Annotated in this window: 40 protein-coding genes and 1 tRNA gene; 19 read left to right on the top strand and 22 right to left on the bottom strand. The window is 48.0% G+C overall.

The window, feature by feature from the left end:
* Nucleotides 1-90: 90 nt before the first annotated feature.
* Nucleotides 91-576 carry a DUF1203 domain-containing protein gene (locus tag QL234_RS25360; protein ID WP_281560550.1) on the bottom strand — a complete coding sequence of 162 codons (486 nt, stop codon included), beginning with the start codon at nucleotides 574-576 and terminating at the stop codon, nucleotides 91-93.
* Between the two features lie 191 nt (nucleotides 577-767).
* On the opposite strand from QL234_RS25360, the gene QL234_RS25365 reads away from it, so the two are divergent.
* Nucleotides 768-1,148: a GntR family transcriptional regulator gene (locus QL234_RS25365; RefSeq protein ID WP_281560551.1), complete on the top strand. Its 381-nt coding sequence runs from the start codon at nucleotides 768-770 to the stop codon at nucleotides 1,146-1,148.
* A 10-nt stretch (nucleotides 1,149-1,158) separates the two neighbouring features.
* Nucleotides 1,159-2,019: a hypothetical protein gene (locus QL234_RS25370; RefSeq protein WP_281560552.1), complete on the top strand. Its 861-nt coding sequence runs from the start codon at nucleotides 1,159-1,161 to the stop codon at nucleotides 2,017-2,019.
* A gap of 113 nt (nucleotides 2,020-2,132) precedes the next feature.
* On the opposite strand, the gene QL234_RS25375 is transcribed toward QL234_RS25370, so the two are convergent.
* The 3 genes from QL234_RS25375 to QL234_RS25385 form a co-directional block, all read right to left on the bottom strand.
* Entirely contained in the window at nucleotides 2,133-2,549 is a 417-nt protein-coding gene (locus QL234_RS25375) for a BLUF domain-containing protein (protein WP_281560553.1), read from the bottom strand.
* A gap of 24 nt (nucleotides 2,550-2,573) precedes the next feature.
* The gene (locus QL234_RS25380) at nucleotides 2,574-3,014 is read right to left on the bottom strand and encodes a BLUF domain-containing protein (protein WP_281560554.1); all 441 of its coding nucleotides are present in this window, start codon (nucleotides 3,012-3,014) and stop codon (nucleotides 2,574-2,576) included.
* A 204-nt stretch (nucleotides 3,015-3,218) separates the two neighbouring features.
* Complete coding sequence (locus QL234_RS25385; protein ID WP_281560555.1) at nucleotides 3,219-3,674, bottom strand: SRPBCC family protein; 456 nt, start codon at nucleotides 3,672-3,674, stop codon at nucleotides 3,219-3,221.
* Nucleotides 3,675-4,073: 399 nt separating this feature from the next.
* On the opposite strand from QL234_RS25385, the gene mfd reads away from it, so the two are divergent.
* From mfd to QL234_RS25400, 3 genes are all read left to right on the top strand, one after another.
* On the top strand, nucleotides 4,074-7,589 hold the full coding sequence (gene mfd / locus QL234_RS25390) for a transcription-repair coupling factor (protein ID WP_281560556.1): 3,516 nt from the start codon (nucleotides 4,074-4,076) through the stop codon (nucleotides 7,587-7,589).
* Between the two features lie 262 nt (nucleotides 7,590-7,851).
* The gene (locus tag QL234_RS25395; protein WP_281560557.1) at nucleotides 7,852-9,549 is read left to right on the top strand and encodes a CsiV family protein; all 1,698 of its coding nucleotides are present in this window, start codon (nucleotides 7,852-7,854) and stop codon (nucleotides 9,547-9,549) included.
* A 62-nt stretch (nucleotides 9,550-9,611) separates the two neighbouring features.
* The gene (locus QL234_RS25400; protein ID WP_281560558.1) at nucleotides 9,612-9,899 is read left to right on the top strand and encodes a DUF1244 domain-containing protein; all 288 of its coding nucleotides are present in this window, start codon (nucleotides 9,612-9,614) and stop codon (nucleotides 9,897-9,899) included.
* Between the two features lie 99 nt (nucleotides 9,900-9,998).
* On the opposite strand, the gene QL234_RS25405 is transcribed toward QL234_RS25400, so the two are convergent.
* The 6 genes from QL234_RS25405 to QL234_RS25430 all read right to left on the bottom strand — a co-directional run bounded on the left by QL234_RS25405 (nucleotide 9,999) and on the right by QL234_RS25430 (nucleotide 16,055).
* Entirely contained in the window at nucleotides 9,999-12,068 is a 2,070-nt protein-coding gene (locus QL234_RS25405) for a hypothetical protein (RefSeq protein WP_281560559.1), read from the bottom strand.
* Nucleotides 12,069-12,168: 100 nt separating this feature from the next.
* Nucleotides 12,169-12,561 (bottom strand): hypothetical protein, encoded by a 393-nt coding sequence (locus QL234_RS25410; protein WP_281560560.1) that lies wholly within the window; start codon nucleotides 12,559-12,561, stop codon nucleotides 12,169-12,171.
* Nucleotides 12,562-12,870: 309 nt separating this feature from the next.
* Entirely contained in the window at nucleotides 12,871-13,896 is a 1,026-nt protein-coding gene (locus QL234_RS25415; protein WP_281560561.1) for a sulfotransferase, read from the bottom strand.
* A 318-nt stretch (nucleotides 13,897-14,214) separates the two neighbouring features.
* A complete protein-coding gene (locus QL234_RS25420) occupies nucleotides 14,215-14,811 on the bottom strand; it encodes a 2-hydroxychromene-2-carboxylate isomerase (protein ID WP_281560562.1) in 597 nt (198 codons plus the stop codon).
* 169 nt (nucleotides 14,812-14,980) lie between these two features.
* A complete protein-coding gene (locus QL234_RS25425; protein ID WP_281560563.1) occupies nucleotides 14,981-15,442 on the bottom strand; it encodes a GNAT family N-acetyltransferase in 462 nt (153 codons plus the stop codon).
* Between the two features lie 52 nt (nucleotides 15,443-15,494).
* On the bottom strand, nucleotides 15,495-16,055 hold the full coding sequence (locus tag QL234_RS25430; RefSeq protein ID WP_281560564.1) for an XRE family transcriptional regulator: 561 nt from the start codon (nucleotides 16,053-16,055) through the stop codon (nucleotides 15,495-15,497).
* A gap of 374 nt (nucleotides 16,056-16,429) precedes the next feature.
* Here QL234_RS25430 and QL234_RS25435 point away from each other — a divergent pair, with 374 nt between their 5' ends.
* A complete protein-coding gene (locus QL234_RS25435; protein ID WP_281560565.1) occupies nucleotides 16,430-16,849 on the top strand; it encodes a response regulator in 420 nt (139 codons plus the stop codon).
* A gap of 81 nt (nucleotides 16,850-16,930) precedes the next feature.
* Here QL234_RS25435 and QL234_RS25440 read toward each other — a convergent pair whose 3' ends face one another.
* Together QL234_RS25440 and QL234_RS25445 are read right to left on the bottom strand one after the other, a co-directional pair.
* Complete coding sequence (locus QL234_RS25440) at nucleotides 16,931-18,178, bottom strand: serine hydrolase domain-containing protein (protein ID WP_281560566.1); 1,248 nt, start codon at nucleotides 18,176-18,178, stop codon at nucleotides 16,931-16,933.
* Between the two features lie 171 nt (nucleotides 18,179-18,349).
* Nucleotides 18,350-19,870, bottom strand: a complete 1,521-nt coding sequence (locus tag QL234_RS25445; RefSeq protein ID WP_281560567.1) for an aldehyde dehydrogenase family protein — start codon at nucleotides 19,868-19,870, stop codon at nucleotides 18,350-18,352.
* 156 nt (nucleotides 19,871-20,026) lie between these two features.
* Here QL234_RS25445 and QL234_RS25450 point away from each other — a divergent pair, with 156 nt between their 5' ends.
* Nucleotides 20,027-20,929 carry an AraC family transcriptional regulator gene (locus QL234_RS25450; protein ID WP_281560568.1) on the top strand — a complete coding sequence of 301 codons (903 nt, stop codon included), beginning with the start codon at nucleotides 20,027-20,029 and terminating at the stop codon, nucleotides 20,927-20,929.
* Between the two features lie 59 nt (nucleotides 20,930-20,988).
* On the opposite strand, the gene QL234_RS25455 is transcribed toward QL234_RS25450, so the two are convergent.
* Nucleotides 20,989-21,294 (bottom strand): hypothetical protein, encoded by a 306-nt coding sequence (locus QL234_RS25455; protein WP_281560569.1) that lies wholly within the window; start codon nucleotides 21,292-21,294, stop codon nucleotides 20,989-20,991.
* A 186-nt stretch (nucleotides 21,295-21,480) separates the two neighbouring features.
* Here QL234_RS25455 and QL234_RS25460 point away from each other — a divergent pair, with 186 nt between their 5' ends.
* Nucleotides 21,481-22,227: a TIGR00266 family protein gene (locus tag QL234_RS25460; RefSeq protein ID WP_281560570.1), complete on the top strand. Its 747-nt coding sequence runs from the start codon at nucleotides 21,481-21,483 to the stop codon at nucleotides 22,225-22,227.
* A gap of 12 nt (nucleotides 22,228-22,239) precedes the next feature.
* Here the strand turns inward: QL234_RS25460 and QL234_RS25465 are convergent, their stop codons facing one another.
* The 5 genes from QL234_RS25465 to QL234_RS25485 form a co-directional block, all read right to left on the bottom strand.
* Nucleotides 22,240-22,803: a hypothetical protein gene (locus QL234_RS25465; RefSeq protein ID WP_281560571.1), complete on the bottom strand. Its 564-nt coding sequence runs from the start codon at nucleotides 22,801-22,803 to the stop codon at nucleotides 22,240-22,242.
* A 39-nt stretch (nucleotides 22,804-22,842) separates the two neighbouring features.
* Nucleotides 22,843-24,177 carry a c-type cytochrome gene (locus tag QL234_RS25470; protein ID WP_281560572.1) on the bottom strand — a complete coding sequence of 445 codons (1,335 nt, stop codon included), beginning with the start codon at nucleotides 24,175-24,177 and terminating at the stop codon, nucleotides 22,843-22,845.
* Between the two features lie 120 nt (nucleotides 24,178-24,297).
* A complete protein-coding gene (locus QL234_RS25475) occupies nucleotides 24,298-25,650 on the bottom strand; it encodes a hypothetical protein (RefSeq protein ID WP_281560573.1) in 1,353 nt (450 codons plus the stop codon).
* A gap of 124 nt (nucleotides 25,651-25,774) precedes the next feature.
* Entirely contained in the window at nucleotides 25,775-27,619 is a 1,845-nt protein-coding gene (locus QL234_RS25480) for a multiheme c-type cytochrome (protein ID WP_281560574.1), read from the bottom strand.
* Nucleotides 27,620-27,642: 23 nt separating this feature from the next.
* Nucleotides 27,643-28,080 (bottom strand): c-type cytochrome, encoded by a 438-nt coding sequence (locus QL234_RS25485; RefSeq protein WP_281560575.1) that lies wholly within the window; start codon nucleotides 28,078-28,080, stop codon nucleotides 27,643-27,645.
* 237 nt (nucleotides 28,081-28,317) lie between these two features.
* Here QL234_RS25485 and QL234_RS25490 point away from each other — a divergent pair, with 237 nt between their 5' ends.
* The 5 genes from QL234_RS25490 (at nucleotide 28,318) to QL234_RS25510 (ending at nucleotide 33,344) form a co-directional block, all read left to right on the top strand.
* Complete coding sequence (locus tag QL234_RS25490) at nucleotides 28,318-29,298, top strand: cytochrome c peroxidase (protein ID WP_281560576.1); 981 nt, start codon at nucleotides 28,318-28,320, stop codon at nucleotides 29,296-29,298.
* Nucleotides 29,299-29,367: 69 nt separating this feature from the next.
* On the top strand, nucleotides 29,368-29,994 hold the full coding sequence (locus QL234_RS25495) for a hypothetical protein (protein WP_281560577.1): 627 nt from the start codon (nucleotides 29,368-29,370) through the stop codon (nucleotides 29,992-29,994).
* Nucleotides 29,995-30,003: 9 nt separating this feature from the next.
* A complete protein-coding gene (locus QL234_RS25500) occupies nucleotides 30,004-30,654 on the top strand; it encodes a cytochrome P460 family protein (RefSeq protein WP_281560578.1) in 651 nt (216 codons plus the stop codon).
* Nucleotides 30,655-30,737: 83 nt separating this feature from the next.
* Nucleotides 30,738-32,885: a methyl-accepting chemotaxis protein gene (locus tag QL234_RS25505; RefSeq protein WP_281560579.1), complete on the top strand. Its 2,148-nt coding sequence runs from the start codon at nucleotides 30,738-30,740 to the stop codon at nucleotides 32,883-32,885.
* Nucleotides 32,886-32,927: 42 nt separating this feature from the next.
* Nucleotides 32,928-33,344 (top strand): VOC family protein, encoded by a 417-nt coding sequence (locus tag QL234_RS25510; RefSeq protein WP_281560580.1) that lies wholly within the window; start codon nucleotides 32,928-32,930, stop codon nucleotides 33,342-33,344.
* A gap of 55 nt (nucleotides 33,345-33,399) precedes the next feature.
* Here QL234_RS25510 and QL234_RS25515 read toward each other — a convergent pair whose 3' ends face one another.
* Nucleotides 33,400-33,873: an Lrp/AsnC family transcriptional regulator gene (locus QL234_RS25515; protein ID WP_281560581.1), complete on the bottom strand. Its 474-nt coding sequence runs from the start codon at nucleotides 33,871-33,873 to the stop codon at nucleotides 33,400-33,402.
* A 148-nt stretch (nucleotides 33,874-34,021) separates the two neighbouring features.
* Between QL234_RS25515 and QL234_RS25520 the strand changes: the two genes are divergently transcribed.
* The 3 genes from QL234_RS25520 (at nucleotide 34,022) to QL234_RS25530 (ending at nucleotide 36,628) form a co-directional block, all read left to right on the top strand.
* Nucleotides 34,022-35,047, top strand: coding sequence for a diaminopropionate ammonia-lyase (locus QL234_RS25520; protein WP_281560582.1), 1,026 nt, complete (start codon nucleotides 34,022-34,024; stop codon nucleotides 35,045-35,047).
* Between the two features lie 159 nt (nucleotides 35,048-35,206).
* A complete protein-coding gene (locus QL234_RS25525) occupies nucleotides 35,207-35,635 on the top strand; it encodes a GNAT family N-acetyltransferase (RefSeq protein WP_281560583.1) in 429 nt (142 codons plus the stop codon).
* A 90-nt stretch (nucleotides 35,636-35,725) separates the two neighbouring features.
* A complete protein-coding gene (locus QL234_RS25530) occupies nucleotides 35,726-36,628 on the top strand; it encodes a DMT family transporter (RefSeq protein ID WP_281560584.1) in 903 nt (300 codons plus the stop codon).
* A 31-nt stretch (nucleotides 36,629-36,659) separates the two neighbouring features.
* On the opposite strand, the gene QL234_RS25535 is transcribed toward QL234_RS25530, so the two are convergent.
* Nucleotides 36,660-37,856, bottom strand: a complete 1,197-nt coding sequence (locus QL234_RS25535; RefSeq protein WP_281560585.1) for a benzoate/H(+) symporter BenE family transporter — start codon at nucleotides 37,854-37,856, stop codon at nucleotides 36,660-36,662.
* A gap of 148 nt (nucleotides 37,857-38,004) precedes the next feature.
* On the opposite strand from QL234_RS25535, the gene QL234_RS25540 reads away from it, so the two are divergent.
* Both QL234_RS25540 and QL234_RS25545 read left to right on the top strand, forming a co-directional pair.
* Complete coding sequence (locus tag QL234_RS25540; protein WP_281560586.1) at nucleotides 38,005-38,562, top strand: XRE family transcriptional regulator; 558 nt, start codon at nucleotides 38,005-38,007, stop codon at nucleotides 38,560-38,562.
* A gap of 116 nt (nucleotides 38,563-38,678) precedes the next feature.
* The gene (locus tag QL234_RS25545; RefSeq protein WP_281560587.1) at nucleotides 38,679-38,945 is read left to right on the top strand and encodes a hypothetical protein; all 267 of its coding nucleotides are present in this window, start codon (nucleotides 38,679-38,681) and stop codon (nucleotides 38,943-38,945) included.
* A gap of 80 nt (nucleotides 38,946-39,025) precedes the next feature.
* Here the strand turns inward: QL234_RS25545 and QL234_RS25550 are convergent, their stop codons facing one another.
* Nucleotides 39,026-40,366, bottom strand: a complete 1,341-nt coding sequence (locus tag QL234_RS25550; RefSeq protein ID WP_281560588.1) for a DEAD/DEAH box helicase — start codon at nucleotides 40,364-40,366, stop codon at nucleotides 39,026-39,028.
* A gap of 247 nt (nucleotides 40,367-40,613) precedes the next feature.
* Nucleotides 40,614-42,026 (bottom strand): glutamate--tRNA ligase, encoded by a 1,413-nt coding sequence (gene gltX / locus QL234_RS25555; RefSeq protein ID WP_281560589.1) that lies wholly within the window; start codon nucleotides 42,024-42,026, stop codon nucleotides 40,614-40,616.
* A gap of 260 nt (nucleotides 42,027-42,286) precedes the next feature.
* Between gltX and QL234_RS25560 the strand changes: the two genes are divergently transcribed.
* A tRNA-Val gene (locus QL234_RS25560) sits at nucleotides 42,287-42,362 on the top strand.

The following is a 42,362-nucleotide window of genomic DNA, read 5'->3' on the forward strand; positions in this document are numbered from 1 at the left end:
GGGCAAAAAGCTATAGCTTGCGGCTGATTGACTAATTTTTGCGGTCAATGGTATTTCTCCGGGCTCACCAATAACCGGGACAAAAATAACTTATTGCTTGTGGTTAACTCTTTGCACGGCGCAGCTGAAACAGCCGGGGTTGGCATTATGGATGTGCAGATAGTTGACCTGCTCCCGGGCGAACATAGTCTCAATCGCCGCTTTTAGCTCACGACCCGGTATGACTATGGCGTCTATCATCATATGTTCACTGTTATATGCCCTGAGGGAAAGCAACCTGTGTTGCACCACTTCGGGAATTTCATTGATTGCCGGCAGATGGGTTTGTGCATTTAAGCGAACAAAAACAGGTCCGCTCGCCCGGTATGGCGAATCGACATCATGATGGTTATAAGGTAACACCAGTACCTGCTCGCCAACTTTTGCCTCAATTAACGATACCCGGCACGGATATCCCGGATGCTCATCGACATCAAGCACTTTTGCATGGGCACTTGCCAATGCCTCGGGGGCTAGCGATAGCACAGGCTGAAACGCTTCGATATCAACCGGGATGATCTGAAAGTCTATGGTCATAACAACTCCTGAAAATAAAAAATAACAAATAAACAATAGAGCCAGTGTACCGGGACGGTTTTACCGATACTGGCCATTTTCGGCAGTGATATTTTTTCTGTAAATAATTATCCACCTCAATTTAGGATTGATCTTTCAATAGACCAGTTGTACCATCACAACACATGGTACATGTGGAACAAGGAGATATAATGGAAATAAGCATAGATATTGACGATCCCGTGCCCTTATTTACCCAGTTGGTCACCCAGGTCAAACAGGCGGTAAACCAGGAGAAGCTGGCCCCCGGTGATGCCCTACCGTCTATCAGGCAACTGGCAAATGATTTGACGATGAACAGTAAAACCGTGGCCAAAGCCTATCGTATATTGGAGCGTGACGGCGTAATTCAAACCCGGGGCTATCGCGGGACCTTTATCCACCCCGAGGCAAAAACCAACAGCACGGTGGATTTAAATGAATGGCTGCATACAACATTAAATGAAACGGTCAGCAAACTGAAAGCCAGCGGCATTACCGATTCTGAGATCAGAATCGCTTTTAGCCAGGTAATGAACAATAACCACAATTAAGGAAAGCAATATGTTGGACAATCTTTTATTTTTCCTGGTCTTTATCAGCCAGATTTTGCTGATTTCGTACTATTTTCCTCAAAAAGTTAAACGGCGCACCCGCTTTGTGTTTGATAACTATCCGCCAAAAAGCTATCCCAAACTCTACCCTAAGCCCCTTGCAGCTTATGAAAAAGGGCTGCGTAATTTCATGGCGATCAACCACCTGATACTTGTCTTGGGATTTGTCCTGCTGGCTTTTTACGCCATGTTGTCGGCCGAACATCCGGCAAATAAAAAAGTTGCCGAAGGTTTACCGATATTTTTCGGCCTGTGCCAGTTTATTCCCTTTTTCCTGATGGAAATATCCGGGTTTAAACAAGTAAAATTAATGAGAGCAGCAAACGTCAGCAGCACACGTAAGGCTGAGCTGAGTCCAAGGCACCTATTTGATTTTGTATCCCCTGCACTTGTTATCGCCACCGCCGTCATCTATCTTGCCTTTATCCTGGTGGAGTTATTGCTCAAAGAATTTAGCTCCGGTGATGCCCTTGTGCGAATATCGGCAACCATTCTTTGTAATTTGCTCCTCGGCGGCATTCTTTACTGGAACCTATACGGTAAAAAACTCGACCCTTACCAGAGCTACCAGGACAGGAACAGACAAATAGGCTTCACGATCAGGTCAATGTTTTATATCAGTATTGCCTTAAGTCTTTACCTGATGGTATTAAAAACCATAGCGGTTTTTCATTTAGAGTACCTGGAAGTTATCCTCAACAGCTTGTATTTCCAGCTGATCGGCGCTTTCAGCATCTTCACCACCTTGCGCATACTCGATGTCAGGGACATTAATTTTGATGTTTATAAAAAACAGGATAATGCAAACTAATTGAACGCCCCCGCATGCAAGGCACAAATGGCTGCGGGGGGCTTTGAGAACAGCAGGAACGAAAAAAGGCTTAACTTCTTTCTTGCTGATAATTACCAAGTTTTCAAGCAGTATTAAACATTGACGGCAAAATTTAATAATAATTTTTTCGCAACCCTATCACTCTTTATTACCGCCTCTCTATCAAGCCCCTGTTGGAAAATGTCAGAAAATCCGGCTAATTCCTCGGGAGCACAGGTCGTTAAATTTTTAAAGCCCATACTCCAGTCAGGAAAGTCTCTTTCGGTAATTTCTTCTTCAAGCAAGGTAACCACACTGTTATTTCTTGGATCTTTTTTTATTGCACTATAAATTTCATGCACATCTTTTTCTTCTCCCTCTAATACCTGCATATAAGTTGCGTTGCCATATAGCAGCAGGCCGGTAATATTTTGTCTGATATTCCTTGCCCTGGCCTGCTCCAGCAACTCGGTAAGATCCCGCTCCGTCGGCCAGCTGGTTGCCGAGCTGATATAAATTAAATGTATCATGTCCCTTTTCCATTTATTTAAACATTAAAAACGTTTAGTAGGCTGCTCATAGTTTAACTGAACAAAATTAGCCAACAACTTTTTCGAAATCCCTTCATCCTTGATGACGATCTTGTGCTTCGCCTGCTCATTGAGGACATCAATAAATCCGGGCAAATCTTCCGGGGAACATACGGTTAAATTTCGAAAGCCCATGCTCCAGTCAGGAAAACTTCTTGCGGGAATAACTTCTTCTACCAGGGTCAATACATTGGTATTTCTGGGGTCTTTTTTAATGGAAGCATAAATATCATGCACATCCCGGCTATCTCCTTCCAACACCTGCATATAAGTACCATTGGCATATAACAGCATACCGGTAATATTTTGCCTGATATTCCTTGCCCGTGCCTGCTCCAACAGTTCGGTCAAGTCCTGTTCGTTCGGCACGCCAACTGCCGAACTGGTGTAAATTAAATGCACCATAACGCCTTCCTTGTCATTTTTCCGATCAGATATGCAAGTATTCACTAAGCATAAGCTAACACTTAATTAAAACTTATTACTTTTCAATATTTAAGTCCACCCTAATCTAGCATATCTGTCTCAGTAGCCAGGGTTAGCTCTAATTTTTCTTCTGCTCCGACTTAAAGACAAAACTTTTCACCGGGAACCTGCGCCAAACGAGTATCAACCCGCCTTATGTAAGAAAAAAGTAGCCAATTGCCTTAAAGCAAATTTTATATCCCGCGCAATAACATGTTTAACGATAAAATCCGGGATCCATTTCGGGCCGTTACAGCAGATCCGGTACTCAACCAAGGTTGAACCGCCCTGGTCGACAAAAGCAATATCTCCCCGGTGCTGAGAAACCGGGCCGGGCCCTATAATTTGATAACGAATACCGGAAAGTGAAGCTGAAATAATTTCCTCTAAGAATTGCTGCCTTCCTATGGTCACCTGGCGGACACAGCCTTTACCGCCGCTGATTTGTCCTTTATCCTCAGGTTGAACCACGGCAAATCCGGCTTTAAAAAAGCGCCCTAATCTTGGGTGATCCAACAATATCTCCAGCAATTGCGCCGGGGTTGTTACTATTTCCTGATGCAAACAGATATTAATCCCCTGCCTCCCGATGCCCTTCATTGTCATGTCCTTTATTATTATTTTCTTTTATTCGCCGCTTTGTGTTTATTTGCTCTTAAGCCATTTTCAAAATCGGTCCCGGTGCTGGCACTTTTCCTCTTAGTTAATTAGAATATGCCGCAATCTAACAACAGCATTTTTGTGAAAGAAAACAGGCTTTAACCGGGTTATTGACCAAATGTATCACACTATTGGCTCCCCCCGGCAATTTATATTCACTTATGACGGTGAAGAAATAACACTTTAAAACTGTATAAACAAACAGTATTATTTAAGTTTTTTTAAGCCTGGGTAGTTAACCTCAGCTGGCAAGCTGTAGCTTGGGTTTTACTACGGGCTTTTATTAGCTGGCAATATAACTGGCATTTATTATTAGCCTTTATCAACTAAAGAGAAATCATGAGTCAAACAAGCAATATTTTCGAACCAATCATCGCCAAACGCCGCGGTGATCTTGCCGATAAAAAAGTATGGAGCAACTTAGTCGGTAGCAGCAGCGCGCTGGCCATTTATCATGGTGCGAAAAATGCGGGGTCGCCGGTATTGCTGATCACTTATGATACCCCCTCGGCACTGCGTCTGGAGCAGGAATTACTGAGTTTAAACTTTGATAACAGTTTATCCGTGTGTTTATTCCCCGACTGGGAAACCTTGCCCTATGACAGTTTTTCTCCCCACCAGGACATTATTTCCCAGCGACTGTCTACCCTGTATCAGCTGTCCCGGCTGGAACAAGGCATAGTCATAGTCCCGGTTACCACCTTAATGCAGCGACTGGCGCCGAAACAGTATCTGGATGCCAATAGCCTGGTGATTAAAAAAGGCGATAAAAAAGATCTGCACCAGCTCAGACAAGAACTGGAGGCCAGCGGCTACCGCCATGTCGACCAGGTAATGGAACACGGTGAATTTTCCGCCCGCGGCGCCATCCTGGATTTATTTCCCATGGGCAGCACCAGTCCGTTCCGCCTGGACTTTTTTGACGATGAAATAGATGAAATCCGTTTATTTGATCCCGACAGCCAGCGCTCCAGCGATAAAATAAACGATATAAACTTATTGCCCGCCCATGAATTCCCCATAGATCAGGCTGGCATCAATTTATTTCGTAGCCAATACCGGGAGCTTTTTAGCGGCACCATAGACAAAGAATCCGTCTACCATAAAGTCAGCGGCGGCATTTTACCTGCCGGCATAGAATATTATCTGCCGCTGTTTTTTCAGCAAACCAGTACCCTGTGCGACTATTTATCCGCACAAACCTTAGTGATGCTTTACGGCGATATCGACCAGGCGTTAAACCACCACTGGGGTGATATCAAGCATCGCTATGAAGAAAGGCGTTACGACCGATCCCGCCCCCTGGTGCCGCCGGAGCAGTTGTTCCTGGGCAGTGAGGAGCTTTATAGCGCGTTAAAGCCTTTTGACCGCATCAAACTCGATGCCGCCGGCGGACAAACACAGGCCAATGAAGCAAAAGCCGCGACCGTCAACTTTGATGTCAAAGTCTTGCCGGATTTAAGCGTTAACCATAAGTTAAAGCAGCCGTTTGAGTTACTGGATCAGTTTATCGCCGCCAAAGATACTCCGGATAAAATTCTCTTTGTCGCCGAAAGTCAGGGGCGCCGGGAAAGCGTGCTGGAATTGCTTATCCGGGATAATATCAAACCTCAGCTGGTGGACAGCATAGATGATTTCATTAACAGCGATATCCGGCTGGGCATCACGGTAAATGCGCTAACAACCGGCTTTATTTTTCAGAGCGACGAAAAAAGCAAACACGGCCCTGAAGCCATTGCCCTGATCACCGAAGCGGAATTACTCGGCGACCGGGTCAGGCAGACCCGCCGCCGCAACAAACAGCAGGATGTCCAGGCAGATGCCCTGTTTAAAAACCTGGCAGAACTTTCTATCGGTCAGGCGGTAGTACATTTTGAACACGGCATTGGCCGCTATATGGGCTTACAGACACTGGAAACCGGCGGCATCACCACAGAATTTTTGATGCTCAGTTATGCCAACGACGCCAAATTATATGTCCCGGTGGCCTCATTGCATCTCATCAGCCGCTACTCCGGCGCCGAGGGTGACCGCGCACCGCTGCATAAATTAGGCACAGATGCCTGGAGCAAGGCCAAGAAAAAAGCCGCAGAGAAAGTGCGCGACGTCGCGGCAGAATTGCTGGATATTTACGCCAAGCGCGCCAGCAACCAGGGTTATAAATTTAACCGCGATAAAAAGGACTACCAGGCCTTTAGCGACAGTTTCGGCTTTGAGGAAACCTTAGATCAGGAGCAGGCCATCAATGCCGTGATCAGCGATATGCTCCAGGCCAAGGCCATGGACCGCCTGGTGTGCGGCGACGTCGGTTTTGGTAAAACCGAAGTGGCGATGAGGGCGGCCTTTGTTGCCGTCAATGATTCTAAACAGGTCGCCATTTTGGTGCCGACCACTTTGCTGGCCCAGCAGCATTACGAAAATTTCCGGGATCGTTTTGCCAACTGGCCGGTCACCATAGAAGTCTTGTCCCGCTTTAAATCCGCCAAAGAGCAAAACGAGGTGATCTCCCGGGTCGAATCCGGCCAGGTGGATATCTTGATCGGCACCCATAAATTGCTGCAAAATTCCATCACCTATAAAGACTTAGGTTTGCTTATCGTCGATGAAGAACACAGGTTCGGGGTCAAGCAAAAAGAGAAAATCAAGCAACTGCGCAGCAATGTCGATATCCTGACCCTGACCGCCACCCCGATCCCCAGAACCTTAAATATGGCCATGGGCGGCATGCGCGACTTATCCATTATCGCCACGCCGCCGGCAAAACGCCTGGCGGTAAAAACCTTTGTCCGCCAGCGCGATGATGCCCTGATACGCGAGTCTGTCTTGAGGGAAATCCTGCGCGGCGGCCAGGTGTATTTCCTGCACAATAATGTCGATACCATAGAAAAAACCGCCGCAGATCTGCAAACCCTGATGCCGGAGGCAAAAATCATTATCGCCCACGGGCAAATGCGTGAGCGTGAACTTGAGCGCATCATGAGTGATTTTTACCACCAGAGATACAATGTGCTGGTATGTACCACCATCATTGAAACCGGTATCGATATTCCCAGCGCCAATACCATCATCATGGACCGGGCGGATCACTTAGGCCTGGCACAACTGCATCAACTCAGGGGCCGGGTCGGCCGCTCCCATCACCAGGCCTATGCCTATTTATTAACCCCGCATGAGAAACGCATGACCAAGGATGCGAAAAAGCGTCTCGAAGCCATCGCTTCACTCGAAGATCTCGGGGCAGGTTTCACCCTGGCCACCCATGATTTAGAGATCCGCGGCGCCGGTGAATTACTCGGGGAAGATCAAAGCGGCCAGATGAGCCAGATAGGTTTCAGCCTCTATATGGAAATGCTGGATCTGGCGGTAGATGCCCTAAAAGAAGGCAAAGAGCCGACCTTAAACCAGGTCACCTCCTCGCAAACGGAAATCGATTTACGCCTGCCGGCCCTGCTGCCGGATGATTATATTTTTGATGTCAGCATCCGCTTGAGCCTTTATAAGCGTATCGCCAGCTGTAAGAATAAAAACCAGCTCGATGAAATCCAGGTGGAGCTCATTGACCGTTTCGGCTTATTGCCCCAGGCCACGAAAAACCTGATACAAATCGCAAAATTACGTTTAAAGGCACAAAAAATCGGTATCGCCCGGCTTGAAGCCGGTCCGGCGGGAGGCGCTATCGAATTTACCGATAATACTAAGGTCGATCCTATGTTTATTATCGGCCTGATCCAGCAACAACCGGCGATTTATAAAATGGAAGGGGCCAATAAACTCAAGTTTAAACACCCGACCGATGACGCTAAATCCCGTTTTGATCTGGTCACCAATATGATAAATGACCTGGCAAAACACTAGGGTCTGTTTATCTTTAGAGGGGATGAAGATTTTTGAGCCGTTTTTTCATATATCAAGGCAGAAAAATGGACCTGTAGTTATTCTACATGACATTTTTCTAACGCCGATAGAGGGAAAAACCGCCACAAAGATCATTCACGGGCAAAGATAAACAGACCCTGATAATGTAACGACATGCGAAAACGTATTAAATCAGCCATAAATTTTGTTATCATAACTGCTAACAGTGACGTGATAACCGTTGATAAGGGTCAGATAATAAATGAAATTTAACCGGGCTTTAGCCTTGGGCAGCGCTATTTTGATGTCAGCCAGCGCCCTTGCGGCCAGCAAAGGGAGCAATCAGCGCTGGTTTGAAATGGAAGTCATTTTATTTAGCCAGCTTTCGGATAAGGCCTTATTAAAAGAGCACTTCCCCGATAGCCAGCCACTGCCACAATATAAAAAAGTGGTGGATTTGCTGACCCCTTATCTCAACCCGGATATTGCCGCTTTAAAACAGCAACTTACCACCTGTGGCGATGAGCAGTCGGCACAGGATCTGATCAGTCAGGCGATAACAGACAGCCGCCAGGCGTTCTTTAGCCCAAAAACCCTGGAGCAAATTCAGCTAACGGAGTTTGCTCCACAGCAAACGTTTGCCGATGACTTTTCTGATCCGGCTTTTTACAATCCGGCCTTAAGCACAAACGAAGCTCTCTTTAGCCAGAATAACGCTATCAGCGAACCGGGTACTGATAATCTATCACAGCGGGATTTTACCGGCAGTGCCACCAGCGAGCTGGCCGGCAATGAGCCAGGGACTGAGAGCAACATGGCGCAGCAAGTTGGCGAAACCTTACCTGAGGCCATCAATACCAATGAGCCACTTGGTGAAATCCCTGAGCTTGACACCGGACTCAGTCCGGAACAAGCTGCGTTGGTTAATTTAGCCGAGCAGGAGTTTTCTCCGATCCAGTTTAACTATTCGCCGCAAACACTTCCCCGCAGCCTTTGCCGGCTTGATCAAGCACTTTTTGACCAGTATCAGCAAGATCATAGCGAATATAGCCTAAACGGTTTTACCGTCACACAAATGCCGCTGCGCATCGACGGCATCGAAGATGAGTACTCGTCTGTGCCTTATTTACTGAGCAAGGACTCGCTGAAATTACGCAGCATAGTCACCCAGCTCAGACGCAGTAAAAACTTTAAGCCGCTATTGCATCTGGGCTGGCGACAACCCACGGTATCACGGCGCCGCGCTGTGCCGCTGCGTTTATTTGCCGGCGACAACCTGCAAGCCCATTACCAGGGCGCCCATGAGTCATATCTACAAGACATGGCCGAGTCCAGGGAGCAAGAGCAAATATTGGCTCAGACACTGGCAGGTCAAGATAACCAGTCTGGCTTAACAACAGCTGTAGCACCTGCAGCGCAAGCAGATCCGACACAAATGTTCGAGCAAAGGCTGAACCTGCAAATCCGGGATATCCTTGCACAAATCGACACCCTGGATGAAGACGTCTCAGCACAGGAAAATCAAAATGACACAGGTCAAAACATAACAGCCGGTGTGCTTAGCGATGCCAGTTTACTTGACGAGCTGAATAAACCACAGATGCCGCTGGAGCAAAATATTGAAGATTTCAGCGAGCAGCTGATGCTGGCCAATGCCCCCGAGCCGCCGGTACAACCCTGGTTTCTCGACGGCTTCTTTAAGGTGCATGTAAACCACTACTTATATATCACCGCCGACTTTAATATCATGGATACCACGCTGGCGCAGCAGGCGACACAGGCACTGGCGCCGCAGGGAAATGATTTACAGGAAAGCACCTTGCCAAAAGCCATTAATTTTAAGCAAAACCGGCGGGTGATCAGCGGTGAGATCCATTATTTCGATCACCCTTATATGGGCATGATAGTACAAATCCGCCGCTATAAACGCCCTGAGCCGCCGGCACAGGATAACGAATAAACAGCAAAGTCAGCGCTACGGCGCTGCTTCATTCACCCGGTTAACAAGAGTTGAGAGTTACCATGGACAAACAAGATCAAATACAGGCGGCGGTTTTTCGCCGTTTATTGGCCCATCTGGACAGCCGCAAAGACGTACAGAATATCGAATTGATGAATTTAGCCGGTTTTTGCCGCAACTGCTTTTCCAAATGGACGGTGGCCGAAGCAGAAAAACTCGGTGTCGACATCGATATAGACACCGCCCGCGAACAGGTTTACGGCATGCCTTACAGCGAATGGAAAGAAAAACACCAGCTGCCGGCAACCCCCGAGCAACTGGCGAAATTTAACGAATTGAATCCGAAATAAATTTCCCCAGTCCCTGCGGTTATTGGCACCTGATTAATAACCGCAGATAACGACTTTCCAAAAATTGAGCAGGTTAAGGCCTGCTCAATAAATTAGCACTCAGGGAATATCCGCCACCGAGCCAAGCAAGGTTTCATCACAGCAAAGCAGATTACGCGCCCGCAATGCCCCGGTAATAGCGTTCATATTTTCGCGGCGTACAGCTTCACTATCCAACCGGGTTGGCCGGCTATGGGGAGTTTCGATATTGATATATCGGTGATTGCTGCCAAGACGCACGTACAAGGTGGATAAATCGGTGGCTGACTCACCTGCCGCCCTGTCCTGCAAGACCACATTAAAATTTTGCCCGCTAAAAGCATTAAAATCCTCACGTGTAGTGGTCCAGATAACAAAATCCGGATGCTCGGGATCGCCGACATAGCAGGAGACGATTTCCGGCATATTGCACCAGCGGAAAATATTGGTAGTGCCCCCTAAGTTTAATAACCGGCTAAAATCCGGCCTTCTGCGCCCCCTGACCTCTGGGCTGACTGCCTGCAACCGGCTACGCAAGTCATCACGGCTGGTGCTACCGCTTGCCGTCTCCCGCTCAACACCACCTGTCAATGAAGCATTTTGCTGCTCGGTCAAGCCTGCGCCACGAAAAGCGTCGGTATCACTGCTACGGTTATTGTGCAGGGCAATGGTCGGCAAGGAAAAATTTTTTGAGCATTGCTTCATGGTCAGGAAAAACTGAATTTGCATCGCCCGACGGTCGTTATGGCTTGCTTCATACAAACGGCAGGCGGCTTCATTGCCGGTGCATTCTGTCTGGACCGACTCGGGAAATAACTCATTGGGATCGGTAGTCCCTTGCCCGGGCACACTGATCTCCCGGCTGCGCAACGTGCCCCGGTCGATAATTGCAAGGTTATAACGACAGGCCCGGTGCAGGTCTTCTACCGCTTGGCGGGCATTACGTTCATCGTTATGAATAAAAACCATGCAGGCGCATGGCCGTCCGGCTATTGAGCGGCGCATTTCCAACCTGCGTCGCCTGTGGCGCTGCCGCCGCGCTGCAGGAGGCGCAACAACGGTTCCGCCGCTTAGCAGAGCAAGCATACGATTAGCCCGATCCAGGTGACTTTGCTGCTCAGGGGTAATATCCCCCGGGGCCGAATTTAACCGCCTTTGTATCAGGCTAAGGATGGCGGCGCCGTCTTGCTGGCTGCCGATCAGGGAAATAGTGCGGTTAACCTGATCTGTCATAAAGGCAAGAGCCAGGGCAAAACCGTCAGCGGCGTTGACCCGGGTAAATACCGCTTCCATAAAAGGCCGTAATGCCTGAACATTTCTCTCCGCCCGGGCGCTAAGGTTACTGCCCCGGCGCTGCGCCGTTATATTGCGGCTTAAAAAGGCATCGACCTCGGCTGTCAGCATCGCGGCTGAGGGCACGGTATTGCTCACGGTGCGGCTATCAAGCAAAGCAATTAAGTCCTGATCAAAAGTCGCGGCAAGAGACCGGATTGCGCCCGGATTTACCGTCGCCACCCCGCTTGTTTCATCAATTTGCACCGGCAGGGGTAAGCGTAAGCCTACTTGCCAGGCAGGCATATCCGGCAGGGACAAATAGCGGCGGTTATACACCAGCAAAGCTTTTGCCAGGGTTTCCTCGTCAATCATCTCAAGGGGCAAAGGTGATGTTTCCCCCGCCGGGGTAAAAGGCGTGGCACTGGTCCACAAGGGTAATAATGCCCGGCTAAGTAATCTGGGGGTCATATTAGCGGCAATAATCACATTTAAGCGGCTCGCTCTTCGATGGCGCCTGCCGCCGGCAATGGATACCGGACCCACTTGTGTGTCAGTAACGTTTACCGGGAAAAACTGTAACCCCGAACCCGACCGGGTGCCGCGAGCCATCACCGCGGCAGTTTCCCCGGTATCGCGCTGAATAATCCCGGCAACGGCTGACGAGCCTGTTTTTCCCGGTGTTGACCCTTGTTGTACCGTTTTCTGCCCTGTTTGTTGCAAAGCAATATGCGGCGATTGTGCCTGTGTGACGGGTGCTTGAAGGATTTCTCGGATCCTGCCATTTCTCTTGCCATAAGCCAGGGAATATGACGAGACAGAACGCCCTGCTGTTATTTCCCTCGATTTCGCCTGTGCTATGCCATAAAGACTTTGCATCTGCGCTCCTTTGCCTGCGCGTTAACCCGTCTTTAATTCTAGGGCAGTGAGTGAAATTTTCGAGGCCGGATAAATAACATCTCCAGGGATCTTTTCCCGGTTAATGACAGGGAAGTGACATTTCAATATCGCCATTATTGACGGCAAGTTCTGCCATCACAATGTCCATACGCGGTTCTCCCGAGCACAAACGCCTGCTTATTTGCTCAAGCTCCGCACTGCTTTTTTTATGCCGGGTGGCCAGTAACAATAGTAAGGCCTGTACCCGCTTACGGTATTCGGTATTTAACACCGCTTCATCAGCTAAATAGCCGTAACCGGGTAAAGCAATGCGCTCCCCTATCACTTCTATTGCCTGATGCCTGTTTCCCTGATGATCCAGCCACTGTAAAACGCCATGATACGCCTTATACAAGTCGGCATTATCTGTTGAGCCCAAAAACAGTAAAGTTTCCAGCGCTTCATAAAAACGAAGCTCATTCGATTTAACCATCGCCGGCTATCCGTAATAAAGAAAGAATAGCTAAAAGCTATAAAAGAAGTGCCCTTATCGCCAAACAGCAAATATTCAACGGTACATATACGCCTGCCAACGGTACCCGGGTTACACTTGGTTACCTATATAGCTCAAATGTACTGGAAAAGGCATAAAGCCCACGTAAGCTTGACATATTATTTAGAGTATTTTTTTTACTGCGGGCCGGCATTATTATCAGTAAGGAGATTACCGATGAAGGATAAGGCTATCACGAAATAAAAATGCCGGGAATAAAGCGCCTCTCAGTGACTCTACGCCTCCTTATTATTCACCGTAACTGGTTTCCTTGGTGTTGACAGGGACATCTTTCGAGCATAACAGACGGCCAACACTCAACCTGCCCAAAATGGTGTTTAAACGTAACCAACGGTTGATTTTCAACTTGTTTTTTATGTAAAAAAACATGATTTTTTCAAGAACACCAGACCTGACCTCAGAGACTTCCCGGTAGCCAAGGGATTTAAGTGTATGACCTATAGCCCCGGTCAGCAGCTTTATTTCTTCATCGCTAAGCAGCTCTTTCCATCGCCCTACAGCCGTATTGATCAGCCCGCCTTTGGCCGACTCCTGCGCCGACATCACTTCAGAGTTCGCCGTTTTGAGCGAACCAAACCTGACGTTCTGCAACTGCTGCTCACTAAAGTTGATCCCTGTGAAACTGCTGAGACGGCTAAGCGTCTTGCCCGGCTCATTTACCAGGGTTTCATAATGTAATTCCATATACTGATCCGGGTAGCGTTTACCGGCCTTACGCCCCTGAACTACAGCCTCTTGCCAGTTAAGGGCGGCATAAAGCAGGCATTGAGTTTTATCCGCTGATTTACAGCCGTGCCAGCCCAACTTTCTGATAGAAAGAGCGGCATCACGGCCATCACGGATAACATGGACTATTTTTGCCTCCGGGAAAGTCGCAATAATTTCATCTATGTGGAAAACATTCGACGGCGTGCTGTCCACCCAATGCTCAAGCCCTTGCTTGATGGCAATCTGATCCATAAATTTCTTCAAAAAACAGGCATAACTTTGCCGGTCCTTTTTAGTGATCATTTTCACAAATTTTTCTTTGGAAATATTTGCCCGTTCAAAATTAACTGAATCCAGCCAGTCCTGAAGAAATCGTTGGTAATTTTTTGCATCGGATAAATGGCCATAGACAGGTGCACATTTATCCATAAGATGGGTTTCTGACTGATACAGGGCAAACTTCTTAGTGGAAAAAAACACTGAATTTAATAATGTCGTCCCTGATCTGGGTGAGCCTAAAATAAAAACAGGTCTGATTTTTGTCATAATAACTTCTTCTATGAAAATGCCGAATGATTAACCTGACATCCGCTGTTTTAGCACTAATAAGCAAAAACCTCTTGAACATCAAAGCAAATATGCTCCCGGATATAATGAACAAATGTTCTACCTGATAGCATCGAACACCTGGCAGCAATTTATTGACTAATTATTTAAATTATAGTCAATAACCGCGACGTGAAAGATGAATGCAGTACAGCGAATTACAAAAACCGTTTGCACCGGGTAAATAGTTGTGATGAATTAACAAGAGGGTAAGCCTGATATTGCCGTTCAAGGCAACACCGTTGACCGGCGATTATATTAGTGCTTGTTTTTTACAGCCCAGTTAAGCGCACTGCTCAACCTGTCATTTCCCCAAAACAGTTCTTCGCCGACAAAAAATGAAGGAGCGCCAAAAATTCCCTTTTGATAGCCTTGCTCTGTCTGCTCCCGCAACCGGGCTTTTGCCGCCGGAGCATTCGCAGCTTTTAATATCCCTGCGCTATCCTCACCGATAGCCTCCAGACATGAGGCAATCACCCGGGAAGAAGAAATATCCAGATCATCGGCGAAGTTTGCCGTATAAACCGCCCGAATAAAATCCGCAAGCCAGGGAGCATCTTCAAACAAACAAGCCACACGTGCCGCCAGCAGGCCATTTCGCGGAAACTGGCTCGGGCGGGTAAAAACAAGATTTAACTCGTCACACAAACGTTCAAGATCCCGCCACATATAAGCCCCTTTTGCCGGGTACAGGTTAAAAGGTGAGTCCTGCCATCCCTGCCGGTTAAAAATCGCCCCCAATAAAAACGGCCGCCAGGATATTTCAAGGCTTTCTCTTTTGGCCAGAGTTTCAATTTGCATCGCCGCCGGATACGAATAGCTGCTGGCAAAATCAAACCAGAATTCTATCTTCATCCTGCCTCCAAAAAAACCGCTACCTTAGTTCAATAATACCACAGGTTAGTACGAAGTAAGTCCAAGCAGAGACAGGACCTGCCTTCAAGACCTGAATATGCATGAACAGGCCTGCTCTCTTCTTTTCAGTAAAACCTCAAACCTAATAACCCTGCTCCTATAGCTCCCTTCAGCGCGCTAACCTTAACGTCATAAACAAACTATGGGGATCAAGGCGGTAATCACCAAAGGGCGGACATTCACTGAAGCCAAATTTTTGATATAACTTGTGGGCAGGTGCAAAAGCCGCCATAGAGCCGGTTTCCAGACTCAGGCGCTGATAATGCCGTCTCATCGCTTCGTTAATAATAAATTCCACCATACAAGCGGCAACCCCTTTACCCCTTTGGTGCTGACAAGTATGCATGGATTTGATTTCACCATGACCCGGGGCGATTTCTTTTAATGCCCCGCAGCCAAGCAAAACCTCCTGCTGCCAGACGGTCCAAAATGTCACCTCAGGTGCACGCAAGCTGTCAAGATCCAGGGCAAAAACATTTTCAGGCGGCGAATGCAATGCGCAGGTCTGCAAATGCCGAGTTAACAAGTCTTGTACGTCTTTCCCGCTCAAATCATCATGCCTGATTTCCATAAAACCTCTTCATTACTACTTAATGGCCGCAGCCAACATCTCAACAAAAAACTTATTGCCTGACAACCGCCACCAGGTATTCACATGGGCGCTGGCTGTCGTTACGAAATACATGCCCGCTGGGCTCCCCCAGGGTGAAACTGTCCCCCGGATGTAAATGGTGCAGCTCTTCGCCTTCAACAAAGGTCAAACAGCCCTGCAATATCCAGATAACCTGGCGTAAAAACACCACGGAAGCCGCCGGAAAAGCCACCTCAGCCCCGGGCGGTAACGCTATTTTGGTTAATTCCAGCGGACTGTTCATGGCCAGGGAGACCTGGGTACGGATGTAGCCGCTTTGCGGATCTTGCCAGACAGCCTGCTGATGCTGGCGCAATAAACGCTGTTGCTGCTGTTCTGCGCGGGCAAGCAAGGTTGACAGCGACAGCTGAAAAGCCCCGCACAGCCGCCCTAATAAAGCCGCGGTGGGGCTGGTTTCCTGGCGTTCTATCTTACTGATCATGGCTTTGGAAACATCAGAGCGTTTCGCCAGCTCCGCCAGAGACCAGCCACGGCTTTCCCGCTCATATTTAATTCTCAAGGCAATATCTTTGCTCGGGTCTTGCTGCAACACTTTTCCCCTTGACGGTCAGACAATCCATACGGTTATCATAATCATTACCCCAACCAAAGTCTACTATATTGGACAAAGATACACTATCGTATTCAGCTCCACGCCGGGCCCGGCAGTCAAAGGCTATTTTTATTGATTTTTATCAACTTTTTAGAATTATTTGCCATAATTAATAAGGTGCAGCCCCCTGTCTCAGGTATAGTGGTGTTATATCTTTTGCGCCGGTTAGCACTATGGCAATAAAGTGACTCAATTTAGCGCAGGCAATAAATCATCAGCAAAGGCGGATGTTATTGTGCCTGGATAAGCCGTTCACTTTTACATACAGTCCATAGCAAGTCTCACGATACACCTAATTACAAGGAATGTAGCAAATGTTTAAAGTGATGATTGTCGACGACTCAGAAATCTGCCTCAAAACGGTACACAACCTGCTGAACAAACAACTCGATTTTCCCGCCAGTTTTTCAACCTTTTTAAGTGGCAGGGAAGCTAAAGAGCGTTTTATCTTTATCCAGCCGGATCTGGTGATCACCGATATTTATATGCCGGAATACAATGGCTTCGAGTTAATCACTTATATCAAGGAGCTCACTAAAACACCGGTATTAGCCCTGTCTTCCGGCATATTTGATTGCGGCAACGGCCGGGGAGGAGAAAGAGGCAGCGCCGAATCAGCCCTGGAACAGGCAAAAGAGAAAGGCGCCGATTACACTTTATGTAAAGCGGATATGACCAATGGACTTGCTCCCTTAGTCAACAAAATTTATCAGCAAAGCTTAGTGCTCAATTGACACTCAAGTTAAGGCAGCAAAACCTACACCAGTAATCCCGGCCCATAAGCAGTCTGCTGAGTGCTCCATTAACAGCAAAGGTTATTCAACCAAATCCTGGGACGGCTCTTCCGGTTTTTTCCGGGTGTGAACCGCTAAAGTACCCGTTTCCATCTGGCTATAGAGGCGTAAAAACGTCGGTACTACCTTACTTGCCATTTTCGTTTCTGAGTTGGTCAAAAAAACCAACCCCATTTGCAACGCTTCATTAAACACCATCTCAGTGCGGGTGCCTTCAACCCAGCCGCCGTGGTGCACAAAACTTTCCCTGCCGTTATAGTCAAAAATGCGCCAACCCAGTCCATAATAGGTTTTCCCCAGATTTTGCCAGTCTCTCTTACGGTAATGTCCCTGAGCAGCGCTGGTTTTGATCTGTTTACCGTGCATTTCAGCTAAGATTTCATCATTTAATACCGATGGATATTTGCCCAATTGTGCCATCAGCCAGTACTTCATATCTCGGATGCTGGCATTGATACCGGCCGCAGGCGCTACCCGGTAATAGTTGCTGTTCACCTTTGCCGGCGTCCATTTTTTCGTTTGCCTATGCCATTTATGGGGCTGGGCACGATTTTCATTGCCGACAAATGCCGCCAACCCATAAGAGGCATTTTTCATGGCCAGCGGTTTAAACAGCTTGCTATCGACCACCTGTTCAAAACGATTGTTACTGATCGCTTCAACCACATCCCCTGCCAGGCTATAGACAACATTTTGGTAGCCGTAACAAGCACCGGGAGCGCAGATAAAAGGCACCTTATCCATTTTCTTTAATATTTTCTTGTAGCTGACCCTGTCCTCTATCAAATTGGTATAGGCATGCGGCATCAGGCCGCTGCTATGGGACAACAGGTGACGTAAGGTCAACGCACTGCCGTAATCCGGTTCCTTAAAGCTCAGGTGATCAACATAGTCGCTTAATTTACTGTCCCAGGAAACCTTGCCTTGTGCCACTAAAGTGCCGACCGCGGCAGAAGTAAAGGTTTTTGAAACCGACGCTAAGCGGAACACGGTATCCGGATCCACCTTTTCAGGTGAACTGACATTGGTCACCCCATAACCCTTAAGCAACTGCTCTTCGCCGCCAAGCACGACGGCAACGGCAAATCCCGGCGTTTTCGGCGCTACTTCCGCCAATAAGAAATGTTCAAAAGCCTGTAAGAATGTTTGCTGGTCAAGCGATAACGTTGATGGCCGGGCCTGTTCCGCCCCCACAAATGCCCTTGCCTGCTCCGCATTTGCCAAAGGCGCGGCAAACAGGAAAAAGCCGCATAATAAGAAAGATCTCAAAAGAAAGCCCTATGAATTCAAATGACTAAACTTTTTATTATACATAACAGCTTGATACATGGCAGCCCGATGTTATCCAGGCAAGGGAGTTTTTTAGGGATAATAAAAAGTCCGCCTGGTATCAGCGGACTTTGTTAACGCCTCTGTCCCGCTCTGGGATTAGTTGACGCTTTAAAAAAAGCCTAAAGGTTTGACATCGTAACTGACCAGTAAATTTTTGGTTTGCTGGTAATGCTCAAGCGCCATTTTATGGGTTTCCCGGCCGACGCCGGACTTTTTATAACCGCCAAAGGCCGCATGGGCCGGATACATATGATAACAATTGGTCCAGACCCTGCCCGCCTCTATTTGCCTGCCCATACGGTAAGCGCAGTTCATATCCCGGGTCCAGACACCTGCCCCTAAGCCAAACTCGCTGCTATTGGCCATTGCTAAGGCCTCGGCTTCGTCTTTAAAGGTGGTCAGGGAAATTACCGGGCCAAAAATTTCTTCCTGGAAGACCCGCATATCATTTGTTCCCTTGAGCAAGGTAGGTTCAATGTAATACCCCCCCGAGAGCTCAGTTGAGACTTGTGCGACCTCTCCCCCCATTAATACCTGGGCCCCTTCATCCCGGCCAATTTTCACATAACTTAAGATCTTATCGAACTGCTCTTGCGAGGCCTGTGCCCCCACCATAGTTTCGGTATCGAGCGGATTACCCCGGGTGATCGCCTTGGTACGTTCAATAACTTTTTCCACAAAACGCTCATAAATATTCTCATGGACAAATAACCGTGACGGACAAGTACAAACCTCCCCCTGGTTAAAATACGCCAATACCGCCCCTTCGATACATTTGCTCAGATAATCATCTTCATGATCTAAGACATCTTCAAAAAAGATATTCGGAGATTTTCCCCCCAGCTCAACCGTTGAAGGAATAATGTTTTCCGCGGCGCATTTTAGAATATGCGAGCCCACAGGAGTAGAGCCGGTAAAAGCTATTTTCGCGATGCGTTTACTTGACGCCAGCGCCTGCCCGGCTTCCGCGCCAAACCCGTTAACTATGTTAAGCACCCCGGGAGGAATAAGATCTTCAATTAATTCCATTAATACCAAAATGGATGCCGGGGTCTGCTCTGCCGGTTTTAACACAACACAGTTACCCGCCGCCAATGCCGGCGCCAGCTTCCACGCCGCCATCAGCAAAGGAAAATTCCAGGGAATGATCTGTCCGACCACTCCTAAAGGTTCATGGAAGTGATAAGAAACCGTATGTTCATCAATTTCTCCCAAACTGCCTTCCTGGGCGCGCAAACAACCGGCGAAATACCTGAAATGATCCACCGCCAGCGGGATATCGGCGGCGAGGGTTTCCCGTACCGCCTTACCGTTATCCCAGGTTTCCGCCACCGCAAGCAACTCCAGATTCTCTTCGATGCGATCGGCAATTTTTAACAGTATATTCGAGCGCTCGGTCACCGAGGTTTTGCCCCAGCTGGCCTTAACTTTATGGGCGGCATCTAAGGCTAATTCGATATCCTGATGATCTGAACGGGGAATTTGACAAAAAACCTGGCCGTTTACCGGGCTGATGTTTTCAAAATACTGGCCATTAAAGGGTTCGAGCCACTGGCCGCCAATATAGTTTTGATAGCGCTCTTTAAAATGAAATAATGCGCCGTCTGTTCCGGGTGGTGAATAAATCATCAAGCTTTCCTCTTTTTGTTCGCTAACGAATGTTGCTTTTATCGCCTGTGACTATTACCTTATGCTTAAAGCCAGCAGGCAACTATGCCCAAAATGCGAATAACTTGACTGTCAGTCCAATACTTTCATATCGATAATAATAAAAACGATAAATTTATGATCACTGAAAAATGTAAAGCCAATCCTCAGGTTCTGGTTGAAAATAAAATTACCTTTGCCGGTCCACAGTCCGAGCTCAGTATTTACGACACTTATGAAGCAGCCACCCGGGTGCCGTTAAAGTCAGATCAATTATTGTTCTGCGCTATGGTCAGCGGCAAAAAAATCATGCACTGCGATGACGGGGCATTTCAGCGGCCATTTTTACCCCATGAATCTTTTGTGATGGCACCGGACAGCTCAGTAGAAATTGACTTCCCCGGGGCACGGCTCGATCGTCCCACCCGTTGCCTGGCAATCGAAATATCAAAGGAAAGGATCAACGAAATAGCCGGACAGTTGGATAGAACTTGCCCTAAGGCCTCGGGGCTGGAGCCCTGGCATTACCGCCATGATTTAATTCACCTGCACCACAGCAGCCAGACCCAGGCCCTGTTAGAGCGAATGCTGGGGATCTACAGTGAAAATCACCCGGATCGCAGCTATATGATAGATTTGGCGGTATCTGAGCTCACCATACGTTTACTGCGGGAGCAAAGCCGGGAGCTGCTGCTCTCTTTTGCCAGCAGAGAACCCGACTTTAACGGCATCAATGCCGTGATCCAGCATATCACCACACATTTAACCGAAGAGCTCGATATTGATGCCTTATCCCGGATTGCCTGCATGAGCCGCAGTAAATTTTTTAGCGAGTTTAAAAACCACCTCGGCTGCAGCCCGGTAGCCTTCCAGCAGCAAACCAGGATCCGCCAGGCAGCCAATTTGATTAAAAGCGGTAAGCAAATTACCAAGGTCTGTTTCGAGCTGGGCTTTGGCAACGCCAGCCATTTTAGCCGGCGCTTTAAACAGTATTTTGGTCTCAGTCCGCGCCAATACCGGAGCCGGCATGTTAACTTATAGGCAAGTGCTCAATTCAGGCATTTAAGCTTTAGCATAAGAGGATAATTTTAGGGGAAGCTTTAAATTTTCACATAAATATCAACAGGTTTTCGCCTGTCTTGTTTTTCCCTGGAGTCTAACCAGCGGCCCCGGGTGATATTCTTCATGCGACGTTCGTTACCGCTGCGGCGCTCTTCAAATGGCTCTTCGGCCTGTACTTCCGGCTCATCAAGAACACAGAGACTTTCCGGCTCGGCTTGTGAGCGGCTTTCCTGCTCAGGTTTTTCATCCGGAGCAAGTAAGGAATTTCTTTGTTTTTTATCTTTATGGGAGTGCTCAGACTTTACCGCGCGCTGAGACGGCAACAATTGTGCGATATAATTCATATAAGCCTCCCTCCAAGCCGGTTAATGTCATAAATATCTCCCGTTGATTAATTAATCGGCAAACCTGGGAAAAAGTTTAATGATTTCTTTACCCTCCCGATAAAAACTTACATCACTGAGCCCCCGCTGGCATATTAGTTAGACAACAGATATGCTACTACAGCCACTAAAAACAAAGGAGTTACTATGCGCAGCGATGAAATAGATTATCAAATTATCGGCCATGCCATGCAAATGGTGGAAATTGAATTGGATCAGGATGAAACCGTTATCGCTGAAGCCGGCGCCATGAACTATATGGAAGACGGCATTGACTTTGAAACCAAAATGGGTGACGGCTCGGATGTCAACCAGGGCTTTATGGGAAAATTATTTTCTGCCGGCAAACGCATGATCACCGGAGAATCTTTATTTATGACCCATTTTACCAACCGGGTTAAGGGAAAAAGATGCGTCGCTTTCGCTGCCCCTTTTCCGGGATCGATAATACCGGTCAACTTAGCCGAGACCGGCAATGAAATTACCTGCCAAAAAGATGCTTTTTTATGCGCCGCCTTAGGCACTAAGGTCGATATTGCCTTTAACCGCCGCCTCGGCAGCGGCTTTTTTGGCGGTGAAGGTTTTATACTCGAAAGGTTGCAGGGAGATGGCCTGGCGTTTTTACACGCCGGCGGCACCGTTATTGAAAAGAAACTCAATGGCGAAACCCTGCGCCTGGATACCGGCTGTTTAGTCGCCTTTAGCCAGGGCATAGATTACGACATCGAAATGACCCGGGGTTTAAAAAGCATGTTTTTTGGCGGAGAAGGCCTGTTTATGGCGACCTTAAGTGGTCACGGCAGCGTCTGGATCCAAAGCCTGCCCTTCTCCCGCCTGGCTGACAGGATCCTTGAGCATGCCCCCAGCATAGGTGGCAGCAACAAAGGAGAATAAGTCCCCGGAGGGCTAAAGCGGTTCGTTGTCCGGTTGCATAATATCCAGTAATTGTGCAACCTGCTCGGGAGCCAAGGTAATACCGTGCTCCTGATCCCGTTTAACCCCGGCTAACAAAGGGGTAAGCAGCTCAATCAACTCCAGGTTCATTTGCTCCGACCCGGTATATTTATCTACCAACTGGTTCAAGAGGTTGGCCAGGTCTTTCATATGATCTTTATCCCTGAGGATAATCGGCGGCACTTCTTCTCCCTTGATTCTGTCCTTAATAGACATTTCTATTTTATGCAGCGGACCCGCCACCCGATGACTGAAATAGATACCGACAAACACCAGGCAAGTAAAAATCAAGCCCAGCATCATCACCAGCCAGGGAAATGACAGCATCAGCATGTCGAGAATATTGGTGGGAATATAAGTGCGCTGCTTTGAGAAAGCTCCCGCCAGCAAAGGCAATAAGGTCAGGCTACCGACCCCGATCAACACACTGATCACCGCCATCAGTCCCGAAAATATCCCTATCCTATTTTGATAACCGGGATTAATTAATATTAATCTTCTTTGATTCTTGACCATATTGAACACCCAAAGTTAACTGTCAAAAGAACTTCACTCTTAATCTTCTACTGCTACGATCATTTCTTCACTATCTTCCTCTTCAAATTCATACAAGCTGATCAGATAGGCAATAATGGCATTGATATCCGCCTGAGACGGCGGCGAATTATCGGTATATAACCTGTGTCGCCAGGCCGGCATGACCATGGCCGGCGGCTGTCCCTTACTGCCAGGTCTCGCCCCGGTTAAGATCAATTTACGAATGCTTTTATACTGGCCTAAGATGCTGTCAAAGTGCTCAAGCGGTACCTCCAGCTCCTTATCATCAAGGCTGATGCCCCGGTTTAAGATAGAGATCACCATGTCCACTTCTTCCGGTTCGAACAATTCCATGTTTTCCGCCAAATCTTCCAGCGAAGGCACATACCCCCCGGAGGCATTTTTATTAGCCACCCCTCCTATACCGGCAGGTCCGTGGCAGGAAACACAACCCGAACGCTCATATAGCCATTTACCGCGCTCGGTGATATCGGGAAAGTCAGGAACCGTTGACGATATCCAGGGACCGAGATCACTCATCGAATGATCACTGATCGGATTGTCCCTGAGCCAGTTAATATAAGCAATAATCGCCTCTAAATCCCCGTCACGCAGGACATTTTCAAAGGCCGGCATTTGAATGGTTTGCCCGTGGGTGAAATAGGTGGCTAAAGGATTTTTTTCCAGGCGATCGATTTTCCCTTCCAGGATCCACTGCCTCAGCTCATCTTCGTTTCTGACCAGCTCGGCATAGTCATCCCCATCCCAGGGGGGAATATAACCTTTAAAACTGCCGGGATTGGAAATACCGCCACGCCCGTCCGGGCCATGACACCCCATACAACCGAGGCTTGACGCCAGATCCCGCCCTTTCAACTCCAGCTCAGATATCGGCTTTTTCGACTCTGACATCAACTTAACAAAGGCCAGCAAATCCTCCAATTCCTCATCGGAAAACAGACCTTCGTAAGCCGGCATTTTCACTATGCCGCCAACCCCGAGTTCATGCACCCAGTCCTTGCCGAACTCGCTGGCACGATACACTTTCACTTCCGGTTTAACATCATCTTTCCATAACCGCCGCGGCAGGCCGTATAAAATCCACTCCCTGATATCCTGATCGCTTTGGATAAAAGACATGATGGCACCGCCGGCTTTAAAAGGCGGGGTTTCCCCCCACAGGGCGCCAAAGTTCGCCGCCCCCTGGACCCCCCCGGGCCCGTGGCAGGCAAAACAACCCATTTCCTGGGCCAGGTAATATCCCCGCATCACAGGCGTACTTGCCGGTTGCCGGGCAAAAGCTAAAAAAGCAGAAACCAGAATAGAAACTAAAATTGTGATTGCAATTGTCAATATTAGCCACTGCCAACTTTGTATTGTTTTTAGCATGACATAACCTTTTAAAATCGCTGGGATATTTCGCTAAACACCCTAGGGTGCAGCACCATGACCCTGTTCAACTTCATCAGGATGTTAAAACTTTAATAACCATTCCAACCGCACCCCTTTAGCCGATTGCTGCTTTTCCTTGACGGCAAAAAAAGTATCAAAACGTAACAAGGTTTGCCGGCTTAAGCTCTTTTGATACCTAAAGCCCAAACCTACGGCATCCCGCTTTTGCTGGCTTTTCATGCTGCTCCTTGCCGCCAGTTCGACTATAAACTGGGAGCCGATGCCGCCAAAAAAGTGCTGATATCCTGCCACCGCGCCATAGGTATCCTCTATGCTGTCCCCCAGGGGCACGCCATATTGCCCCATGCCGACAGGAGAAAACAACATACCGATATTGGCCAGCGGCACGCCGCCGTCCCGGCTACGGGCGGCAGAAGAGAAATCATCAAAACTGAGGAAAGAATTGACATACCAAAGATCATCCGAATGGGCAAAACCCCCCGACAGCTCCGCCGTTATTAAGGTGCCTTTGCTGAGCGCGCTACTATCTTCATCCAAGGGGATCTCGGTATTGATCCTGAAAGTCGAATTTATCATGCCAATTCTTTGGGTAGAGCCCAGCCCCAGATACCAGGCATTGGCACTGTTATCGTTATCCACATAAATCATATCCAGATCTAAACTGTTATCCCAGGCGGTATCTGCCTGGGTTAACAGTCCATACAGCCTGCCTGGGGAGGTCACGTTGGCAAAGGGGTTATCAATATCATCCCAACCATAAAGGGCAGTGAGCCGCACATTTGGCAGCCCCTGTGCGATCAAAGAGTTGCGGGTGATACCTAAGGCATCAAAGGTGTCATTGAGTAAGATACCGTCCTGAACTTTCAGCTCCTGCCTGCCGACAGAAAAACCGATATCCCAGGTTTTGCTGTCGCTTGGATCAAGGCGGGGAAATATTTCACCGATCTCCCCTTCAAAAAAAAGCTGGGTTAGCTTGCCGTTGGTTTGATCATGCCAGTTATCTTCATCGCCATCCGAGTCGAAAATAAAGCCGGTATCCTCCCCTTTATCGTTATCAAGCGGCCTTAATGAAAAAACGATGCGCTCGGTTCCGGAAAGTTTGACATCACCATGCAAATCCAGCCGGGTACTCCATTGCACGATATCTTTATCCTCGGCGTCATAACTTTGCAGGGCACTCCTGAACTGGCCATAGAGTAAAAATGTCGGTTGTAACATTTGCTCGAACGGCGTTTTGATTCCGGGTTTTATCGGCCCCTGCCCTAAAAAATCATCTCCGAACTCTAACAGAGGACTCAGCCGGGACACCGGGTTAGCCGGATAGGCAATCGCTTTATCCGAGAGCCGATTTTTTTCTATCTTGGCTTTATCTGTAATCGGATAAAAAGATAAGGCCCCACGTCCCTCAGGCACAGTTTCCTGTTGCGGCCGCTGCTGCTTCCCATCCTGAGCGCTTTGTACCAGCCCCGGCGGACAAAACAGCAGACAGCAAAAGCAGGCAGCAGATAAAAGTGATTTCCCGTCACAGGGTAGAATTCTAGTTAATAACAAGATCACGCTCCCACAGCACCCGGTAAAGCTCTACCATCCTATCCCCGATATCCCGGGCACTCAGGCCGTATTCAAATCCGGCTCCCGATATCGCATGAATAAGGTGCGGCGGCAATTGTCCGGCAACCAGCTTAACATTCACCTTATAAGGCCCGTTTCCACTTAATTGCTCAGGTGCCACCCGATAGTTTGCCCAACGGTAGCCGTTAGCTTCTATACTGCGTTTTTGTAAACGGATATCCCGTATCCCCCCCATTAATAAGGCAGGAGTCGGCGATGGCCGCATAAAGATCAAAGGGTCAAAGGAATAATTGGCCGGCAATACCTGCTCCCTTTCCCCGCCATAGGCGGTGTGTACCATAAAGGGAGAGCGTAAATTAAATAACTGCTCGTCAAGGGGCATGTCGCCATTGTGTACATACAAAGAATGTGAATCCCTGACATCACCGTTAGGATCCAGATCCCCTGAGCGGAAAAGCACCTGATCTTTTTGATCGGTTACACTTACCTGTAAAAAAACATTTCGCTCGGCAATCAAGCCTGTGGGTACGCTGTGACCGTCGGTGAGGTTCTTCACCTGCACTTTAAACGCCAGGCCGTCACCGGAGTCAAGCACTTCGATATCCCCCAAGCCATAACCGTTACGCAATAAAGCGGTTCCCCGGGCATGGGCTTCGGCGCGCAGGGCCAGCTGGCGGTCAATGATTTCCCGCGCCATATAGCGTTCATCCTGATCTTGCCAGATGCCGGTAAACTGACGCTGATCTTCCTCAGAGTCAGTGATGCCCTGTTCAAATTCCTCGGTGCCCCAGCCGGCTTTATAATCAAAACCCAGCCATTGCTCCGGGGTGGCAAACTCCTGGGCTTCAGGATCTATTGGAAAAATCCCCGGATGCACCAAAGGACTGTCCGGACCGACAAACATATGGTTGGTTCTTTTCGCCGGTTTACTCGGCGTCCCCCTGACCACGGCTGCCGGTGCATGCGGATATTCGGACGCAATCCCGGGAACCGGCCCCATATGGCAGTCCTGACAGGACTCTCCCCGTTTGGCTGCCGGTGTCTGCTTATATTCACTAAAGGCATCTTCCAAGCGGAAGCCGTTCACCAGGCGGACATCATGGCAGCGGGCACAAAACCCTGACAGGGAAACCTGCTCCAGATGACGTGCTTCTTTATGTACCTTAGGCGGACGGCCCTTTTGCGATGCCAGCACACGTTCAAGTTCGTCTCCCGGCCTGGGACCATATACCGGTTTGTAAATATCGCCGGACTCGATCGGCAGCCTGCCGCTTATTTTACCGTATTCCCCTGCCACCCGGTGACAGACGATACAGGTCACACCTTCTTTGGAAACCGTATCCCGGTTGCTGTTACTGGTGAGTATGGCTTCATTGCTGGACATACCGGTTTGCGAATGGCAGCGCTGGCAAAAATCCCCCAGGGTGCCGTTGGTTAGTTTCACTAACGTCGCCTGATAGGCGAGAAAGGTGGGACTGGTTTGTGCGTAAGCATGCCGGGAAACCGACCATTCGCGATAAATATCGATATGGCAGCCCCCGCATTCCTGCGCCGAGGGAAACTCAACCTGCTCCAGCAATGCCTGGTGATCCGGATTTCGTACAGATGTTTTTTCCTCCTGTGCCTGTTCAGCTCCCTGTGTTATCTCAGGAGAGGCAGATAATGCCGCATCGGACCATAATAAGGACAAAATTAACGCAGCCACAGCAAGATCGGACATAGGCAGGGTGCTTTTAAGCCGGCGGCAAAAACCTCCCGCCAGCAGTTTTCTCCCGGACTGCATCAGGATAAAATTCAAATAAATAAGCATAATGTAGGCTTCTGAAGGTCAGGTTATTTTTCAGGTTCGAAATCATGGCGCACATAATTAATCACATGCCAGATCTCTTCTTTACTCAATAATTTCTTGAAGCCGGGCATAGGCCTTCTGCCGGTGCGGATTTTCCAATAGATGGCGCCATCGGTTTGCGCCCACATGCCGTCCTCGTCAAAGTCTTTGACCATTTTATCAAGCTTGGCCGCCTCGGGGCCGTCACCATTACCGTTAGCGCCGTGACATTCCTGGCATTCCCGCTGGTAAATCTCTTTACCCATGCTGACGGAAGCTTCATCAATGGGAATAGGATTTTTAATTTTCGCTTTACGCGCAGAGACACGCCAGGGAGCAGGTTTCTCCTGATAGGCAAAAACAAGCTCAGAAGTAAAAACAAAAGTGAATATAAATACGATGGAGGTAAAAATGAAATTAACTGTAGCAATTTTAAACGTCATAACATTTCCCTTGAAATAACATAAAAATAGACTTCATTGATAATCTTCAAACCCAGTATAGATGATGATTTTTACTTGCTCAAAAAATTGCCAGTCTACTGGTTTGTTTTTTTTAAAATTATGGTCTAAATATTAGAGTTGCTAACGCTTAAAACTGCTGCAAAGAGATGTTGGCAAACAAAACACAAGTAAAATAAATCAAATAAATCAGCTAGATAGTGAGCAAAGGAGAATGCCGTGTTAAAAAGAATCTTTTTAAACCTGGTTGCTTTAATTTTTACCCTGCCGTTACTGGTTTTTGCAGCAGAATTGGGCACGCCATCCCTGGAAGACATCGAATATCCCGATGACGAGCCCCCCACCACCGAAGAAATTGAACTGGGCAAAGTGCTGTTTTTTGACCCCCGTTTATCCTTAAACGAAAAACAATCCTGCGCCACCTGCCATAACCCGGAAATGGGCTTTGGCGACGGTATGGCGAAAGGCTTAGGTACCATGGGAGAGGGGCTTGGCAGAAATACCCCGCATATTTACAACCTGGCCTGGAGTTCAATCTTCTTTTGGGACGGCCGGGCGCAAACCCTGGAAGAGCAGGCACTGGGCCCTATATCCGCTCCCGGAGAAATGAATATGCCGCTGCCGCAATTAATCAAGAGACTTAAAAAAATTCCCGGCTATCAAAAGCTGTTTAAAGCCGCTTATGGCGACTCCGGCATCAATAAAACCAATATTGCCCGGGCAATAGCCGCCTTTGAGCGCAGTATTATTACCCGAAATTCTGCTTTTGACCGTTATATACAAGGCGATAAAAATGCCATGGATCCTGCAGCCATTCGCGGACTGGCTTTATTTGAAGGCAAAGCACGCTGCACCAAATGCCATGACGGCGTCAACTTTACCGACGACAGTTTTCATAATATCGGCGTGAATAACAATGACGTCGGCAGAGAAAAAGTCAGCAAGGCACAAGGCATGAAAGGCGCATTTAAAACCCCGGGACTGAGAAATGTCTGGCTAACCTCCCCCTATATGCACGACGGCTCAGAGCCGTCACTCGAAGCGGTGATCCGTTTTTATAACAGAGGCAGCGAGGGCATAGCCGGCGTAAGTAACCTCATTAAGCCACTGAATTTAAGTGAGGATGAAATCAGTGATTTACTGGCCTTCTTAGCCGCATTAACAGATCCCATTATCATTGAGCGCCCCAAAATGCCTTAGCACTCGTTGGTATCACAGGTAAAGAGCAGTTTTTGTTCAAATCAGATAAGCATTTAACAGGGAGGTTTTATGAGCTTTAGTAAAAAAATATTAACTTCGTTACTGCCGCTGGCTTTTGCCGGCGGCGCCCTGGCCGATACGGTCACGGCTGAGTTGGAATTCACCAAAAGGCCCCCTTTTGCGGGACTTATCTACCTGGTAGACAATAAAAGTACCAACTCCCAGATAACCATAGATCAAAAAGACAAACAATTTACCCAGAAACTTCAGGTGGGCTCTTCCGGGCAACAGATCAAGTTCAATAATTCCGATAATGTCGAACATAATATTTTTACCAATGAAACCAAACACAGTGCCAATTTCGATGTCGGCTTGATGCAGCCGGGAGCCACCTCGGAAGTTGCCCTTAACTGGCAGGAAAATTCCATTGTCCGTATTGGCTGTAAAATTCATCCGAAAATGCGCGCCTATATTGCCAATATCCTCAGCGACTACTACCAGGTACTGGACTTTGAAAAAAAGAAAAAAAACTATCAAATCCAGATAAAAGACGTGCCCAGCAACTTAACCACCATGAACTTACTGATGCCGGGTTATAAGAGCATGGAGTTTGAACTGCAGCCGGGTGAAACCAAGGAAGTGCCGATTTCCAAAAAAGGCAAGCAACGCGGCACCTTAAAGCTTTCTCGCCAATAGGAAGAAATCATGACTTTGAAATCAGGGATTGATATCAACAAAGCAACCAGTATCTGTTTACTGTCACTGCTTCTTGTCTTCGCCGGACCCGCTTCGGCCAATGCAAGTCAAAAAACAGAATTTAATATGGAAGAGGCCTACTATAAAAGTCTTTTTACCATCCCGGCTATGTATCCCCAAACCCGGGACTACCGAAAAAAGTGGAGCCGGTTGACGGGTTTTGAATTTTCCGGCCTACACTGGAACAATTTTGTCGTGATTTATGTCAACAAAGGCACAGATATCTATCGTGACAATTATATCGAATACCTTAGGGTTTATCAAAATGAAGACGACGATGAAGATGAGGACGAGGAAGAAACCGAAGATAAACATTTTAAGGGTTATGAAGTAGGCACCATCTTTTTAAAAGAAAACTACACCGTCAGAAACGGTATCCCTCATCAGCCTACATCCCTGACCTTAATGGTGAAAAAGCCGCCGGGATATGCCCCGACAGGCGGCGACTGGGAATACACGCAATTTGCACCTAACGGTGACTTGATGATGCGCGGCAATAACACCAATGTCGATATCTACCAAAGTTGTGCGAAATGTCACGAAAATATGCAAGAGCGGGATTACGTTTTTTCCACTTTTTATACCGAGCAAAGCCGTTAACTTATCAATATATCGGTTAAGTTTTTTCACTTAGCTTACTATCAGCAAAGTCATTTTTAGAGGGCAGACAAGTGGTATTATCGATGAGAAAAAAAGTGCTGGGATCTTTAGGCGGCTTATTAATTATGTTGCTGCTGGTCTTAACCGTCGCCTATCTCAGCATGAAAAGCATGGAAAGAGAAACCGGCCAATTTGTTGAGAAATTGATCCCTACCCTCGTTGCCTCCATGGATCTTGCCAACAAGGTACACCAAAGCTCCAGCTCTCTGGGTTATTATATGCTGAGCCAGGAAAGCTCAGATAAACAAAAATACCTGGAGAACCTCAGTAGTTTAAAAAGCCAGCTCGACTCGTTGAAACAAATCCTTAATCAGTCTGCACAAGACAGCCAGCCAAAAGATCAGCCGCAAATCAATTATATCGCCACCTTAGTGGATGAGCTCAGCAATTATCAAACCGTGATGTTCGACCTGGCCGAGCACCCGGAAAAAAACCGTCCTGCATTGCAAATATCCCGGGATCAGCTTGAACCCCTGGGCAGCAAAGCCCTGCAAATGACCACAGATATCGTACTGGGAGAATCTGATACTGAGGATGTCGAGCAATATGCCGATTTATTGCTTGATATTCATAACCTCAGATACCAGTGGGCAATGATCTTAAGTAATGTCAGGCATTACCTTGCCCTGCGCAACAGCGAGATCCTGTCAGAAGTCGACTTATTTAAAAAAGGGTTGGAGCAAAATATTATCAGTTTACGTGCAAAGGAAGATCAACTGGGAGAAGAGCAAGTCGATGCCCTGGATGAGTTTATCCAGCTCAAGGATAATTTTTTTGGCCACCTGGAACTGGCAATCGATATTCACAGCAGCGAAAAATGGCGTACCGATGCCTATTTGATCCGCAACGAATTCGGCCAATTACTGAAAAAACTCGGTGATGAACTGGGGACCCTGGTAAAGGTTCAGCAGCAGCTCAGCCTGGACACCAGCCAGAAGCTGGTCAAATCCACCCAAACCAATGTACTGATCTTATTAAGCTTGTTTATCGGCGGTATTTCTTTCGGTATTTTCGTTATTTACTTTGCCAATGCCAAAATTATCAGGCCTATCCTTAACCTGCGTAATATGATGCGGGAAATGTCCCAGGGGCAAGCAGATTTAACCCAGAGAATTGAGGTGGTATCCAGCGATGAACTCGGAGAGACCTCAATTCATTTCAATGAATTACTGACCAATTTGCAGGCGATGATGGGCAAAACCATAGATGTCGCCAAACAAATCAGCCAGGACTCAAGCCATATCAAGCAATCACTTAACGAAGCAAGCGGCAATACCCGGGAAAGTGTTTCCCTGACGGAAAAGGCATCCGATTCCAGCGAGCAGATTTACACGGTTTGCCAGGCAATCGCCGATAAAACCGACGCCACGGTCCAGGAGCTGGTCAAAGCTAAGGAAGCCGCCGCCGACGGCCTGGATAACATGGACTCATTAAGTGTAAAAGCCATCACTATGGGTCAGGAAATCGAGAAGCTCGAAGCAGAAATTGCCCAGCTCAACAGCCAAAGCAAAAGCCTGCTGGATATGCTCGGCACCATCAAGACCATAGCCGATCAAACCAATTTACTGGCCCTTAATGCCGCCATCGAAGCCGCCCGGGCCGGAGAAGTAGGCCGCGGTTTTGCCATCGTTGCCGACGAAATCCGCCAGCTGGCCAGTAAAACTCAGGACTCCACCACTAACATAGGTAACCTGCTACAGGAGAATTTCCGCCTGAACCAGCTGTTAAGCGAATGCATGCAATCTACCGCCGATGATACCCAGTCGCTGCTGGCCAGCCTTGAAGGCACTAAAACCTCCATCAACACCATCAGCAACAATATTGATAATGTTAACCAGCATGCCCTGGAAATCGCCACCGCCTCGGGAGAGCAAACCCAGCAGACCGTCGAAATTCGGGATATCGGTGAAAATGTCAGTAACCTGGCCAATGTCTCAGCCGAAGCAATAGAGCATATTTCTTCAACCTCAAACCATCTGGCAGAACAATCAAGTCAGCTTTATGAGCTGGTCGCCCAGTTTACCCCGGACTCAGGACAAGCCGGACAAAACTCGCCTGAACCGGCACAGCACCAGCATCAGACACAGGCAACAACAAACAGCAAAAGTGCCCTGGATGATTTTGGCGAATTGATCAGCGAAGAAGAAGACGATATCAGCGCTACCATATAAACATGACTGGCGCTTCATCAGCAATAAGGCCCAAAAGTAAACATGACCATCTCCCTCACCCATATCGCTTTACATGTAAAAGATTTACGTGCCTGTGTCGAGTTTTACCAGCAATATGCCGGTCTCAATATTATCCGCGAGCGCAGACCCCAGGGCATAGACGGTAAGCCTATCGTCTGGATGGCAGAGACAGGCAAAGAGCATGACTTTATTTTGGTGATGCTGCCCGGCGGACCGGAAAAGTACCAACAAAGCAATGACTTTTCCCATCTGGGTTTTGCCATGACCAGTAAACAGGCGGTCGATGACATCGCACTCAGGGCAAAACAGGACGGTATCCTGGTCTGGCCCTGCAAACAAGAGCCCTATCCGGTCGGATATTATTGCGGCATCAAAGATCCCGATGGCAATTTCGTTGAATTCAGTTTTGGTCAACCGCTGGGACCGGGTGCCGAATAACACATCTAAAAAAGTTCCCCGCAGGCAGCTAAAACCTTTACCCAGTCAAGCTCACTCATGTGAGCAAGCCACTGAGATCGACATTAAGCCCTACTTTCTTTTTGCCCATCACCACCGAGGTTTTAAAACGACGGACATTATTATTATTAAAAAATAACCTCTGGGTTAAGGCTTCAAAACCTTTCATATCTGCGGCGCTGCAAATCAGGCAAAAGTCGGCTTCACCGGTAATATAATAACATTGCTGCACCTGGGGGTCGGCTAATACCAGCCGCGAGAATGCATCAATTTGATCCGGACGCTCCCGCTCCATCTCCACCATCACAATAAAACTCATCGGCTGGCCCAGTTTGTCCGGGTCGAGCAGCGCCACCTCCCGGGTGATCATTTGCTTATCCCTGAGCTGTTTCAGCCTGCGCTGCACCGAAGCCACCGACAGCGAAGCGATTTCCGCCAGCGCCTCAAGCCCGATACGGGCATTTTCCTGCACTGCTGCCAGGATACGTATATCTGCCTGATCTAATTCCACAATGAAAATATTTCCCAAAAAATAAGCCATATATGAGTAATTTTATCAAAAATCAGCAAAAACCGACATAAAACAGGTAAACACTTATTTTAAAATAAGCTCATCAAATCAGCTAAATGAACCCAAGCAATCATCAGGGTAGAAAAATATGTTTAATTGCCAGCAACCGAAAGCACTGCTACAGGCCTGTCCGGTTTACCGGGAAAGCCCGCTCACCAGACTCAGCTACCAGGGACAAAACATCCTGTTCAAAGATGAAAGCAAACGCATGGGACTGGGCTCTTTCAAAGCCCTTGGCGGTTTCTATGCCCTGGCCCGGTTGATAGCACAAGCTCTTGAAAAACAAACAGGAAAAGCGGTTGCTCCCGGGGAGTACTTATCCGAGAAAATGCAGGCAACGGCTAAAACCATGACTTTTGTCTGCGCCAGTGCCGGCAACCATGGCTTAGCGGTCGCCGCCGGGGCAAAAATATTCTCAGCCCGTGCCCGGATTCATCTGGCCGAGACAGTACCGGAAAGTTTTGCCGCACGTTTACGGGATAAAGGTGCACAAGTGATGCGCTCAGGCGCAAACTATGAAGCAAGTATGGCGGCAGCCATTAAAGATGCCGAGCAAACGGGAGCGGTTCATCTTTGTGACAGCTCCTGGCCCGGTTATACCGAAATCCCCCGCCTGGTGATGGAAGGCTACACTGTCATTGCCGAGGAAATGCGCCAGGCTTTTCAGCAGCAAAATAACTGGCCAAGCCATGTATTTTTACAGGCAGGCGTTGGCGGTTTGGCCGCAGCCATCACCTTTATGATCCGGGCGCACTGGCAAGTCCAACCAAAAATTATCATAGTCGAGCCTGAGCTGGCCCCCTGTCTGCAGCAAAGTATCCACAAAGGAGAAATCTGCACGGTATCGGGAGGAGTTTCCAATATGGGGCGCCTTGATTGTAAAACCCCTTCCCTGTTGGCGTTTGATGTTTTACAACACCAGGCAGACAGCTTTGTTACTGTATCTGAGCAAGAAGCAATAAACGCCGCATCGATAGCAAAAGATCTCGGCTTAGCGACAACCACATCGGGCGCTGCCGGTTTAGCCGCACTGCTCAAGAACCGGCTCGTCAACAGTCGGCCTTTGGTCTTCATCACAGAACAAGCTGCCGGCGAAATAGAAGCAACCGGATAAGTTATTAGCACAGAAGCTGTGCGAGGCTGTTGCAAAACCTTTGATAAAACAAATCAGATAAAGAAGCGGGATGAAACAAAAAACTGGCTGCTTACCGCCTAAGCCGTTATCATCTCCCTTTTTATCCCCTTCTAAAATACCGGCAGATAGAGGTCATTGATGCGTTTTACTTTCGTTCAGGCAACAGCAGATGATAAAGCTTACCTGCTGCAACTGCGCAAATTAACTATGGTTGAGCACCTGGAAAAGTCAGGCCAGTTTCTCACGGAGGAAGAGCATCTTTTCAGGCTCGAAGATGCTTATGAATGTTCCCACATCATCTTTTACCAAGAGAATAAAATTGGCACATTAAAGTACCAAGAGCAAAACGAGAGCCTCGAAATCATGCAACTCCAGATTTCCCCCGAATACCAGGGACAAGGTTTAGGTAAAAAAATCCTGCAGCAAATATTACAACAGGCAAAAAATAAAACCGTGGAACTGACAGTATTAAAAGAAAACCCGGCCCTTAACTTATATAAAAGGCTTGGTTTCACCATTACGGGAGAAGATGAATACGAGTTTCATATGCAGGCTAAGCCTTGCTAACACCTTCACTCATAAAGCTGCCGATAAAACAGCAGCTTTCTCAATTCTTTAGTTATCAATCCTTATATAAAAATTTATCAGGTTCACAGTTTGTCACACTCCGTTAACTCCCCGAAATTATCCTTTATTTTACTGGCGATAACCTCCGCCATCTGTATGGGTACCATAGGCACACTGGCGCGTTTTGCCGCTTTGCCCGCCGAGCACATCACCTTTTACCGTTTGTTTTTAGGCGCCCTGTGCCTGCTAGTCTATATGCTGGCCTCATCCAAACGCAGCCAGATTTTACATAAACCGGGTAAACGCACTTTAGTCAACGGCGCCATGTTAGCCGGCTTTATGTTTTTTTATATCCAGGCAATGAACTATACCAGCATGGCCAATGCCGTGATGATGGTGTACCTGGCCCCCTTAGTCAGTGCCGTATTCGCACATTTTATCTTTAAAGAGCGCCTGGCCTTTGCCAATGTCTTAGCCATCGCCATCGCATTACTGGGGTTTGCCATGATGATGCAGTTTTCACTAGCTGCCTCAGGCTCAGAAAACGAAGCGTTAGGCCTGTTTTACGGGGTATTGTCACTGCTGACCTACAGCGGCTTTATGCTCATCAACCGTAAACCGGACAAATCGACTCCATACCAGAGCACCTTAGTGCAGTTGCTCACCGGCGCCTTGTGCCTGCTGCCGCTAATGCTGGTTTCGACACCTGAAATATCTGCCGCTCAGGCCTTGTGGTTATTGGCCATCGGCATCATCCCGGGTTTTATTGCCATCTTATGCGCGGTAAAAGCACTGAGAAACTTACCTGCGGTCACTTTTGGTACTTTGGCTTATGTTGAGCCGGTTGCCGTGGTCTGCTTTGCCTGGTCGCTTTTTGCCGAAACCTTAACGCCTCTGCAATTAAGCGGTTGTACACTGATCATTCTGGCCGGCATCAGCCAGGGCGTATTAACGCAAAGAGCCAGCGCCAGGGCTGTAAAAACAGCAGCATGAACCAAGCCAGATAACCCGGCTTGATTAACCCTTAAGTGCTTTGTCTTGCGATATAGGCTTTTCTGATCCCCGGCGCGACAGACTTTTGCAAGTGATAAGCCAGCAGCCCGATAACCAGACCCCAGAAGGCACTGCCGATCCCCGCCAGATTGATACCGGAAGCCGTCACTAAAAAGGTTAATAACGCCGCTTCCCGTTCATGATGATCACTCAGGGAAGCGGATAAACTATTGCCTATGGTGCCCAGTAACGCCAGCCCGGCAAGGGCCATCACCAGCTCGGTTGGAAAGGCGGCAAATAAGGCAACAACACTTGCCCCAAAGATACCGGTGAGCAGATAAAAGCCCCCGGCCCACACCGAGGCCAGGTAACGTCTATTCGGATCAACGCCCGCCTCTTTCCCCTGACAAATAGCCGCGGTGATCGCCGCCAGGTTAAAGGCAAAACCGCCAAATGGCGCCAGCACCACACCGGTAAATCCGGTACAGGTGATCAGCGGAGACACAGGTGTCTGATAACCGTTTGCCCTCAGGGCTGCGACCCCCGGAACATTTTGTGATGCCATGGTCACAATAAATAGCGGGATACCAACACCGATTAATTGCGCGAAACTAAAGTCCGGCGTCACCCAAACAGGCGCCGACAGCTGCCAGCTAAGATTATCGAGTTGCAGCTGCCCCTGAAAAAAAGCGACACCGCCGCCGGTTAACAGCACCAGCGGAATAACATAACGGGGCAAGGCCTGTTTGAATAGCATATAAACCGCCAGCATGCCCCCCACCAGTAAAAACTCATCATTCAAAACCTTAAAAATATCCATGCCAAATTGCAGCAAAACGCCGGCAAGCATGCCGCCGGCCAAAGACGCAGGCACATGGCGCATGATCTTTTCAAACCAGCCGGTGATGCCGCACAGCAAAATCAAACTCGAACTAAAAATAAAGATGCCCACCGCTTCGTTTAAAGACGTTGTCGATAAGGCGGTCACCAGTAATGCCGCTCCCGGTGTCGACCAGGCGGTTAAGATTGGGGTGCGAAAATACAGCGACAGCCCGATACTGCTCACTCCCATGCCTATGCCTAATGCCCACAACCAGGAGCTTATTTGCGTGGCCGATGCCCCGGCAGCTTCCGCCGCCTGAAAGATGATCACGGCGGCACTGGTATAACCCACCAGTACCGCGACAAAACCGGCGCAAATATGCGACACGCTGAAAAACCTCATCATATTAGAAACTCCCGATATTGACCCCATCCGCTCCACCTCTTACAATCATTTGTGCGCTATAACGTCCATTTACTTAAAGTAGCATTTGTGCGTTATAACGTACAAGCTTTTTTTAAACACTTTTCAGCCCATTAAAATGGAAATCCCGATGCAAGCACTCGATCAGTACCTGGCCCGAACATTAAAAACACAAAGAAAAGAAAAAGGCTGGAGCCTGGACCGGGCAGCAAAAGAAACCGGCGTCAGCAAAGCCATGTTAGGTCAGATAGAGCGGGGAGAGTCGAGCCCGACAGTGGCCACCTTGTGGAAAATAGCCAGTGGTTTTCATTTATCCCTGTCCACTTTTCTTGAACCGCCGGTAACCGACGCTGAACAAACCGTGATCCGCTCAAGCGCCGAGCTGCGTCGCCAGCCAGCCAGCGATCAAATGCTGGTGGCTCCGCTGTTCCCCTTCGAAGCCCGCTTTGGTTTTGAATTGTTTGAATTAACCCTGCAGCCGGGGTACAAGCGTCTTGCCGAGCCTCACGAAAAAGGCGTCACTGAGCATGTGATAGTCACCAGCGGGGAAATGGAATTACTGGTTGACGGTCAGTGGTTGGTCCTGAACAAGGGCTCTGCGGTAAGGTTTGCCGCCGACAAACCACACGGTTACCGGAACCTTCATCAGGCACCTGCGGTATTCCACAGTTTGATCCACTATCCTTAGGGCATCAAATACTCCTTCGTTATTTCACACACAATAATACAGTTACAAAAATAGTGATTATAATGAATAAGATATAAGTTTACTTTTTAACCTGTCAGCTAAAAGGAAGAGTTGCCGTGGCATTAACGCAAAAACAACAAGAGCAGGCAATGGAACACCTGGATCTACATTTCAAGGACAACCGGCGTTGTTATGTTTGCGGCAAAAATCAGTGGGTCATTCATCCCCAGCTTTATGAGTTAATGAAATTACCCATAGGCGGCGCCGACCCGGAAAGATCTTTAATCCCGCTACTGGTGATAGAGTGTGCCGACTGCGGCCATACCGTCAGTTTTAATGCCAAAAAAGCAGGACTGCTGTCAAAAACAGCTTTCGGGGAATAAGATGTCACAACAAACTGGCAAGAGTTTGGCAGCAGGTCAAGCTTCAGGCCCGCTGCCGGTAGCGCCTTTAATAATAAAGACTAGCTTTCTTCGTTATCCTCATGTTCCTGCAAGCCGCCTTTGCGGCGAAGCACCGGCATATCCCCGGCATCCTCGGCAAAATGAAAGGTTTTATTGCTGGCTTTGCGCGTCTGGCCGGTCTTTTTCTTAACCGGTTTTTTCTTCACCCCGGCCTGCTTTTTATCGCCGGTCGCCGCTTTTTTCGGTTTCAGGCCTTTAAACTTAGCCTTTAAGCCTTCAACTTGCTCAAAGCTAAAGTTTTGCTGCAAGAAAGCTTCGATATTTTTAAAACTCCACCAGTCTTTCGGCCCGACAAAAGAGATGGCATCCCCTTTACTGCCGGCGCGGCCGGTACGACCGATACGGTGAACAAATTCTTCACTGTGCTTGGGCAAGTCAAAGTTAATCACATGGGAGACATTGGTTAAATCCAGGCCACGGGAAGCAAGATCTGTGGTGATCAGAATTTTTTGTTGGCCTTTACTGAAGCCATCCATGATCTGATTACGCTGGCTCTGGTTTAAATCACCGCTTAGGGCCACAGTGCTTAAGCCTTGGGCCGATAACTCTTTCGACAGGCGCTCGGTATCGGTCCGGGTAGCAGTGAATATAATCATCTGCTGATAATCTTCAGCGCTGAGGAAATGCTCAAGCAAAGCCTGTTTATGATCTAAGTGATCACACAGGTAAAAACGTTTATTGATGTCTTTGTGCTCGGTATGGGCATGGCCGATAGCAATACGCTTAGGTTTATTTAACAGCTCTAAAGCAAAGTCATTTACCTGGGCATGATCCAGGGTCGCAGAAAACATCAGGGTTTGGCGTTTTCGGTGATCGGCGGCTTTATTGATTTGCGCCAGCTGCTTGGAAAAGCCCAAGTCCAGCATGCGGTCCGCTTCATCGAGAATCAACAGCTCTAAGCCGTTTAAATAAAAATGTCCCTGCGATAAGTGATCCGCCAGCCGCCCCGGGGTGGCAACGATGAACTGCGGATCTTTCTCCAGCACTTTCACCTGGTCATTAAAGTTTTCACCGCCGAGGATCAATACCGATTTAAATTGTGTGCCCGAGGTAAATAAACGCAACTGGGCAAAGACCTGTTTCGCCAGTTCACGGGTCGGCGTTAAAATCACCACCCGGGGATCGCGCTTGGCTAACGGCCGATTTTTGATCAAACGCTGCATCGCAGGCAGCAAGTAGGCCAAGGTTTTACCCGACCCTGTTTTAGACGATGCAATTAAATCATGTCCCGACATGGCCGCAGGTATGGCCTGATGTTGAATTTCCGTGGCCTGTTCAAAGCCCATATGTTCAATGGCGGATAACAACCTTTTATCTAAGCCAAATTCATTAAATTGCAAGCTAAACTCCAAAACAAGGTGTGCCGCACTAGTATAGTCAAATTATCCCATACTATTGGCCAAAACTATTGGCCTAAAAAAGGCTTAAGTGCCGACACTAAAATAAGGTACATCACCTGCAGCTCTCTACAGGTAAACTTGATAGTAAAAATACAGCCGGTAAAAGTGAATAACTGATACCGGCTGTAGATAAATTCTCGGGAAGTCAGGCAATGATTTTCACACCTACCTCCCGGATTAAAAGCCATTAACTATTGGCAATGCGCTCTTCGATAAAAGCCAACGCCATATCAATACGGGCAAGCACTTTGTCTTTATCCATTAATGCCAGGGTAATATCCAGTGACGGGGAATTACCTGCACCGGTTGCAGCAACACGCAGCGGCATACCCACTTTACCCATGCCCAGCTCCAGCTCTTCGGCAGTGGCATTGATGGCCTCATGGATAGCATCCCCTTGCCAGTTCTCCAGTGCGCTCAGCTTGGCTTTTACCAGCTCAAGCGGCTCTTTGGCGACCGGACGTAAGTGTTTTTTACCGGCAGCGGCGTCAAACTCGGTGAAGTCCTGGTAGAAATAACGGCTGATCTGCGCCATTTCTTTTAACGTTTTCACCCGATCAGCCTGTACTTTAACAATTTCGGCTAATGCCGGGCCGTTATCTGTGCTGATGCCCTGATCTTCCATGTGCCAGGCCAGGTGCGAGGCAACATATTCCGGATCCAGGGTTTTCATATAATGCTGGTTAACCCAGATAAGCTTATCGGTATTAAAAGCAGACGGCGCACGGTTACAGCCGGTTAAGTCAAATAACTCGATCATTTCTTCACGGGAGAAGATTTCCTGATCGCCGTGAGACCAGCCCAAACGTACTAAATAGTTAAGCAGGGCTTCCGGCAGGTAACCGTCATCCCGGTATTGCATCACACTTACCGCGCCATGGCGTTTTGATAAACGTTTGCCGTCATCCCCTAAAATCATCGGGATATGGGCATAAACAGGTAATGGCGCCCCTAAAGCATTTAAGATATTAATTTGTCTCGGGGTATTGTTGACGTGATCGTCACCGCGTACCACATGGCTGACTTTCATATCCCAGTCATCGACCACCACCGTCAGGTTATAAGTAGGAGAACCGTCGGAGCGGGCAATGATCAGATCGTCCAGCTCTTTATTGGAAATAACAATTTCACCTTTGACCGCATCCTTAATCACCACATCCCCTTCTAAAGGGTTCTTAAAGCGGATCACATAAGGTTTATCTGCCGGGTAGTCGGTGCGCTCACGCCACATACCGTTGTAACGTTCGTTTTCACCTTTAGCACGCGCTTCTTCGCGCATTGCTTCTACTTCTTCAGCAGTACAGTAACAACGATAGGCATGACCGGTTTCAATCAGCTGGTCAATCACTTCTTTATAACGGTCAAAACGCTTGGTTTGAAAATAAGGACCATGAGTCCAGTCAAGGTTTAACCAGTTCATACCGTCCATAATGGCATCGACAGAGGCCTGGGTGGAACGCTCGAGATCGGTATCTTCTATACGCAGAATAAAATCACCGCCATTTTTCTTGGCGTATAACCAGCTATATAAAGCGGTACGGGCGCCGCCTACATGTAAATATCCGGTCGGGCTTGGTGCAAATCGGGTTGTTAATGTCATATTATTCTCATCTTGCTTATCTGCCGGTATAAAGGTGATACCAGCAGATACTATTTTTAGCCTAAAAAATCTGGCGCTATTTTATCAGGCTAATGAATTGAATACACCTATTGTCGCGATTTGTCTGTTAAAAGATCACTAATTAATCAGGATGTTGAAAATTAAAGCAGTTAGTAAAATAAGATGAAAAAAAGCGGTTTTATTCCTTGGTTTTTGTTGACAGCCTTTTCGATCTCCCTATAATACGCCCCCACAAAGACGGACGATTAGCTCAGTTGGGAGAGCACCGCCCTTACAAGGCGGGGGTCACTGGTTCAAGCCCAGTATCGTCCACCA

It is taken from the genome of Thalassomonas sp. RHCl1 (genome assembly GCF_947387555.1).
In the GTDB taxonomy this organism is placed as follows: Bacteria; Pseudomonadota; Gammaproteobacteria; order Enterobacterales; family Alteromonadaceae; genus Thalassomonas.

Excerpts from the sequence above, each read along its gene's own strand:
- QL234_RS25360 (WP_281560550.1), bottom strand. The coding sequence starts at position 576 with ATGACCATAGACTTTCAGATCATCCCGGTTGATATCGAAGCGTTTCAG.
- QL234_RS25365 (WP_281560551.1), top strand. The coding sequence starts at position 768 with ATGGAAATAAGCATAGATATTGACGATCCCGTGCCCTTATTTACCCAG.
- QL234_RS25370 (WP_281560552.1), top strand. The coding sequence starts at position 1,159 with ATGTTGGACAATCTTTTATTTTTCCTGGTCTTTATCAGCCAGATTTTG.
- QL234_RS25375 (WP_281560553.1), bottom strand. The coding sequence starts at position 2,549 with ATGATACATTTAATTTATATCAGCTCGGCAACCAGCTGGCCGACGGAG.
- QL234_RS25380 (WP_281560554.1), bottom strand. The coding sequence starts at position 3,014 with ATGGTGCATTTAATTTACACCAGTTCGGCAGTTGGCGTGCCGAACGAA.
- QL234_RS25385 (WP_281560555.1), bottom strand. The coding sequence starts at position 3,674 with ATGAAGGGCATCGGGAGGCAGGGGATTAATATCTGTTTGCATCAGGAA.
- mfd (WP_281560556.1), top strand. The coding sequence starts at position 4,074 with ATGAGTCAAACAAGCAATATTTTCGAACCAATCATCGCCAAACGCCGC.
- QL234_RS25395 (WP_281560557.1), top strand. The coding sequence starts at position 7,852 with ATGAAATTTAACCGGGCTTTAGCCTTGGGCAGCGCTATTTTGATGTCA.
- QL234_RS25400 (WP_281560558.1), top strand. The coding sequence starts at position 9,612 with ATGGACAAACAAGATCAAATACAGGCGGCGGTTTTTCGCCGTTTATTG.
- QL234_RS25405 (WP_281560559.1), bottom strand. The coding sequence starts at position 12,068 with ATGCAAAGTCTTTATGGCATAGCACAGGCGAAATCGAGGGAAATAACA.
- QL234_RS25410 (WP_281560560.1), bottom strand. The coding sequence starts at position 12,561 with ATGGTTAAATCGAATGAGCTTCGTTTTTATGAAGCGCTGGAAACTTTA.
- QL234_RS25415 (WP_281560561.1), bottom strand. The coding sequence starts at position 13,896 with ATGACAAAAATCAGACCTGTTTTTATTTTAGGCTCACCCAGATCAGGG.
- QL234_RS25420 (WP_281560562.1), bottom strand. The coding sequence starts at position 14,811 with ATGAAGATAGAATTCTGGTTTGATTTTGCCAGCAGCTATTCGTATCCG.
- QL234_RS25425 (WP_281560563.1), bottom strand. The coding sequence starts at position 15,442 with ATGGAAATCAGGCATGATGATTTGAGCGGGAAAGACGTACAAGACTTG.
- QL234_RS25435 (WP_281560565.1), top strand. The coding sequence starts at position 16,430 with ATGTTTAAAGTGATGATTGTCGACGACTCAGAAATCTGCCTCAAAACG.
- QL234_RS25445 (WP_281560567.1), bottom strand. The coding sequence starts at position 19,870 with ATGATTTATTCACCACCCGGAACAGACGGCGCATTATTTCATTTTAAA.
- QL234_RS25450 (WP_281560568.1), top strand. The coding sequence starts at position 20,027 with ATGATCACTGAAAAATGTAAAGCCAATCCTCAGGTTCTGGTTGAAAAT.
- QL234_RS25455 (WP_281560569.1), bottom strand. The coding sequence starts at position 21,294 with ATGAATTATATCGCACAATTGTTGCCGTCTCAGCGCGCGGTAAAGTCT.
- QL234_RS25460 (WP_281560570.1), top strand. The coding sequence starts at position 21,481 with ATGCGCAGCGATGAAATAGATTATCAAATTATCGGCCATGCCATGCAA.
- QL234_RS25465 (WP_281560571.1), bottom strand. The coding sequence starts at position 22,803 with ATGGTCAAGAATCAAAGAAGATTAATATTAATTAATCCCGGTTATCAA.
- QL234_RS25480 (WP_281560574.1), bottom strand. The coding sequence starts at position 27,619 with ATGCTTATTTATTTGAATTTTATCCTGATGCAGTCCGGGAGAAAACTG.
- QL234_RS25485 (WP_281560575.1), bottom strand. The coding sequence starts at position 28,080 with ATGACGTTTAAAATTGCTACAGTTAATTTCATTTTTACCTCCATCGTA.
- QL234_RS25495 (WP_281560577.1), top strand. The coding sequence starts at position 29,368 with ATGAGCTTTAGTAAAAAAATATTAACTTCGTTACTGCCGCTGGCTTTT.
- QL234_RS25500 (WP_281560578.1), top strand. The coding sequence starts at position 30,004 with ATGACTTTGAAATCAGGGATTGATATCAACAAAGCAACCAGTATCTGT.
- QL234_RS25505 (WP_281560579.1), top strand. The coding sequence starts at position 30,738 with ATGAGAAAAAAAGTGCTGGGATCTTTAGGCGGCTTATTAATTATGTTG.
- QL234_RS25510 (WP_281560580.1), top strand. The coding sequence starts at position 32,928 with ATGACCATCTCCCTCACCCATATCGCTTTACATGTAAAAGATTTACGT.
- QL234_RS25520 (WP_281560582.1), top strand. The coding sequence starts at position 34,022 with ATGTTTAATTGCCAGCAACCGAAAGCACTGCTACAGGCCTGTCCGGTT.
- QL234_RS25525 (WP_281560583.1), top strand. The coding sequence starts at position 35,207 with ATGCGTTTTACTTTCGTTCAGGCAACAGCAGATGATAAAGCTTACCTG.
- QL234_RS25535 (WP_281560585.1), bottom strand. The coding sequence starts at position 37,856 with ATGATGAGGTTTTTCAGCGTGTCGCATATTTGCGCCGGTTTTGTCGCG.
- QL234_RS25540 (WP_281560586.1), top strand. The coding sequence starts at position 38,005 with ATGCAAGCACTCGATCAGTACCTGGCCCGAACATTAAAAACACAAAGA.
- gltX (WP_281560589.1), bottom strand. The coding sequence starts at position 42,026 with ATGACATTAACAACCCGATTTGCACCAAGCCCGACCGGATATTTACAT.